At 61.3% G+C, this 55,377-nt stretch carries 57 protein-coding genes, 2 tRNA genes and 4 pseudogenes (1 of these 63 only partly in view); 38 read left to right on the forward strand and 25 right to left on the reverse strand.

From position 1 onward, the window contains the following. The 4 genes from O7A05_RS29905 to O7A05_RS29920 form a co-directional block, all read left to right on the forward strand. A partial coding sequence (locus O7A05_RS29905) for a DUF5801 repeats-in-toxin domain-containing protein (protein WP_337096783.1) occupies nt 1-2,155 on the forward strand: 2,155 nt, incomplete at its 5' end. Nucleotides 2,156-2,227: 72 nt separating this feature from the next. Continuing rightward, nucleotides 2,228-2,596, forward strand: coding sequence for a hypothetical protein (locus tag O7A05_RS29910; RefSeq protein ID WP_224627496.1), 369 nt, complete (start codon nt 2,228-2,230; stop codon nt 2,594-2,596). Nucleotides 2,597-2,849: 253 nt separating this feature from the next. After that, nucleotides 2,850-3,548, forward strand: coding sequence for a lytic transglycosylase domain-containing protein (locus O7A05_RS29915; protein WP_337096784.1), 699 nt, complete (start codon nt 2,850-2,852; stop codon nt 3,546-3,548). After that, entirely contained in the window at nt 3,545-4,804 is a 1,260-nt protein-coding gene (locus O7A05_RS29920) for an ABC transporter substrate-binding protein (protein WP_337096785.1), read from the forward strand. The genes O7A05_RS29915 and O7A05_RS29920 overlap by 4 nt, the downstream gene beginning before the upstream one ends. 7 nt (nt 4,805-4,811) lie before the next feature. On the opposite strand, the gene O7A05_RS29925 is transcribed toward O7A05_RS29920, so the two are convergent. From O7A05_RS29925 to O7A05_RS29955, 7 genes are all read right to left on the reverse strand, one after another. Continuing rightward, nucleotides 4,812-5,477 carry a methyltransferase family protein gene (locus O7A05_RS29925; RefSeq protein ID WP_337096786.1) on the reverse strand — a complete coding sequence of 222 codons (666 nt, stop codon included), beginning with the start codon at nt 5,475-5,477 and terminating at the stop codon, nt 4,812-4,814. 322 nt (nt 5,478-5,799) lie between these two features. Next, nucleotides 5,800-6,804 (reverse strand): phosphatase PAP2 family protein, encoded by a 1,005-nt coding sequence (locus O7A05_RS29930; RefSeq protein ID WP_337096788.1) that lies wholly within the window; start codon nt 6,802-6,804, stop codon nt 5,800-5,802. A gap of 116 nt (nt 6,805-6,920) precedes the next feature. Beyond that, entirely contained in the window at nt 6,921-7,466 is a 546-nt protein-coding gene (locus tag O7A05_RS29935; protein WP_337096789.1) for a prepilin peptidase, read from the reverse strand. Beyond that, entirely contained in the window at nt 7,463-8,008 is a 546-nt protein-coding gene (locus O7A05_RS29940; protein ID WP_337096791.1) for a tetratricopeptide repeat protein, read from the reverse strand. Before O7A05_RS29940 ends, O7A05_RS29935 begins: the two co-directional genes overlap by 4 nt. A gap of 52 nt (nt 8,009-8,060) precedes the next feature. Next, nucleotides 8,061-9,017: a type II secretion system F family protein gene (locus O7A05_RS29945; protein WP_337096793.1), complete on the reverse strand. Its 957-nt coding sequence runs from the start codon at nt 9,015-9,017 to the stop codon at nt 8,061-8,063. A gap of 8 nt (nt 9,018-9,025) precedes the next feature. Then, nucleotides 9,026-9,997 (reverse strand): type II secretion system F family protein, encoded by a 972-nt coding sequence (locus O7A05_RS29950; protein ID WP_337096795.1) that lies wholly within the window; start codon nt 9,995-9,997, stop codon nt 9,026-9,028. Beyond that, a complete protein-coding gene (locus O7A05_RS29955) occupies nt 9,997-11,382 on the reverse strand; it encodes a CpaF family protein (RefSeq protein ID WP_337096797.1) in 1,386 nt (461 codons plus the stop codon). The genes O7A05_RS29950 and O7A05_RS29955 overlap by 1 nt, the downstream gene beginning before the upstream one ends. A 496-nt stretch (nt 11,383-11,878) precedes the next feature. Between O7A05_RS29955 and O7A05_RS29960 the strand changes: the two genes are divergently transcribed. From O7A05_RS29960 to O7A05_RS30005, 10 genes are all read left to right on the forward strand, one after another. Further along, nucleotides 11,879-12,088 (forward strand): Flp family type IVb pilin, encoded by a 210-nt coding sequence (locus tag O7A05_RS29960; RefSeq protein WP_337096799.1) that lies wholly within the window; start codon nt 11,879-11,881, stop codon nt 12,086-12,088. Between the two features lie 79 nt (nt 12,089-12,167). Beyond that, nucleotides 12,168-13,184, forward strand: a complete 1,017-nt coding sequence (gene cpaB / locus O7A05_RS29965) for a Flp pilus assembly protein CpaB (protein ID WP_337096800.1) — start codon at nt 12,168-12,170, stop codon at nt 13,182-13,184. Between the two features lie 53 nt (nt 13,185-13,237). Further along, nucleotides 13,238-14,683: a type II and III secretion system protein family protein gene (locus O7A05_RS29970; RefSeq protein ID WP_337096801.1), complete on the forward strand. Its 1,446-nt coding sequence runs from the start codon at nt 13,238-13,240 to the stop codon at nt 14,681-14,683. Further along, on the forward strand, nt 14,670-14,972 hold the full coding sequence (locus O7A05_RS29975) for a hypothetical protein (protein WP_337096803.1): 303 nt from the start codon (nt 14,670-14,672) through the stop codon (nt 14,970-14,972). Before O7A05_RS29970 ends, O7A05_RS29975 begins: the two co-directional genes overlap by 14 nt. Before the next feature lie 61 nt (nt 14,973-15,033). After that, nucleotides 15,034-16,491, forward strand: coding sequence for a TadE/TadG family type IV pilus assembly protein (locus O7A05_RS29980; RefSeq protein WP_337096805.1), 1,458 nt, complete (start codon nt 15,034-15,036; stop codon nt 16,489-16,491). Nucleotides 16,492-16,495: 4 nt separating this feature from the next. Beyond that, the gene (locus O7A05_RS29985; RefSeq protein WP_337096807.1) at nt 16,496-16,993 is read left to right on the forward strand and encodes a TadE/TadG family type IV pilus assembly protein; all 498 of its coding nucleotides are present in this window, start codon (nt 16,496-16,498) and stop codon (nt 16,991-16,993) included. Further along, entirely contained in the window at nt 16,987-17,622 is a 636-nt protein-coding gene (locus tag O7A05_RS29990) for a TadE/TadG family type IV pilus assembly protein (protein WP_337096809.1), read from the forward strand. The genes O7A05_RS29985 and O7A05_RS29990 overlap by 7 nt, the downstream gene beginning before the upstream one ends. Beyond that, nucleotides 17,619-18,782, forward strand: a complete 1,164-nt coding sequence (locus tag O7A05_RS29995) for an AAA family ATPase (protein ID WP_337096811.1) — start codon at nt 17,619-17,621, stop codon at nt 18,780-18,782. Before O7A05_RS29990 ends, O7A05_RS29995 begins: the two co-directional genes overlap by 4 nt. Before the next feature lie 79 nt (nt 18,783-18,861). After that, the gene (locus tag O7A05_RS30000; RefSeq protein WP_337096812.1) at nt 18,862-19,425 is read left to right on the forward strand and encodes a L,D-transpeptidase; all 564 of its coding nucleotides are present in this window, start codon (nt 18,862-18,864) and stop codon (nt 19,423-19,425) included. Then, on the forward strand, nt 19,422-19,982 hold the full coding sequence (locus O7A05_RS30005; protein ID WP_337096814.1) for a hypothetical protein: 561 nt from the start codon (nt 19,422-19,424) through the stop codon (nt 19,980-19,982). The genes O7A05_RS30000 and O7A05_RS30005 overlap by 4 nt, the downstream gene beginning before the upstream one ends. A gap of 34 nt (nt 19,983-20,016) precedes the next feature. On the opposite strand, the gene O7A05_RS30010 is transcribed toward O7A05_RS30005, so the two are convergent. After that, nucleotides 20,017-20,550, reverse strand: a complete 534-nt coding sequence (locus tag O7A05_RS30010) for a hypothetical protein (RefSeq protein WP_337096816.1) — start codon at nt 20,548-20,550, stop codon at nt 20,017-20,019. Between the two features lie 134 nt (nt 20,551-20,684). Here O7A05_RS30010 and O7A05_RS30015 point away from each other — a divergent pair, with 134 nt between their 5' ends. Continuing rightward, a complete protein-coding gene (locus O7A05_RS30015; RefSeq protein ID WP_337096818.1) occupies nt 20,685-21,464 on the forward strand; it encodes a thermonuclease family protein in 780 nt (259 codons plus the stop codon). Between the two features lie 258 nt (nt 21,465-21,722). Then, on the forward strand, nt 21,723-22,469 hold the full coding sequence (locus O7A05_RS30020) for a GGDEF domain-containing protein (protein ID WP_337096820.1): 747 nt from the start codon (nt 21,723-21,725) through the stop codon (nt 22,467-22,469). A 45-nt stretch (nt 22,470-22,514) separates the two neighbouring features. On the opposite strand, the gene O7A05_RS30025 is transcribed toward O7A05_RS30020, so the two are convergent. Further along, a tRNA-Thr gene (locus tag O7A05_RS30025) sits at nt 22,515-22,589 on the reverse strand. Nucleotides 22,590-22,939: 350 nt separating this feature from the next. Here O7A05_RS30025 and O7A05_RS30030 point away from each other — a divergent pair. From O7A05_RS30030 to O7A05_RS30075, 10 genes are all read left to right on the forward strand, one after another. Beyond that, complete coding sequence (locus O7A05_RS30030) at nt 22,940-23,164, forward strand: hypothetical protein (protein WP_337096821.1); 225 nt, start codon at nt 22,940-22,942, stop codon at nt 23,162-23,164. Between the two features lie 138 nt (nt 23,165-23,302). Then, nucleotides 23,303-24,595, forward strand: a complete 1,293-nt coding sequence (gene murA, locus O7A05_RS30035) for a UDP-N-acetylglucosamine 1-carboxyvinyltransferase (protein WP_337096823.1) — start codon at nt 23,303-23,305, stop codon at nt 24,593-24,595. Nucleotides 24,596-24,941: 346 nt separating this feature from the next. Continuing rightward, complete coding sequence (locus O7A05_RS30040) at nt 24,942-25,376, forward strand: DUF2948 family protein (RefSeq protein WP_337096825.1); 435 nt, start codon at nt 24,942-24,944, stop codon at nt 25,374-25,376. A gap of 7 nt (nt 25,377-25,383) precedes the next feature. After that, a complete protein-coding gene (gene hisD, locus O7A05_RS30045) occupies nt 25,384-26,676 on the forward strand; it encodes a histidinol dehydrogenase (RefSeq protein ID WP_337096827.1) in 1,293 nt (430 codons plus the stop codon). A gap of 2 nt (nt 26,677-26,678) precedes the next feature. Then, nucleotides 26,679-27,164, forward strand: a complete 486-nt coding sequence (locus O7A05_RS30050; RefSeq protein WP_337096829.1) for a UPF0262 family protein — start codon at nt 26,679-26,681, stop codon at nt 27,162-27,164. A gap of 139 nt (nt 27,165-27,303) precedes the next feature. Then, a complete protein-coding gene (locus tag O7A05_RS30055) occupies nt 27,304-27,714 on the forward strand; it encodes an arsenate-mycothiol transferase ArsC (RefSeq protein WP_415927075.1) in 411 nt (136 codons plus the stop codon). A gap of 195 nt (nt 27,715-27,909) precedes the next feature. Next, a complete protein-coding gene (gene infA / locus O7A05_RS30060) occupies nt 27,910-28,128 on the forward strand; it encodes a translation initiation factor IF-1 (protein WP_006200926.1) in 219 nt (72 codons plus the stop codon). 19 nt (nt 28,129-28,147) lie between these two features. Next, on the forward strand, nt 28,148-28,774 hold the full coding sequence (locus tag O7A05_RS30065; protein ID WP_337096833.1) for a Maf-like protein: 627 nt from the start codon (nt 28,148-28,150) through the stop codon (nt 28,772-28,774). Between the two features lie 13 nt (nt 28,775-28,787). Continuing rightward, nucleotides 28,788-29,009 carry a DNA gyrase inhibitor YacG gene (gene yacG, locus O7A05_RS30070; protein ID WP_337096835.1) on the forward strand — a complete coding sequence of 74 codons (222 nt, stop codon included), beginning with the start codon at nt 28,788-28,790 and terminating at the stop codon, nt 29,007-29,009. Nucleotides 29,010-29,231: 222 nt separating this feature from the next. After that, nucleotides 29,232-29,307, forward strand: a tRNA-Phe gene (locus O7A05_RS30075). A gap of 37 nt (nt 29,308-29,344) precedes the next feature. Here O7A05_RS30075 and O7A05_RS30080 read toward each other — a convergent pair. Both O7A05_RS30080 and O7A05_RS30085 read right to left on the reverse strand, forming a co-directional pair. After that, nucleotides 29,345-29,743, reverse strand: a pseudogene (locus tag O7A05_RS30080) (IS481 family transposase); the annotation flags it as partial. A gap of 69 nt (nt 29,744-29,812) precedes the next feature. Next, nucleotides 29,813-30,271: pseudogene (locus O7A05_RS30085) on the reverse strand (transposase); the annotation flags it as partial. Nucleotides 30,272-30,339: 68 nt separating this feature from the next. Here O7A05_RS30085 and O7A05_RS30090 point away from each other — a divergent pair. Together O7A05_RS30090 and O7A05_RS30095 are read left to right on the forward strand one after the other, a co-directional pair. Then, nucleotides 30,340-30,969 (forward strand): annotated as a pseudogene (locus O7A05_RS30090) (transposase); the annotation flags it as partial. Between the two features lie 59 nt (nt 30,970-31,028). Next, entirely contained in the window at nt 31,029-32,123 is a 1,095-nt protein-coding gene (locus O7A05_RS30095) for an amidohydrolase family protein (protein WP_337096837.1), read from the forward strand. 156 nt (nt 32,124-32,279) lie between these two features. On the opposite strand, the pseudogene O7A05_RS30100 reads toward O7A05_RS30095, so the two are convergent. The 7 genes and pseudogenes from O7A05_RS30100 to O7A05_RS30130 form a co-directional block, all read right to left on the reverse strand. After that, a pseudogene (locus O7A05_RS30100) lies at nt 32,280-32,864 on the reverse strand (type II toxin-antitoxin system VapC family toxin). Beyond that, on the reverse strand, nt 32,854-33,150 hold the full coding sequence (locus O7A05_RS30105) for a hypothetical protein (RefSeq protein WP_337096874.1): 297 nt from the start codon (nt 33,148-33,150) through the stop codon (nt 32,854-32,856). Before O7A05_RS30105 ends, O7A05_RS30100 begins: the two are co-directional and overlap by 11 nt. Nucleotides 33,151-33,236: 86 nt before the next feature. Next, the gene (locus O7A05_RS30110) at nt 33,237-34,652 is read right to left on the reverse strand and encodes an amidohydrolase family protein (RefSeq protein WP_337096838.1); all 1,416 of its coding nucleotides are present in this window, start codon (nt 34,650-34,652) and stop codon (nt 33,237-33,239) included. A gap of 36 nt (nt 34,653-34,688) precedes the next feature. Then, complete coding sequence (fabG, locus tag O7A05_RS30115) at nt 34,689-35,519, reverse strand: 3-oxoacyl-ACP reductase FabG (protein ID WP_337096839.1); 831 nt, start codon at nt 35,517-35,519, stop codon at nt 34,689-34,691. After that, nucleotides 35,467-37,206 carry an acetolactate synthase catalytic subunit gene (locus O7A05_RS30120; protein ID WP_337096840.1) on the reverse strand — a complete coding sequence of 580 codons (1,740 nt, stop codon included), beginning with the start codon at nt 37,204-37,206 and terminating at the stop codon, nt 35,467-35,469. The genes fabG and O7A05_RS30120 overlap by 53 nt, the downstream gene beginning before the upstream one ends. After that, a complete protein-coding gene (locus O7A05_RS30125; RefSeq protein ID WP_337096842.1) occupies nt 37,206-38,564 on the reverse strand; it encodes an aspartate aminotransferase family protein in 1,359 nt (452 codons plus the stop codon). Before O7A05_RS30125 ends, O7A05_RS30120 begins: the two co-directional genes overlap by 1 nt. A gap of 91 nt (nt 38,565-38,655) precedes the next feature. Then, nucleotides 38,656-39,384, reverse strand: a complete 729-nt coding sequence (locus O7A05_RS30130; protein ID WP_337096844.1) for a GntR family transcriptional regulator — start codon at nt 39,382-39,384, stop codon at nt 38,656-38,658. Between O7A05_RS30130 and O7A05_RS30135 the strand changes: the two genes are divergently transcribed. The 5 genes from O7A05_RS30135 (at nt 39,359) to O7A05_RS30155 (ending at nt 45,287) form a co-directional block, all read left to right on the forward strand. Next, nucleotides 39,359-40,759: an extracellular solute-binding protein gene (locus O7A05_RS30135; protein WP_337096845.1), complete on the forward strand. Its 1,401-nt coding sequence runs from the start codon at nt 39,359-39,361 to the stop codon at nt 40,757-40,759. The genes O7A05_RS30130 and O7A05_RS30135 overlap by 26 nt on opposite strands. Before the next feature lie 104 nt (nt 40,760-40,863). Then, the gene (locus O7A05_RS30140) at nt 40,864-41,967 is read left to right on the forward strand and encodes an ABC transporter ATP-binding protein (RefSeq protein ID WP_337096846.1); all 1,104 of its coding nucleotides are present in this window, start codon (nt 40,864-40,866) and stop codon (nt 41,965-41,967) included. Beyond that, nucleotides 41,964-42,848, forward strand: a complete 885-nt coding sequence (locus O7A05_RS30145) for an ABC transporter permease (RefSeq protein WP_415927074.1) — start codon at nt 41,964-41,966, stop codon at nt 42,846-42,848. The genes O7A05_RS30140 and O7A05_RS30145 overlap by 4 nt, the downstream gene beginning before the upstream one ends. 79 nt (nt 42,849-42,927) lie before the next feature. Then, the gene (locus O7A05_RS30150) at nt 42,928-43,692 is read left to right on the forward strand and encodes an ABC transporter permease (protein ID WP_415927076.1); all 765 of its coding nucleotides are present in this window, start codon (nt 42,928-42,930) and stop codon (nt 43,690-43,692) included. Nucleotides 43,693-43,799: 107 nt separating this feature from the next. Next, nucleotides 43,800-45,287 (forward strand): M81 family metallopeptidase, encoded by a 1,488-nt coding sequence (locus O7A05_RS30155; protein ID WP_337096847.1) that lies wholly within the window; start codon nt 43,800-43,802, stop codon nt 45,285-45,287. Between the two features lie 1,026 nt (nt 45,288-46,313). Here the strand turns inward: O7A05_RS30155 and O7A05_RS30160 are convergent. The 5 genes from O7A05_RS30160 to O7A05_RS30180 all read right to left on the reverse strand — a co-directional run bounded on the left by O7A05_RS30160 (nt 46,314) and on the right by O7A05_RS30180 (nt 50,685). Beyond that, nucleotides 46,314-46,859, reverse strand: a complete 546-nt coding sequence (locus tag O7A05_RS30160; protein WP_337096849.1) for an ABC transporter permease subunit — start codon at nt 46,857-46,859, stop codon at nt 46,314-46,316. A gap of 453 nt (nt 46,860-47,312) precedes the next feature. Next, nucleotides 47,313-47,576: a hypothetical protein gene (locus O7A05_RS30165; RefSeq protein ID WP_337096851.1), complete on the reverse strand. Its 264-nt coding sequence runs from the start codon at nt 47,574-47,576 to the stop codon at nt 47,313-47,315. 1,705 nt (nt 47,577-49,281) lie between these two features. After that, nucleotides 49,282-49,707 (reverse strand): hypothetical protein, encoded by a 426-nt coding sequence (locus O7A05_RS30170; RefSeq protein WP_337096852.1) that lies wholly within the window; start codon nt 49,705-49,707, stop codon nt 49,282-49,284. Between the two features lie 244 nt (nt 49,708-49,951). Then, a complete protein-coding gene (locus O7A05_RS30175) occupies nt 49,952-50,203 on the reverse strand; it encodes a hypothetical protein (protein WP_337096854.1) in 252 nt (83 codons plus the stop codon). Between the two features lie 35 nt (nt 50,204-50,238). Further along, nucleotides 50,239-50,685, reverse strand: a complete 447-nt coding sequence (locus O7A05_RS30180) for a DUF6894 family protein (protein WP_337096856.1) — start codon at nt 50,683-50,685, stop codon at nt 50,239-50,241. 240 nt (nt 50,686-50,925) lie between these two features. Between O7A05_RS30180 and O7A05_RS30185 the strand changes: the two genes are divergently transcribed. Together O7A05_RS30185 and O7A05_RS30190 are read left to right on the forward strand one after the other, a co-directional pair. Continuing rightward, the gene (locus tag O7A05_RS30185) at nt 50,926-51,246 is read left to right on the forward strand and encodes a hypothetical protein (RefSeq protein WP_337096858.1); all 321 of its coding nucleotides are present in this window, start codon (nt 50,926-50,928) and stop codon (nt 51,244-51,246) included. A gap of 325 nt (nt 51,247-51,571) precedes the next feature. Next, nucleotides 51,572-51,784 carry a hypothetical protein gene (locus tag O7A05_RS30190; protein ID WP_337096860.1) on the forward strand — a complete coding sequence of 71 codons (213 nt, stop codon included), beginning with the start codon at nt 51,572-51,574 and terminating at the stop codon, nt 51,782-51,784. Nucleotides 51,785-51,931: 147 nt separating this feature from the next. On the opposite strand, the gene O7A05_RS30195 is transcribed toward O7A05_RS30190, so the two are convergent. Next, nucleotides 51,932-52,171 carry a hypothetical protein gene (locus tag O7A05_RS30195; RefSeq protein WP_337096861.1) on the reverse strand — a complete coding sequence of 80 codons (240 nt, stop codon included), beginning with the start codon at nt 52,169-52,171 and terminating at the stop codon, nt 51,932-51,934. A 104-nt stretch (nt 52,172-52,275) separates the two neighbouring features. Continuing rightward, the gene (locus tag O7A05_RS30200; protein WP_337096862.1) at nt 52,276-52,548 is read right to left on the reverse strand and encodes a hypothetical protein; all 273 of its coding nucleotides are present in this window, start codon (nt 52,546-52,548) and stop codon (nt 52,276-52,278) included. Nucleotides 52,549-52,719: 171 nt separating this feature from the next. Here O7A05_RS30200 and O7A05_RS30205 point away from each other — a divergent pair, with 171 nt between their 5' ends. The 3 genes in view from O7A05_RS30205 to O7A05_RS30215 are tightly spaced (each overlapping or abutting the next) and all read left to right on the forward strand, a layout consistent with a single transcriptional unit that may run on beyond the window. Then, a complete protein-coding gene (locus O7A05_RS30205; RefSeq protein WP_337096863.1) occupies nt 52,720-53,826 on the forward strand; it encodes an NAD-dependent epimerase/dehydratase family protein in 1,107 nt (368 codons plus the stop codon). Next, nucleotides 53,823-54,896 carry an NAD-dependent epimerase/dehydratase family protein gene (locus tag O7A05_RS30210; RefSeq protein WP_337096865.1) on the forward strand — a complete coding sequence of 358 codons (1,074 nt, stop codon included), beginning with the start codon at nt 53,823-53,825 and terminating at the stop codon, nt 54,894-54,896. The genes O7A05_RS30205 and O7A05_RS30210 overlap by 4 nt, the downstream gene beginning before the upstream one ends. Further along, nucleotides 54,893-55,377: the beginning of a TIGR04295 family B12-binding domain-containing radical SAM protein gene (locus O7A05_RS30215; protein WP_337096866.1), read on the forward strand. Its footprint extends 808 nt past the window's final position; only the first 485 of its 1,293 coding nucleotides appear in the window; the start codon lies at nt 54,893-54,895; the stop codon falls past the right edge of the window. Before O7A05_RS30210 ends, O7A05_RS30215 begins: the two co-directional genes overlap by 4 nt.

Raw genomic sequence — 55,377 nt, forward strand, 5'->3', positions numbered from 1 at the left:
CGCCACCAGCCTGACGGCCAACCTGATCCAGCTGACGGCGACGGTGACCGACGGCGACGGCGACAAGGCCTCGCAGTCGCTCAACATCGGCAACGCGCTGAGCATCAAGGACGACGGCCCCTCGATCGCGCTGAGCGGCACGGCTGCGCCGACGCTGAACGTCGATGAAAGCTACTTGCCGAATGGCTCAACGCCGAACGCAGCGCTGACGGCAGCTACGGCCGCCTTTGCGGGAATGTTCACTGTGGTACAGGGTGCCGACGGCGCCACCACCAGCTACGGTGTAAGCGTCTCCTCGCAGGGTGTGACTTCGAACCTGATCGACTCGGCGACCGGCCAGGCAGTGGTGCTGACGCAAAGCGGCGGCACAGTTTCGGGTTACGTGACCGGCCACAGCGGCGATGCAGCCTATCTGGTGTTCACACTCGCGGTGAACACCACAAGCGGCCAGACGACGCTAACGGAGTTCCGCGCCGTACACGAGAACACCGCGGACAATCCAACGGACACGTCCGAAGGCATCAGCCTGACCTCAGGCCTGGTGACGCTGACGGCAACGGTGACGGATGGGGACGGCGACAAGGCTTCCCAGTCGCTCGATCTCGGCTCCAAGGCCACCTTCCATGACGACGGTCCGTCGCTGGGCTCCTTCACGTCGGGCACCATCCCGAACGAGGTTGGATCGGTAGCGGGCTTCTTCTCGCTGGTACCGGGAGCGGACGGCATCGATCACTTCAACATCGTAGGGCCTGCGATTGCCGGCATCACGTACAACACCACGATCGCCGCGGACGGCACAACGGTTCTCCACGCGATGTCGGGGTCGACGGAAGTGTTCGACCTCGCCGTGAGGATCGATGGGACTTACGAGTTCGACCTTATCAAGCCCGATGCTGGTACTACAGTCACCTATTCGCTGCAGAACCTGCCCGCGGGCGGACCGAATTGGCGCGAAACCAGTGACGGCCATATCGAATTTTCAAGCCCCGATGGCATCAACTCCAACAATAACGGATTTGGCGTCGCGAACACCTTCGTCGGTGGCAATGAATCCTTCACTATGGAGTTCCACACACCGGGGACTGGGATCGGCGTCGACAACACGCCCAACACCAACGCCGAGTTGAACGACTCGGTTAGTTTGGTCGTTAATTCGCTGAACGGCGCGGGCGGAACCTATCACTGGGTTGCGACGAACACTCTCACCAACACGTCGGTGTCCGGTGATATCTCGATCACATCGACCGGCACATTCGTGATCGATCCGTCGATCAGCTTCAACCAGTTGCAGGTCAGCGCAGTCAACATTTCCGGGCAAGGCGCCCAGTTCTCCAACATTTCATTGACACACAACGTCCTACCCCAAGATCAGAACCTGGCGTTCACAGTGTCGGCGACCGACAAAGACGGCGACACGACAGGTACACAGTCGGTCGCCGTCCATGTTGTGGCGGCTGACGGGTCCGGCAACTACACGCTGACCGGAACGGCAGGCAACGACGTGCTTGCCGGCAGCACCCACGCCGACACGATCTCCGGCGGAGGCGGCACCGACATAGTCGACTATACCGGCAGCATCGCTGCGATCTCGATCCACCTTTCCGACGACGGTCATGCATCGGGCGCGTCAGTGACGTTCATCAATCCTGCCGCCGGGACGATCGGCGGCGGCGACGCCACTGGCGATACGCTTACCGGCATCGAAGGGCTGATCGGCGGCTCCGGAAACGACTATCTCTTCGGGAATGCCGGCGACAACTATCTCGCGGGGGGCGTCGGTAACGACACGCTGAATGGCGGCGGCGGCAACGATACCCTGATTGGCGGCCTCGGCCAGGACACGTTGACGGGCGGCACAGGAGCCGACACATTCAAGCTCGATCACCTGGAACTGAACATCAAGGATCTCATTACCGACTACAACGGCGCGGAGGGCGACAAGATCGACTTGACGTCGCTGTTCGACACCGCGCCGGCCGGCAACATCAACAACTATGTGCACTATGACAGCGGCACCGGTAACCTGAGCGTCGACACCAGTGGTTCCGGCAACAATTTCGTCAACGTGGCGCAATTGACGAACACACCTGCCGCCGGAACGATCACGATCCTTTACGACGACAACACTCATGCGCAGCACACGGCCACCATTTAGCACTTATGCGCCACCACGCTTCCGTGCTAAACATCAGCAAAGCATGAATTCGCAATTCGAAGAGGGGCTTACATGAAACATTCCGTAAGATTGCTGGCTTCGGCCGCGGCGCTGCTCGTGGCCGGGTCGACGGGCTTTGCCGCCGACATCATCGGCGAGCCGGCGGTGAATTATTGCCGCGCCGTCGGCACCTCGGACCTGGTGCTGACCGACAACATGGTCGAGCTCAAAGACCATGTGGTGAAGCTGATGGACGAATCGGTCGCCGTCGCCAACAGCCCTGAATGGATCAACTCGTCGCGTCCCGCCTTCGTCTGGGCCTCGGAAGCCAAGGTCGCCTGCGGCATGGCCTATGGCTACCTCAAGACGAACTACAAGGACGAAGACACGCTCAACAAATGCGAGTGCTTCCACGACCGCATGGTCGAGTACATGCACTGAGCTGACGGCCCATCGAGCACCAGCTGGCTGCGATGGTGGCCAACGGAAAGCCAGCGAAGGCGATCGCCTTCGACTGTTTCGCCGTTTCACGGAAACGGCAAACCGGTCTGTCTCTTTGTTTTGACGCAATTCCGAACGGAAAACCGCTACGCACTTTTCCTGGAGTTGCTCTAGCGGTCGCCCTGCTTGGCCTGGGCAAACACCTATCCACGCCAACTGGCTGGAACGACCGCGGCCGCAACGGTCGCTGCCCGTGCGCTGCGACGCGGCGCCCGAGCGGATCCGCGCGACATTCAAGGCATTCGCCACCTGCCAGGCATCGCTCTACGGCCTCGAGCCGGTGCTTGGAGATCGAAAGCGGCTTCGATCCCGGCGTGCGCGGCGCGCCGACGGCGAGGTCGGCCTGATGCAGGTCATGCCGGCAACGGCGCGAATGCTCCGCTTTCGCGGTTCGCTCGAAGAGCTCGGCGAGCCGGCCACCCACATTGCTTTTGGCGTCAGATATCTTGCACAGGCAAACAGGCTCGCCGCGGGCGATCTTTGCACCACCGTCATGAAATACCGGGCTGGGCACGGGGGAACCCGCTTCTCGGTCCGCTTGGTCAACTACTGCCAGCGCGCACGCGCGATCCTGGCACGGGAAGGCCTCGACGTGACCGGGCCGCTGCCGGTGGCGACGATCGGCTTGTCCGCTTCCCTGGACGGCGCCGTCACCGGCCAGCAGAAACGCGTCTGCGTGCGCCGTTCGTTCGTGCCCGGGCCGCGCTGCATGAAATGCGCCGAGTACCTCAGCCCGGCGCAAGCAAGGGTGGTACAGGCGCTGAGGGCGCGGCTCTTCGATGGCGAAGCCGCGGCGCGGGAAAAGATGCGGTACGGCGGCGAGCAAGACGTTAAGGTCAAATTTAAGATAGACCGGGATAATAGCTGGCGGCACATGGTGGAAGCGGCATGAAATGTGAGCGACACGAACCGCGTTTACGGGCCATTGTTCTGGCGCTGGTCGCGACGCTGTGCGGATGCCAGTCCAAGAGCGGCGCGTCGGACGTGCTCGATCCGTCGGCGATCGCGGCACCCGCCGGCCAGACGGGCGCCGCCGCGGCGCCCGCCCAGCAGGCAAGCGGTCAGACCCTGGCCAGCGCGACGTCGGCCGGCCCGACTTCGGCTGCCGCCGCCAAGGCCCAGCTGACGCTCGGCTCGGGGCCGACCAAGGTGGCCATGCTGCTGCCGCTTTCGGCGCCCGGAAGCACCGGCGAGAACGGCCGGAAAATGTATGACGGCGCGCGCTTGGCGATGGCCGATCTCGGCGCCAAGCTTCTGACGCTGACGATCGAGGATACGCGCGGCGACAGCGGTTACGCGAAGGACCTTGCGGTGAAAGCGATCACCTCGGGCACGGCGAAGGCGGTTATCGGGCCGTCCGAGCTTGCGGCCGCGCAGCACCTTGCCAAGCTCTCGGGCTCCAAGCGACCGCCGGTGCTGGCGCTGGCCGACAATTTCGCCGGCGGCCCCGGCGTCTATTCCGTGCGGCTCAGCGAAGCCGACAGCGCAGCGGCGGGCGCCGCGGCAATCGCCGGCAAGGGCGCCAGGAAATTCGTGCTGCTGGTGCCGGCGGGCGCGGACTCGAGCCCCATTGAATCTCGCGTGGCCAACGCGCTCAGCATCTATGGCGCCACGCCTGCGGTGACGCTGCCCTATTCGCCGACCGACGGCGGCGCCAAGGTGGTGTCGGATATGGGATCGCTGGTCGAGGCGCCCGACGCCGTGATCGTCGCCAGCGGCGGCGGCAGCCCGACGGCGGTGCTGGCGGCTCTCAAAGCGAAAGGGATTCCCGGCAAGGCCGTGACGCTGATCGGCACCGACCGCTGGCTCGAGCGCCCGATGGATCCGCTCTACGAGGGCGCCTACATCGCCACGCTCGACGAGAGCGAGACCGGGCCGATCGCCGACCGCTTCAAGGCGACCTACAAGTACCAGCCCGACGTCAACGTCGCCTACGTCTACGACATGGTGGCGCTGAGCGCGGGCATAGCGAGTTCGGCCGGCCCCGACGGCTTCAACAAGCAGGTGCTGGAGAACACGACTGGCTTCCGCGGCTCGACCGGCCTGTTCCGCTTCCGCAGCGACGGCTCGAGCCAAAGGTCGATGCCCTTCTTCAGGGTGGAAAAGGGCCAGCTTAAGCTGGTGGAGAAGTCGACTTCGGGGTTTTAGAAATTTGCTACTGTTGAGTAGACGCTTCTGGCGAGCGGAGGAACCGCGGCACCAACATCGGCACCCGCCGGGCATATTCATCATATTCCGGAAAAACTTGCCTCAATATCGCTTCTTCGTTTCTGGCGCGCCGATACTGGAAAATACATTGAACGACGCCCAGCGCCACCATCAGCATAGAGAAGTGGGAAATTATCATTCCCGAAACGAAGACAGCCTCACATATGTAAAGCGGATGCCGGACAACGGAGTAAGGCCCTGACGTTACAAGACGCCTTGCAGTTGCCATGAGTGAAAAGGACCTACCAAGCCAATAAATACAGAAAATTGAACAGGAAGTTCCAACAAGGATGGCACAAAGCGCCAACAACTGGACAGACGCGTTTTCGACAGGGCGGGTCAGCATCATTGCCACCAGAATTAAAAAGGTCCCGGCCACCGAGGTGACCCTCGGCGCTATCCCCTTGGCGGTTCCTTGTGCGGGAAGCCGACTAATCGTCATGAAGAGCTGAAGCAAGAGAAATATGGTTGAGCTCAGCTGGGTGACGACCGCCAGCGTCATCGGATAGGAACCGTTCTGGAAATAGAGAACCAGGGGAATTGCGCTAAACGTCGCAAGCACCGCCATGACAATGACGATCGACATACGCCCTAAGAAATCCTCTGTGAACATGTCTTTGGCCCCTCTCCCGGCGGCAATTCAATCAGTTCTTCATCGTCCGCACAAGAAAATGGTTTCGAAAGAGTTAACGGCTAGCTGCATATACGCGCGGTTAATCTGTTCAATCTAACCTTTGTGTATGCCAAACAGTCTTGTTGTGCTTCGTACCGTGGCGGCAATCATGGCAACCTCCTCGGTGATCGCGATACTGGCGCTCAACCCACATAGCGCCATGTTTGCCTTTTGGTTGACGTTGCCGATAAACGCTGTCGGATGGCGAAACTCCCACTCCTAGCGGACGCCTCCAAGGTGCGAAACAGAACTGGATGCTAGGCTAGCTTGACGTCTGGGTTTTAGAACGAGCGGCGTATGGCGCAGGCAGCATACCGACAGTGACCGGGCCATATCCAGCGACAAATCTCACGGCGAGGATGGAGACCGCGGCCACCACCACGCCGACAATTACATCGATCAGATGGTGTCCGCCTTCTGGAAGTGTGCTGACGATCATCACGGCGTTCAGGCACGCTACAGGCCAGAATAGCCAGCGATAGCCACGAAGCGCGTAGACTACCATGATGCCTAGCGCCGTATGATAGGAGGGGAAGGTAACGAGACCTTCAGCCCTCGTAACTAGGAGATCAAACGGCTCGCCCGAACGGAGCTTCATCAGTTCGGTGAAGTGCCACATACCCGCCCGTGCGGTGAAATTGCCGAAAACATTTGGCTCCGGATGGAAGTAAGCATAAGCCCCAGCCGCCGGAACGAGCGACATTAAGGTGCCGGTCAACGCCGAGGAAACTGCCAGGAAGGCAATAAACTCTGTGAGGCGGGGACGCTTTGCGAATGCCAACAAAATGAACAGTAGCGGAAGCTGCCGGCCAAGCGCGTGATAGGCGAAAACGAGCGTGTTGGCGACGAGAGGCTGCCTATTCGCGAGATCGAGAAAGGCTCGCCAGTCGAAACCGATCACGGCGTCTATCGCTGCCAAAGTCTGGTCCATTAGCGGTCTGTCGGTCGCCGAAGCCAGATACATGAACCAGACCGATGCGAAACTGAGAGGTACAAACAGAAAAACATTTGCAGACAGCAAACGAACGGCGATGGCGCTGCTCGTGATCAATCGTCCCATCCGTGACGTGTCGTGTTCGATTCGCCATTCCACAAGCCGCATGGCGGCGAAGATTGCTGCGAGCACCATCAAAACTTTGGCAAGATCTAACCAACTGCGCAGATCGAGAGTGACGTTGGAATTTTGAGAATAGAAAAGGTCCGCGGCAAGAAAACCGAGTGTGACAACCGCAATGACTGCGGCCAGCCTGAACTCGCTTCTGAGCATGTTATTCGTCCCACCTCTCCGCCGGTCGACGCGTTTGGCTTTCGAGGCTGACAACAGCTTTACCACTTTGCCTTTGGATCATTTCTTTGACAGTGGGGAGCGGGTTTCTACCCCGGTCAGTTGAGCTGTTCCAATATCCCGGAACTGGTTGCCACGATAATGGCGTGATAGATTTGCAGAGCCATCGCGCAGATGGCAGCGGCAGATATCGGCACGCCAAACGGCACGACACCATTTCGATCCATATGCTGGACGTAATGGCGGAACATTCCAGCTGGCAGCAGGAATGGATTTTTGACCAAGGCCGCCGTGGCCACCGCAAAAACCAACAGCAATACCGAGAAGACCAAGAGATTGCTTCCGCCAATCAGGAACGGTGTGACGCTCATCAGCTTGACGTCGCCTGCACCAATCTTCCGCAAGAGCCAGAACGGAAAAAGGGCGAGGAACAGCATGGCTCCCGCAAATGTGCTTAGGCCCATTTCCAACCACGAGTGGGCCTGCAACGATTGGAATTGCAAGGCTCCGAGGCCAAGGCAAAGCAACAACATGACATCACGGTTGGTTATCCGCTGCGTGGAAAAGTCGGTCCAGGCAATACGCCCGAGCAGCAGGATTGCCACTGCCTTGAACACAAGCGAGGCGGCGAGCAGGAGACTCATGAGCGCTCGATGTTCCGCACGCTGGACGACAGCAGCTTCAGATTGTTGGCCACGGTCGGATCGTTTGGCGCCAGCTCATAGGCTTTCAGAAAGTTGCTGCGCGCCTCCTGCAGCTTGCCGCGTAGCAGGTAGGAGTAGCCGAGGTTGTTGTAATATTCCGGCGTCGCGCCAAGCAGTCGGTAGGCCCGGCCATAGGCCATATCGGCAAGATCGAAGCGACGGATGCGGTCGCAGGAAGCGGCGAGGCCCAGCCAGGCGACGCCGTCGTTCGGAGCGAGTCGAGTGGCCTTGTAGAACAAGGCGCCGGCATTGCCGTAATTTTCGGAACGGAACTGCGTCTTCGCTTCGGTGATCGCCTGGTCCGAGGCGTAGTAGTCAACGTCGCTTATCGTCTTCAGCCCGTCGAAGGTATCGCCGAAGGCCGTGTAGTCGCCTTTGGCCGGCTCGTTGGTGCGGACCACCCCGCCGGTGGTGTCGTGCGTCTGGCATCCGGCCAGGAAGATCAGCAGCAGGCTGGTCGCGACAGCGAGGCGCTTTGTCATTGTGTGTCCCACGAGTCCCCGACTCTGTTTTAGAACCTAATCATATGACGGACTAGAAGAAAACGCCCTTCATGCGGATGATCAGCGGCAGCATGATGATCATCAGCACCACCGGGAAAATGCAGAGGCCAAGGGGTATCGTCATTTTGACCGGCAGTGCATTGGCGCGCTCCTCCGCTAGCAGAATGCGCTGATCGCGCATTTCCGCGCTGTAGACGCGTAAGGCGGCGGTGAGACTGGTTCCGAGCTCTTCAGATTGCCGGAACAGAACCGCCAAAGCCTTCGCTTCATCCAGTCCGACACGATCGGCTAGCTCACGCAACGCCTCGCGCAACGGTTTACCCGCCCGCAATTGCAGGTTCATAATGGTGAGCTGAATACCCAGCCATTTGTGGGTGCCAGCCAGCTCTTGGCTCACACGTTCGACGGCCGCCTCCAGACTCATGCCGGCATCGGCACAGGTTATCATCATGTCCATGAAATCCGGAAAGGCGCGGCGATAGATCTGTTTCTGCTTGCTCTCAAACCGATCAAGCATGATGCTCGGGATAACGATACAGCCGAGGCCGATCAGGCCAGCGCCTGTAAAGGCGAAGAACCCGGGGACTCTCGCTGGCAATATTTTCGACAGCAATGCGTACATAAGCAGAAAGCCTATGGCGACACACCCCAGCCGGCACAGCGTGTAGATGAGAGGCGCACTTGCGCTATGGAAACCTGCGCGAAAGAGCTTAGCCTCGAGAGCGTCAGGCTCGTTGCGCTCCTTCTCCATCGATTTGAAATACGCTTCCACCGGCCTTTGCGCCGCGGTCTTGGTAAGTTGATCCTGTGCCAGGATCGATCGACGATCCAAAGGCCTGTCGCCGACGAGACTGTCCGTCACCAGCCGGCGCGTCTGTAGCGCGGGGAGGAACATCAGCGCGGCGAAGAGGAACAGGGCTGTCGCCGCGACGAAAACCGCCAGAGAGACGAGGAAGGTCAGGTCATTGAGGCTGGAAAGCAGGCTCATGGTCGCTCCTAGAAATCGAAAGTGACCATGCGGTACATGATGTAGACGCCAAGCAGCGCCCATGTACCGAACGACAGGAACGCCGGGAAGATCAATGGATTGCCCCAGATCTGACCGTAGTAGGACGGCGCCACGAGCATCAGGATCAGAAACATGACAACCGGAAACAGCGAGATGATCCACGCCGACACCCGGCCCTCAGCCGATAGCGCCCTGATCTTCAATTTGAGCTTCTGCCTTTCGCGCAACACGGATGACAGGTTCGCCAGGATCTCGGTGAGGTTGCCGCCAGTCTTGGCCTGGATCGACAGAGACACCGACAGAAGGTGCAGGCCTTCGAAGCCGACCCGCTCCGACAGTTTCCGCACCGCCTGCTCCATACTGAGTCCGAAGGTGATCTCGTCGGCGACGATGCCGAATTCCGTGCCGAGTGGATCAGGCATTTCACGAGCGACAAGCCCGAGCGCCACCGTGGCGGGATGACCGGCGCGGAGAGAACGGACGATCATGTCGAGTGCGTCGGGCAATTGCCCCGCGAACTTCAGAATCCGTTTGTTGCAGGCCCGGCGTAAGATGAGAAGCGGTAGCACAAAGCTAACCGCGAGGAAAACAAGGATCGCCACCGATGCAGAGAAGCGTAGGAGGAGCCAAGAAATCAACGCTAGCGCTAGGCCGGCGAGAAGGAAAGACGTCGCGAAGGTTACCGGGTTTCCGGTGATGCCGGACCGGGTATAGAGCCGGTTCAACCAGACAAAGCCGGAGACGAAGTCCCCGGAATCGGTCAGACCGCGTTCGCGCAGTAGGCTCTGCAGCGTCTGTTCCGCCGGCGCATCGTCGGCGAGACGACGAAGCCGGTGGTTGACCGTGAGCAGGTGCGAACGCCTGCGCGTAAGCGAAAGATACAACGCCTCACCGGCAAGAACGACGGAAGCTGCCGCAAGCACATAGATGAAATAGAGTAGCGCCTGCCCCGTCAGCATTATAATGGTACCTGGGGATTAAAGGCATCCTTTGCAAAATGCAGACCGAGTGTCGCGGCCTCACTGGCGAAACGCGGGCGAACGCCGGTGGCCCGGAAATCGCCGACTATCGTGCCATCGGCGGCGACATCGCGCCTGACAAAGTGATAGATTTCCTGCAGTTGGACGACATTGCCTTCCATGCCGGTGATCTCGGAGATGGAGACGACGCGCCTGCCGCCATCGGACAGTCGTTGCGTCTGCACGATGATGTCGATGGCCGACGCGATCTGCGCGCGGATCGAGTCATGCGTCATCGGCAAACCGGCCATGCCGACCATCTGCTCCAGGCGCGAGATTGCGTCGCGCGGCGTGTTGGCGTGGATGGTGGTCATCGAGCCTTCATGGCCGGTGTTCATGGCCTGCAGCATGTCGAAGGCTTCCTCGCCGCGCACTTCGCCGACGATGATGCGGTCGGGCCGCATGCGCAACGCGTTCTTCACCAGCTCGCGCTGGCGGATCTCGCCTTTGCCCTCGACATTGGGTGGGCGCGTTTCCAGCCGGCCAACATGCGGCTGCTGCAGTTGCAGTTCCGCGGCATCCTCGATGGTGACCAGGCGCTCCTTCGACGGGATGTAGCTCGACAGCGCATTGAGCAACGTCGTCTTGCCGCTGCCGGTGCCGCCTGAAACCAGGATCGATTTGCGCGCCTGCACCGCGATCCGCAGCATGTCGATCATCGGCTGACGGATCGAATTGAACGCCATCAGGCGTTCCAGCGAATAAGGGTTCTTGGAGAATTTGCGGATCGACACCAGTGGGCCATCAATAGAAACCGGCCGCACGGCAATGTTGACGCGTGAGCCGTCTGCCAGGCGCGCATCAGCCATCGGGACCGATTCATCGACCCGACGGCCAATGGCCGAAACGATCTTGTTGATGATACGCAGCAAATGTGCCTCGTCGCGGAAACGGATCGAGGTTTCCTCGATCGTGCCGCGGCGTTCTATAAAGACGCGCTCGTGGGTATTGATCATGATATCGGCAATCGAATCGTCCTTGAGCAAAGGTTCGATCGGACCGAGGCCCAACATCTCGTCGGCGGTGTCGGTGGTCAGCTGATCGAGCTCGCGGGCATTCAAGGGAACGTTGCGGCTCCGCACGAACTCGCGCACGATCGGCCGAATCTCATTCAGGATCTCGTCCTTGGACGCGCTTTCCAGCGCCGTCAGGTTGAAACGATCGATGAGATGGCGGTGCAGCTCGACTTTAAGGGTCAGAAAATCATCGCCCTGTGGCTCGGCTTCGGCCACGGGAGCAGCAGCCGCTCCATTCGGTGCAGCGGCGGCGACCGGCGCCAGCTGCATCTTCTGTTCGTTCGACCCTTTGATGAAGCGACCCAACATGCCGCTTACCCCTTTATAATTTCCCCAGATAGAAACTATGCGTTAACCACGAGAGGCACAAGCGGCCTGCAAGCCACACGGCGTATATTACTTGCGACATAGTTAAGAGATGAAGATTCGGAAAATCGTTTTATTTCTCGGTGCATTCCACTGACCGACCAAAGTCCTACGACCTTTGCCGTCAGATATGCGGCATTGGTCGCTAAGCCGTTAGATATAATGAGATATGTATTGTTTCTAATGTGTCCTGGGGAAGGTATGGCTGCGGCGGAATTGTGAACGAATGGTTAAGATCACTTGAAAAACGAGGCGAATCAAGCTGTTGTGGAAATTCAGAAAGCGCTTGAGCGAGTATTGAAAGGTTAAGGGGCTGTTAATCCATTTGACTCGGCTTTTTTGCGGGACCTAGGATTGAACGTGACGGGGGATGCTTGGGTATGGGGTTCATCCTTGGCTCTGTCTCGTCGGGTTCAAACCTCCAAGGGGAGAAATTGACATGAAGAAGCTCATGACGATGACCCGGCAGTTCCGCGACGATGAAAACGGTGCTGCTATGGTCGAATATTCGGTTCTGATCGGCATCATCACCGCTGCGGCGATCGCTATCATCCTTGCGGTTGGCACGTTCGTGACGGGCGCGTGGTCCACGCTCTGCACCGCGCTGGCCGCTTCGACGCCTGGTTGCACGATGCCGGCTGCCGGCTGACCGGAAAGAACTTACCAAGCCCGGCAATTGCCGGGCTTGGTCCCCAATAAAATTGCTAAAGCTAGTGGGGCGGGGTTTCATGCGTGCCAATACCCTTATTATGATCGTGCTCGCCGGGATATTCGGTGTGCTTGCGGTTGTGCTCGTTAACATCTGGCTGGCTGGTCAGCGCAATGCCTTAGCTCAATCCAACGGTGTGCAGGCCAGTTCGGTAGTGGTCGCGGCAGTGCCCTTGAAATTCGGCGACGCGCTGAGCGCCGACAATCTGCGTGAGATTGCGTGGCCTGCGGGATCGGTGCCGGCTGGCGCCTTCAAAACGGTCAAAGAAGCAATGACCGGCAACGGTGTGCGCCAGGCTCTGCAGTCCATCAGCGCCAACGAACCCGTCCTTGCCACCAAGATCACCGGCCCAGGCCAACGCGCCACGCTGTCGGCCGTTCTTGACGAGGGCATGAAGGCCGTTTCCATCAGGGTCAATGACGTGCTCGGTGTCGCGGGATTTGTTTTTCCGGGCGACAGGGTCGACGTGCTTCTGAGCCGGAACGTGCGTGGCGACGACGGCGCCGACAAGAGTTTCGTCGATGTGTTGCTGCAGAGCGTCAAGGTGCTTGCCGTCGACCAGGTCGCCGATGCGACCAAAGATAATCCGACTGTCGTCAAAGCGGTGACCGTGGAGGTGAGCACGAAAGATGCGCAGAAGCTCACCTTGGCCGCGGGCGCCGGCCAATTGTCCCTGGCCTTGCGCCAGGCTGCCGGCAGCAAGGGTGAGGCGAATGAGAGGGTCACGCTGGCGGATCTAACCGCCGAAACGCCTGAGGATGTCGCCAAGCGCCAGGCCGAGCTGGACAGGCAGGCTGCGGAAGAAGCGGCGCGCAAACAGGCCGACCAAAGGATTGACGGCCTCGCCAAGGCGGTGGAACGGGTCGGCAGTCAACTCGACCAGATGAGCAAGGTAAAGCCTGAGCCGGCGGCCGCCACGCCGCAGCCGGCGAAGGAAGTGATCAAATACGTTCAGCCGGAACCGCCGAAGCTGGCGACGATCGGGGTGTTCCGTGGTATCAAGCTGGAATCGTACGAAGTGCCGCGACAAGACTGACGAGGGTCGGCGCGGCGGAGGCTGCCCTTGGGCAGCAAGCGGGGAGACGGGGAATGAAGGGGTTTTGGGTCAGGATAGCGGCGGCCGCGCTATCCGTGTTGGGCGTATCGGCGATCTCTGGGCATCCGGCTGCCGCGGCTGACCGCTTCATCGACGTGTCGAGCCCGTCGCTGCACCGAGTCTTCGTGCCTGTTTCCCAATCCGCCACCATCCAGGTGAACGCCACTTTGGGTGACATCGTCGTCGGCGACGAAAAGATCGCCGACGCGCAGCCCATGACCGACAAGACGCTCTATATCATCGGCAAGAGCGTCGGCACCACCACGGTCAACCTGTTTTCCGAGGACAAGCGCTCTCTGGGCGCCATCCAGATCGAGGTCGGCCAGGATGTCAGCGACATGGCGGTAGCCATTCGCCAGGTGGCGCCGAAGGCGCGGATCGAGATCGGTTCGATCAACGGCAAGGTTCGCCTGAGCGGCCACGTCAAGGACGCCGCGACGCTGGCATCGATCGTGGAGGTCACGCAGCAATATGGCCCCGACGCCATCATCAACGCCGTGACCATCGACGACAGCGAGCAGGTCAATCTTTCGGTGCGCATTCTGGAAGCCAAGCGCAATGCTGGCCGCGATCTCGGCGTGTCGCTCAAAGGCTCTAACCGCAGTGGCAAAACTATCTGGGGAACCGGCGATGCTACTGTCGACAAGGACGGGACCGTGCTCGGGGCGGGCGAGCTGATTAGCGGACTTCTCTCGCATTCAAGCCCGTTTGCGGCACTGATCACTCGGGTCATCGACAGTAACGTCAAAGTCGATCTGATTATCCAGGCACTCGAGTCCAAAGGGGTCGTGCGGCTTTTGGCTGAACCAAACCTCACCACTGTTTCCGGCGAGACCGCTAGCTTTAACGCCGGTGGCGAACTCCCGATTCGAAGCGTCGACAAAAATGGCGAGGTCGTCGTCGAGTTCAAGCAGTTCGGCGTCAATCTGAACTTCACCCCGGTGGTGCTCGACGACGGCAAGATCCACATCAAGCTGGCGCCCGAAGTGAGCGACCTAACTGGCTTCACTCCCGCCGGCGATCCGATCTTCACCAACCGCAAGCTGGCAACCGTCGTCGACCTGCGCGACGGCCAGAGCTTTGCCGTGGGCGGTCTGCTCTCCAGCAAGAACACCAGGCTGCAGGACCAGGTGCCTTGGCTCGGCCAGGTGCCGATCATCGGCGCGCTGTTCCACAATTCGAGCACACAGAAGGAAGAAACGGAGCTGGTCGTTATCGTCACGCCGCATCTGGTGCGGCCGGTGAAACCCGGCGAGCAACTGGCGACGCCCTTCGACAAGACGAAGCCCGCCAACGACCCAGAGCTCATGCTGCTCGGCCAGCTCGAAGTCAACAAGGACATGATCCGCATGTACGAGCATGGCGAAGGCGTCACCGGCCCCTACGGCCACATGCTGGATGTGAAATCGAAGGACAAGCTGGTCTATGTCAAGAAATAAGCTCTTGCTCGTCCTTCTCGGCACCAGCCTGCTCACGGGCTGCGCGGCCGACTATCTGAACAATTACGACACGATGACGCTGGCGTCGGGCGACACGCAGAAAGCAAATCAGCTGCTGCAGACGGTAGACCCGTACAACCCGGCTTCGAATAATACCAAGATCGAAGGCGACGGCGCGCGGTCCGTCGGCGTCGTCCAGAAATACAAGCTTCCGGCAGGCGGGTCGGCGCCGGCAACCAACATGACGGTCAATGTCGGCCCGTCGAGCGAGACCAGCGCAGCGAAGTAGAAGGATGCGGTTCGTCAGGCGAGCGAGGACGCCTGGCACGAATGGAACAGAGAGTAAGATCATGTTGAGGACCATTCGTGAATTCTGGAACGATCAGCGCGGCATAGCGATGATCCTCGTTTCCATTATGCTGCCGGTTCTGGTCGGCTTTGCATTGCTGGCCATCGACATGAGCCGCGCCAACGGACTGCACAGCGACCTGCAGAAGGGCGTCGACGCGCTGGCGCTTGCGGCTGCCGCGGAGCTCGACGGCAATCCGGACGCAATCACTCGGGCCAACCGAGCCGTCGCAAATCTTATTGCCAACAGAACGCGGTTTTCGACACTAGGCGATCATCAGATCGCATTGGCCGACGTGACTGTGAAGTACCTTACGGGTATCCCGGCGAGCGACAGCACGGCGCTGACTGCAGCCGGCGTAGATTCCAATGGCGTGAACTGGGCCAGCACGGATCCGAAGCTTGTAAAATTCGCGGAAGTCACCGTGAACGCCTCCGGTGCGACAACCGACGGGGCCGGCGCTTTCGTGACTCTTTTTCCGGTCAGCTTATCCAACAGAAGCAGGATGGACATGCGGCCGCAGGCAGTGGCGGGATTCACAAACGCGCTCTGCCAATTCACGCCAATGTTCATCTGCAATCCCTACACCTCCCTCGGCGCGCTTCAGACGGCCGTTTCGGGAACGAGCAAGCCGATGATCCTGCTCAAGGAGCAGACCGGCGGAAACAACGCCCAATATCTCCCCGGCAATTACGGGTTCCTGTCTTCGCCGGAGGGTGACAAGTCCACGGCGACTCTGACCGAGATGTTCGCCGTGACGAACCCACCGGCTTGTTACGGTCAAAACGGGGTTACAACGCGTCCGGGCAACATTCCGCCCGTCGACGCCGGCATCAACACTCGCTTCGATCTTTACGACAACAGCGGGCCCTACAAGACCGATCCGACCGTCAACCCGCCAGCGCCTAATGTCCGCAAAGGCATGGCTGTCTCCAATGCCGGTAAGAAGAGTTGCGCCTATGCCGTGCCGGATATCAATCAGGCCAGCAAATACATGGCGCTTCCACATGACACCGGCTGCTGCGCGCAGGCCGGAGTGCCTGGCAGCGGTCTATGGAATTTCACCGGTTATTGGAGCGTCAATCACGGCACTGCGAGCACTTCCGGAGTGCTGACCGCGTGCGGCGCAAATCCCAGCCGCTATTGCGTCTACAATTACGAGGTCAACAATCCAACGCTGAAGAGCGGCCAGGAGAAGACTGCGCCACAGTGCAACACGACGACGCAGGGCGCCGACAGGCGGCTTCTCTACGTCGCGATTGTCGACTGCGTCAACAACAACGTCAAAGGCGGCAACCAGACGTTGCCGGTGCAGGCTTTCGCCAGCATGTTCGTCACCGAACCGGCGGGAGGGCCGCCCGACGCCAATATATACGCCGAGTTCGAGGACATCAGTACATCGGTCGGCCAAGGCACGCTGAAGAAACTTCAGCGTAACGAAGCGCAGCTCTACCGGTAGAGCCATGCTGGCCGCGCTCAGACAAATCCTCCACCAGTTCAAGCGCGACGACGATGGCGCCATCTTAGTCGAGATGACTCTTGTGACGCCTTTCGTGTTGCTGTTGTCGGCCGGCGTCTTTGAGTTCGGGAACATACTGAACACACGCATGCTACTCGACGCCGGTGTCAGGGACGCAGCTCGCTATATGGCGCGTTGCAGCAGCGATTGGAACACTTGTTCGGGATTGGCAAAAAACCTTGCGGTGAAGGGAGCAGTGACCGGCGGCAGCGCAAGGGTCACGGGGTGGACCGTCAACCAGGTTACCATCATCCCGGCATTATCCACTCCAGCAATCGACCTCGCCACCGGTACCGAACTTTATCTTAGCAGCACCGCCAACGTCGTTGTCGTAGAGGTCAGCACCTCATACCCTTACACTGGCGTCGGGCTGTGGTCCTATCTTGGTTTCGGTCAACTCAACCTGACCGTAGCCCATCAGGAGCGCGTCCTCGGATGGTGAAGCTGGGCCGCAAGTTCTGGGCGACAGAGTCCGGTGCCGCGATGGTCGAAGCAGCGATAGTCATGCCGCTGCTGCTGACCCTTCTGCTCGGCTTCGTCGACTTCGGCTATGCCTTCTACCAATGGAACGCGGCCAACAAAGCCGTGCAGGCCGGAGCAAGGCTGGCGCAGATTTCCAGCCCCGTCGCCACCGGGCTGGTCCTCGAGGCAAAGACACCCAGCAATTCGCTCGATGTCGGCGCCGCTGTCCCGGCCAACACCTATAATTACATCTGCACCGCCAATGCGGCGGGAGCTGCTTCCTGCACGTGCGGAACGGGCGCTACATGCCTAGATCTCACGGCAAGTCAGGCCGCTTTTGACTTTATTTTCAGCGGCAGCGCCGGCCGGGCTGGAATGCACTCATACCTGCCGATGCTGACGAAGTCCCAGGTCCGGATACAGTATCAAGCTTCGGGTCTTGGCTACTGGACCCGACCCAACGGTCCCGTTCCGACCATCACGGTCAGCATCGTCGGCCATCAATTCCAATTCTTCTTCCTCGGCGGATTGCTCGGATTTGCCAACATCACCATGCCTTCCATGCTGAGTACTGTAACGGGTGAAGATTTAAAGAGTACCTTCCCATGAACGCCATCGACACCAGAGTACTCCCAACCAAGCGCAAGCAGGTGGCGCTGTTTTCGGCGGACGCGAATTTCAAGCGCGACGTCACCACGCGGCTCGACGCGCTGGCGATCTATGACGTCAAGGTCTCGGATGCGGCGGAGTTCCTCAAGGGGCCGCCTGTCGACAGCCGGCCCGGCATCATCATCCTCGATCTCGCCAATGGCGAGCTGCTCGGCAATCCGGCGATCGTCGAGGCGCGCGCGGCCTGGGCGTCGGTGCCGCTGATCGCGATCTCCGACGAGCTCACCTCCGAGCAGACGCGCGTTCTGGTGCGCATGAACGCGTCCGACTGGCTGCACAAGCCGCTCGACGCCAAGGAACTGCTCAACGCCGTCACCTTCCACGACACCGGCAGCCAAGGCACCAAAAGCCGCATCGTCACCTTCATCGCTGCCAGCGGCGGCGCGGGCGCCACTACCCTGGCGATCTCGGCGGCGGAGCACCTCGCCTCGAAATCGGCCGAGCGGGCGGCCTCGACCTGCCTCGTCGACCTCGATTTCCAGAGCGCCAATTGCGGCGCCTATCTCAACCAGTTCAACCAATTCGACCTCTCCGGCATCATCGGCCAGCCGGACCGGCTCGACGTCGAGCTGATGGACGTCATCAAATTGTCGCGGCCTTCCGGCCTGACGCTCTATTCCTTCGAGCGGCCGCAACTGCCGTTCGAGCCGCGCGGTTCCGACTTCGTCTTTAGGCTGCTCGATCTCGTTGCCTACCGCTTCGACGACATCGTCATCGACCTGCCCAATATCGAGACGCCGTGGCACGATTCGGTGCTGCGCACGAGCGACGAGATCTTCATCGTCTTCGAGCTCAACGTCGCTTCGCTCAGGCAAGGTAAGCGGCTCTACAAGAAGATCCGCGAATTGCGCGGCAACAAGGTCAGCATCACGCTGGTCGCCAACAAGCACAAGCGCAAATTGTTCGGCAACCACTTCTCGCGCAGCGAGCTGGAGAAGATCTTCAAGGAGCCGCATATCAAGTCGCTGGCTCTGGACAACGCGCTTCTGGCCGACGCGCTGAACCGCGCCATCCTGCCTTCCGAGGTGGACGGCCGGGCGCGCTTCAACAAGGACCTGAAACGCATGTTCAAGGAGCGGCTGGACAATGCCCCGCGCTAGAGCAATTCCAGGAAAAGTGCGAAGCGGTCGGGCTCGGCGACTTCGCCGTAGCCTTCCGTCCGGAATTGCGGCAAAGCAAATGCTTCGCATGGTCGGGCGTCTTGCCGCGACCGGCCTGATCGGCATCGCGCTGGCGTCGGCCTGCGACGTGGCGATGGCCGGGTCAAGTCTGCCGCCGCTGCCGGCCATGGGGCCTAGCCTGCGCAAGGTGGTCGCCTTCGAGACCCGCGAGCAGCCGGGAACGATCGTCATCCGCAAAAGCGAGAAAGCGCTCTATCTGGTGGCGGGCCAGGGCCAGGCGCTGCGTTACCAGATCAGCGTCGGCCGCGACGGCTTCGGCTGGACCGGAACGGTGAAGATCGCGTCAAAGACCGAATGGCCGCAATGGCGCCCGCCCAAGGAGATGCGCGCGCGCCAGCCCGAACTGCCGGCGATTGTGCCTGCCGGTCCCTACAATCCGCTCGGCGCCCGAGCGCTATACCTTTCGCGCGAGGGGCGGGACACGCTCTATCGCATCCATGGCACCAACGACCCCAAGGGTGTCGGTTTCGACGGCACGTCCGGGTGCTTCCGGCTGACGAACACCGATGTGATCGATCTCTTCAAACGCGTCGCGGTGGGCGCAAAGGTGGTGGTTGAATGACGATGATCAGCGAGCCGGACGCTCCGGCAATCGAACTCGGTCAACGGGAAGCCGCTCCGGGAAAACCCAGCCGGGCCAAGATAATCGGCGTCATCGCGGCCGGCGCATTGCTTGTCACCGTCGTCAATGTGACAGCCGCGGTCTATCTCTATCGCGGCGTCAGCAACCTCAGGGTGATGGAGGTGCGGCTGGAAAAGCTCGGCCAGTTCGAGCAGCGCATCGGCGCCCGCATCGACACCGTCAACAACGGTTTCCAGAGCCGATTCGAGACGCTGGACCGCCAGTTGCAGGCGAGTTTCGGCCAGATCAACGGCAATATCGCCAGACTGGAGCAAGGCCAGCTGGTCGCAGCCAGCGAACCGGCGTCCGGCGCGACGCAGCCGGCCTTGCTCGACAACACCAGGGTGGCGGACGCGTCCGCGGCCGATGAAGGCGGCGCCGACCCCGCCGCCACGCAACCTTCGTTCAAGCGTAAGGCCGCGCCTCCCGGCCCCAATCCGTCCTATCAACGCATCCAGCAGCCCGACGGCAAGGTCTATTACAAGAAGATCAACTAGCCCGCGGGCCCTCGCCGCCGACTGAGCCAGCCGGTTACAGATCGCGCTGCAGTGAAAGAATGCGGATCGCGCGGGCTTCGGCGCGCCGCCTTGCCTCGCGCAGGAAAGCGACGTGGCAATAGGCGCAGGCCGCGAGACCGAGGCACAGCACCAGGCAATTTTCGGCGTTGAAATCGAGCATCAGTGAGAAGTGCAAGCCGTTCGGTATGGTGAAGGCGGCAATGGTGCTCGCTGTTTCCGCATTGCTGCTCAGCGCCATCATCTTGCCTGCAAAGATCAGCGCGGCGTGATTGGCCAGGAAGAAGCCGGCGGACCTTTTTGCGTGGCAAATCATCCAGCAGGCGCCTGCCGCAAAGACGACAATGGCCGCATCGAGCGCCATCGACCCGCCGAGATAGACATGCGCCTGCTGCCAGAACATGGTCGAGAACGGGCGCAGCTCGAGCCAGGCGTGCCACACAGCGGGGCTCGCCGGATAGAAGCCGAGCAGCAGCGCCGCCATCCGCTCCGCCGCCAGCAGAAGCAGCATTAGGGCAGGAAAAGCAAAAAGCAGTATCGGCTTGCGCATCATGTCATCCCCTCGACGTCCGTTGAGCGATTCTAGGCCGCATTGGTTGCGCGACGCTTAACGCAACGCCTTGCTTTTCAAGGAATGTCGCTCATGTCTAATGTGTGATCCGGGTCAACGGTCGGAGTGGTGCCGTGTCGGCAGGAGCTAACGGGCTCGAGCAGCATCATCGACAGCCTGCACGACCCGGCGGAGGTTCGCGCGTCAGCCAAGCGAACCCGCCCGGCCGCCCGTTGCTAGCGTCCGCGCTCGGCGGCCTCGGGCTGCTCGCAGGCATGGTGCTGATCGCCGAGGGCGGACGCTGGCTGCCGTCCGAGCCGGCTTCGATCGCGCCGGTCCAGGACGCCGGCGATCCTAAACCGGCCTCGCCCACCCCGATGCATGACACGCAACCGGGCCAGCCGGCACGCAAGATCGCCGAGGACCTCATTGCGCCGCCGCCGCTCGACATGTCCGGGATCGAGCGCATCGAGCCGCGTCCTCCGCTTGGCGAACTCGGGCTTGCGCCGGCACCGAAGACGCCGATGCCGCAGGATTGGCGCGAGATGCTGCTCTTCCGTCCGGTCGCGACCTCCTCGGCGATCTTCGAAGCCATGGGACGCACGGTCGCCATCAGCGGCACGGTCGACGTCGACCCCGACAGAACCTGCACGTTCGACGACACCACCTGGCCCTGCGGCCAGCGGGCGCGGGCCGCCTTCAACGCCTGGCTGCGCGGCCGGGCGCTTAAATGCCTCCTGCCGCCGGACGTCGACCGTTTCGCCATCGCCGTGCCCTGCGTCCTCGGCAAGCAGGATGTCGGCGCCTGGCTGGTTTCCAACGGCTGGGCGATGGCGGCTCCCACGGGTATCTACGGCAAGGCGGAAGTGGTGGCGAGAAACGCCCGGATGGGCATTTTCGGCCCGCCGCAATAGCGCCGCCGCGGGAAAGCCGGCGGCCGGTTCCGTCCCGGACCTGCGTGAAAGCGGAATGGTCAGGGCGGTTCAGCCCTCCTAAAGCCTGGATTGGCCAGGCCGGTCGTCAAATGCGCACGCCGCCGGCTGCGGCAGCCTTGTGTGCCGGATCCAGCTTGCCACGGAGAAGATGCCGACTTGCATCAAATTGTAAGCTTCCCTGACACCGAAATTGTAACGGACCTCGTGTAAGCCATGCGTCGAACAGGAGATTGGCCCTTGACCGCGAGAACACCGACAGCGCCGGTTCAAACGTGGAAGCACCTCATCTTGCTGGCCGTGCTTGGCACTGCCGCCAGCGTCGGGCTTTCGCTCGGCTTGAACTACCTGCTGCTTTTCAGCGACAGCCTGACGCCGTTCGGCCGCGGGGCCGTTACGGCAATCATCGTGCCAATAGTCATCGGTCTGCCGCTGTTTGCCCTCGTCGGCTGGCAACAGATCGAGATTCGCCGCTACCGGCAGGAACTCACCCGGTCCGGCACCTATGACCAGCTGACCGGCTGCCTGAACGGCAAGGTGTTCACCTCGATGGTCGACAGGAGGGCGCAGAGACCGGCCGGTCCGCGCTCGGGCGCTTTTCTGGTCATCCATCCGGAACATCTGGCATCGATCAACCTGCGCTTCGGTCTCGAATGGGGCGACGAGGCCTTGCGGCTGATCGCATCGGCGATCCGATCCGCGGTGCGCCAGGACGATCTGATCGGCCGGATCGGAACCTCGATGTTCGGCGTCTTCCTGCCGGGCGCGAGCGAAGACGACGCCAAGGATGTCGGCGAGCGCATTCGCGGCACGGTCGGCGAGATCTATTTCGCGCCGAAAGGCGACAAGGACGTGCTTGCGATCAAAGTCGGCGGCGTCATTTTCGAACGTGAGCTGGAATTCGAGGACATGTTCCGCTTCGCGGAGGAAGGCATGGCCGAGGCCCCGGACGAAGCCGGCCTGCGGCTGTCGCATGTCACCAACTGAGCCGGCGCGATCGCCGGAAGAGCTCATGTCGGTGTTTCGGAAAACTGGTGCTGCGAGAGAGGATTGAACTCTCGACCTCTCCCTTACCAAGGGAGTGCTCTACCACTGAGCTACCGCAGCCTGCGATGGCGGCGCTTCTGCCATATCGAACCGGCAAGCGCAAGGCCAAGAAAAACCCAAAGCGTCGCATCTGTTTCTTGCCGACGATTATGCGGGTTTGAGGCGGCATGCGCGGCTGATCGATAGCGCGAAACCGGCTTCCCGGCCCGCTTTCATGACATGGTCGCGCGAAAATGATAGAGCGTTTTTCACCGTTTCATGGAAACGGCGAACCGCTCTATCTTTTGTTTGACGCAATTCCGGTCGGAAGGCTACGCCATAGGCGCCGAGATCAACCGTTTACACTTTTCCCGGAATTGCTCGGCCCTTGCGGAATCGCGGTCGGCTGACCACCGGCCAGGGATCGGACGATGAACGACGAGGCAAATCCAGCGAAAAAAGGCAGCGGCGCGCGCAAGGACCGGCTGGCCGAGGCCCTGCGCGCCAATCTGCAGAAGCGCAAGGCGCAGACGCGGTCGCGGCGCGCCGGGGACGCTGACAGGCAGCGCGCCCGCGACTCTGACAAGCAGCGCGCCCGCGATGCGGATCAAAGATCCGAAGGGTTGCCGGCTGCTGGAAAAATGCACAAGGACTGACCAAATCAGCCATACTGCCCGGCCATAGTCGGTTCGGTTTCAAGAAAATCCTATTTCTTGAACCAAGCCGGCCAATGGTCTAAGCCGGGCACACTCAACCGATTGAAGCGGCCTGTTCGGGCCGAGGGGACATTTCTCATGGATCGCATCAGAATTGTCGGCGGCAACGCGCTGGCCGGCACCATTCCGATCTCGGGCGCCAAGAACGCGGCATTGCCGCTGATGATCGCCTCGCTGCTCACCGACGATACGCTGACGCTCGAAAACGTGCCGCATCTGGCCGATGTCGAGCAGTTGATCCGAATCCTCGGCAATCACGGCGTCGATTATTCCGTCAACGGCCGGCGCGAAAAGCAGCAGGAAGGCTATTCGCGTACGATCAATTTTTCGGCCCGCAATATCGTTGACACCACCGCGCCTTACGAGCTGGTGTCGAAGATGCGCGCTTCCTTCTGGGTGATCGGGCCGTTGCTTGCCCGCATGGGCGAAGCCAAGGTGTCGCTGCCCGGCGGCTGCGCCATCGGCACGCGCCCGGTCGATCTGTTCCTCGAGGGCCTGCAGGTCCTTGGCGCGGAACTCGACGTCGACAATGGCTATGTCATCGCCAAGGCCAAGAATGGCCGCCTGGTCGGCAATCGCTACGTCTTCCCGAAGGTCTCAGTCGGCGCTACCCACGTGCTGATGATGGCGGCCTCGCTCGCCAAGGGCGAGACGGTGCTGGAGAACGCCGCCTGCGAGCCGGAAATCGTCAATCTCGCCGAATGCCTGATCGCCATGGGCGCCAAGATCCACGGCGCCGGCACCTCGACCATCACCATCCACGGCGTCGAGGTGCTGTCGGGGGCTCGCGTGCGCGTCATCCCGGACCGCATCGAGACCGGCACCTATGCCATGGCGGTGGCGATGACAGGCGGCGACGTGATGCTCGCCGGCGCCCGTCCGGACCTGTTGCAGACCGCGCTCGACGTTCTTGTCGAGACCGGCGCCGAGATCACGCCGACCAATGAGGGCATCCGCGTCAAGCGTAACGGCTCAGGCATCGCGCCGGTCGACGTGACCACCGCCCCCTTCCCCGCCTTCCCGACCGACCTGCAGGCGCAGTTCATGGGCCTGATGACCATGGCCAAGGGCAAGTCGCGCATCACCGAGACGATTTTTGAGAACCGCTTCATGCATGTGCAGGAGCTCGCGCGCCTTGGCGCCCACATCACGCTTTCCGGCCAGACGGCGATCGTCGAAGGCGTCGCCAAGCTCAAGGGCGCTCCCGTGATGGCGACCGACCTGCGCGCCTCGGTGTCGCTTGTCATCGCTGGCCTTGCGGCCGAAGGGAAGACCACGGTCAACCGCGTCTATCATCTTGATCGCGGCTTCGAGAGGCTGGAAGAGAAGCTCTCCGGCTGCGGCGCGGTGATCGAGCGCATTTCGGGCTGATAGGCACGAAGCAGGTGCCCGAGACAAATAAGCCTCTCGCGTGTTGGGGCCGCCAATTTTCGAAATCGGCGCCGCCCCTCATCTGCCTGCCGGCACCTTCTCCCCGTAAAACGGGAAGAAGGGCTGTCCGCAGTCGTGGCGCCCTTCCTGAAACGTTCGCGATTGGCGAAGTCGCCGGCGAAAGCGCCCCTTCTCCCCGCCACTATACGGGAGAAGTGCCCGGCAGGGCGATGAGGAGCACCACAGAGCTGACGTGATTGCCTTTTGCTGCGTCCGTGTCGAGGTTGCACGGACTGGAAAGACCGCCTAACAGAAGGCTGAAACCAACCTTAGGTGCGCATTCCGCATGGCAGCTCTCAAGCTCATCGCGCTCGACGACCAGGATCTGAGCATCGTTTCGGCACATGTCCAGGACGCCGTGATGAAGGTCTCCGACCTCGAATATCTGCCGGCGGCCAAGCGTTTCGTGCTGACCATGAACCGCTTCGTCTGGGAGGCGAAATCCGGCCTGTTTCGCCAGCACAACGAACGCCGGCAGAGCGTTCTGCATTTCGACCGCGTGCTCGGCGCCAAGACCAGCGGCATCCCGCGCGACAAGCCGGCCGAGGTGCTGTCGCTGCTGGCGGTCAGCTTCATCGCCATCAGCAAGCCGGCCGGCATCGTCGAACTGGTGTTTTCGGGCGGCGGCACCATCATGCTCGACGTCGAATGCGTCGAGGCGCGGCTTGCCGATGTCGGCGGCTCCTGGGAAGCCACCTCGCGACCTGTGCACAGAGGCTAAAAACGCAATGGCGATTACGCTCCGACAGCAGGACGCCGATTTCGAGCGGCGTTTTTCGGCCTTCCTCACCACCAAGCGGGAAGTGTCGGCCGATGTCGAGGCCGTGGTGCGCGATATCATCGCGCGCGTGCGCGCCGAGGGCGACAAGGCGCTGATCGACTACACGCTGAAGTTCGACAAGGCCGACCTCGGCAAGCTCGGCATCGCCGTGTCGAGGGACGACATCGCCAAGGCCTATGAAGCGGCCGATCCGGCGACCATCGAGGCGCTGAAATTCGCGCGCGACCGTATTCGTTCGCATCATGAGCGGCAGAAGCCGAAGGACGACCGCTACACGGATGCCGCCGGCGTCGAGCTCGGCTCGCGCTGGACAGCGATCGAAGCCGTCGGCCTTTACGTTCCGGGCGGCACGGCGAGCTATCCAAGCTCGGTGCTGATGAACGCCGTGCCGGCCAAGGTCGCCGGCGTCGAGCGCATCGTCATCGTCGTGCCGGCCTCGGGCGGCGTCATCAATCCACTGGTGCTGGTGGCGGCCGACCTTGCCGGCGTTGCGGAGATCTACCGCGTCGGCGGCGCACAGGCCGTTGCAGCACTTGCCTATGGCACCGAGACGGTCAGGCCGGTCGCCAAGATCGTCGGACCGGGCAATGCCTATGTCGCGGCGGCGAAGCGGCAGGTGTTCGGCACGGTCGGCATCGACATGATCGCCGGGCCGTCGGAAGTGCTGGTGGTGGCCGACGCCGACAACGATCCTGACTGGATCGCAGCCGACCTTTTGGCGCAGGCCGAGCATGACGTTTCGGCCCAGTCGATCCTGATCACCGACGACGCAGAATTCGGCAAGGCGGTCGAGCAGGCGGTCGAACGCCAGCTGAAAGTTCTGCCGCGCGGCGAGACGGCCGGGGCCAGCTGGCGCGATTTCGGCGCGGTCATCCTGGTGCCGACGCTCGAGGCCTCGTTGCCGCTGGTCGACAGGATCGCCGCAGAGCATGTCGAGCTCGCCTTCGACGACGCCGAGGCATTCCTTTCCAGGATGCGCAACGCAGGCGCCGTCTTTATCGGCCGCCACACCCCGGAAGTGATCGGCGACTATGTCGGCGGCTCCAACCACGTTTTGCCGACGGCGCGCTCGGCGCGGTTTTCCTCCGGGCTGTCGGTGCTCGATTTCGTCAAGCGCAGCTCGATCCTGAAGCTCGGGCCGGAGCAGCTCAAGGCGCTGGCGCCTGCCGCGATCGCGCTCGCCAAGGCCGAAGGGCTCGATGCCCATGCCCGCTCCGTCGCGATCAGGCTGAACATGTAGCGATGTCCGGCCACCACCAAACCCGCGACAGGCTGATCGATGTCGAGCTCGACGAATCGATTGGACGTTCGACGCCCGACGTCGAGCACGAGCGGGCCGTGGCGATCTTTGACCTCATCGAGGAGAACAGCTTTCGGCCGGTCAATGATGACGGCGCGGGTCCTTACAAGCTCAAGCTTTCGCTGGCCGAGTCCCGCCTGGTCTTTGCCGTTAGCCGCGAGAACGGCGTCGACGTCGTCACCCACATCCTGTCGCTGACGCCGCTGAGGCGCATCGTCAAGGACTATTACCTGATCTGCGAAAGCTATTACGAGGCCATCCGCTCCTCGACGCCGAGCCATATCGAGGCGATCGACATGGGCCGGCGCGGCCTGCACAATGAGGGCTCGCAGACGCTGATGGACCGGCTTGCCGGCAAGATCGAGATTGATTTCGACACGGCGCGCCGGCTGTTCACGCTGGTGTGCGTGCTGCACTGGCGGGGCTAGATCAGGATGATGTTTCGTTGAAACACCATCCTGATCCGGTTCTTTGTTGGAGCATGATCTTTTCCGAAAACCGGTTCCCACTTTTTGGGATCATGCTCTAGTGGCCGCGCTGCCGTATTCGATCCTGTTTTTGTGCGGCATGAACGCCGTGCGCTCGCCGATCGCGGAACAACTGGCGCGCCGCATGCTTCCCGCCACCACCTTCGTCGCTTCAGCCGGTGTGCGCGCCGGCGAGCGCGACCCGTTCGTCGATGCGGTGCTCGCCGAAGAAGGCCTCTCGCTTGGCGAGCGCCAACCCAGGACGCTGGAGGATATGGAGGACGATTATTTCGACCTGATCGTCACGCTGGCGCCGGAGGCGCATCATGCGGCGCTCGAGCTCACCCGCTCGCTCGCCGTCGAGGTCGAATACTGGCCGATGCCCGACCCGACCGACACAGGCGGCACCCGAGAACACATCATGGCCGCCTATCGCGACGTGCGCGAGCGGCTGAAAGCGCGCATAAGCCGGCGTTTTGCGGCACCGGGGGCGGAAAGCGCCCCGGATTAAGCTTGTTCACAAGCGGATGATTATCATATAGGTTCCGCGCAAATTCCGGTAGGAGTCGGATGATTTCAGGTCTGTTCGACCTGAAATCATCCGACTCCAGATCATGAGTAGAGCATGATGTCGTCCGAAAACCGCTTCACACTTTTCGGCACCATGCTCTAGGCGCCGGAACCGCAATCCAAGCAAAGGTATCGAATGCCGAAGGAAGAAGTCCTCGAGTTTCCAGGTGTGGTCACCGAACTGCTGCCCAATGCGATGTTTCGCGTGAAGCTCGAAAACGAACACGAAATCATCGCCCACACGGCCGGCCGCATGCGCAAGAACCGCATTCGCGTGCTGACCGGCGACAAGGTCCTGGTCGAGATGACGCCTTACGACCTGACCAAGGGCCGCATCACCTACCGTTTCAAATAACAGTCCGGCGCGAAGCGCGATGAGCATCCTGCAGAAGCTCGTGCTTGCCTCGGGTTCGCCGCGCCGCATCGAACTTTTGCAACAGGCCGGCATCGAGCCCGACCGGGTGCTGCCCGCCGATGTCGACGAGACGCCGCTGCGCGCCGAGCATCCGCGCTCGCTGGCCAAGCGCCTTTCCAAGGACAAGGCGGAGAAGGCGCTGGCCTCGCTGAAAAGCGAGGAGGACTATGCGCCCGCTTTCATCCTTGCCGCCGACACGGTGGTCGCGGTCGGACGGCGCATCCTGCCCAAGGCCGAGACGATCGACGACGCCATCAATTGCCTCGGTTTGCTTTCCGGCCGCTCGCATCGGGTCTATTCCGGCATTTGCCTGATCACGCCCGGTGGCAAGCTGCGCCAGCGGCTGGTCGAGACCAGGGTTCGCTTCAAGCGGCTACCGCGCGAGGAGATCGACGCCTATGTGGCGTCCGGCGAATGGCGCGGCAAGGCCGGCGGCTATGCCGTGCAGGGCCTGGCCGGCTCCTTCGTCGTCAAGCTGGTCGGCTCCTACACCAATGTGGTCGGCCTGCCGCTCTACGAGAGCGTGGCGCTGCTTTCCGGCGAAGGCTTCAAGCCGCACCAGAACTGGCACGCCACGCGCTCATGAGCATAGTCTGCACATGAGTTCGGGCGACAAAGTAACACCGCTGAGGCCGAAGCGGCCCTGCCCCGAATGCGGCAAACCGTCGGCGCGCGAGCACTATCCGTTCTGCTCGGCGCGCTGCAAGGACATCGACCTCAATCGCTGGCTGAAAGGCGCCTATGTCATCCCCGGCCGTGACGGGGAAGAGGAAGAGGACGACGCGCCCAAGCCTAGTCCCTCGCTCGAGGACGAGGATTGAGCGGCGGTGGCCGCTGTTATCCAGCAATTTTTCTTTGCGACAAAGCCAGCGCCTAAGCTAAGTGCTTGTTTTTACGTAGGTCAGGAGCGGCATGGAGCCGCGCACTTTTCCGGGAATTGCTCTGGACAGCCAAGATACCCGTGCTATAACCCACGCGCTTTCAAGGGGCGCCGCTTGGCGCTCCTCTGAAATCCGGCGGGCGGTTCATGTTAGCCGGCGCAGGCCCAGATAGCTCAGTTGGTAGAGCAGCGGACTGAAAATCCGCGTGTCGGTGGTTCGAATCCGCCTCTGGGCACCATTTCACTTTGGTCCGTTCCGGACACATAGGTTACGGTTTATACCGGAGACATGGGTAACACTTTTGGCCCGAAGGGGTTTTGGAGTGGTTCGAGCCTGCATGTCTCATCATCGAAGTATCCCAAATCGTAGTCCATGAAGCTAGCCAGCCAGATGTGGTCCTCGACCTGTTTGATGCCGACGATCTGGCCGGCAAAGACGAGGCTGAGATTGATCTTCCTGCGATTGTAGCAGATGCGGCCGCAGGTGGTGACGGTGACGGCCTTGTCGTGAAACGGATATTCGAGATCGGGCAAGCCGGCATAGGGGCGCTTTGAGGGCGTGTAGCGCTCGGCCGGGCAGTCCATGCCGAGCGCCTGATGCGGGCGCTCTGAGTTGAACTCGTCGATGAAGTCATCGAATCTGGCCTGCTGCTGAAGGAAGTTGGCGCCTGCCGGGATCCTGTCCCGGGATGTGGTGTAACTGGCGGCATTGGTCGCCGAGCTCTCCGGCATGGGCCGGGCTGATCAGCGCGCCACTGCTGGCAGGCTGATGAGGGGATCATCACTCATCTGGCTGATTGTCTCAAGGGTCATATAGCGGGCTCGCTGGACGGCCCACTCATCATTCTGTTCGAGCAGGATTGCGCCGACGAGGCGCACGATCGCATCGTCGTTCGGGAAGATTCCGACGACCTCGGTGCGCCGTTTGATCTCGCCGTTGAGACGCTCGATCGGGTTCGTCGAGTGGAGCTTGGCGCGATGTTCCTTCGGGAAGGTCATGTAGGCCAGCACGTCGGGCTCGGCGTCGTCCATGATTGTCGCCAGCTTCGGCACCTTTGGCCGGATCTGGTCGGCGACGGCGCGCCATTGTACGGACGCGGCCTCGGGCGTCTCCTGGGCGAAAGCGGTGGCGATGAAGGCTGAGACGACCCTGCGGCCGCTCTTGCCGGCATGGGCCAGCACGTTCCTCATGAAGTGGACGCGGGGGCTGTTGAAGAAGTCCTTCCCCACTGATTCAATTGATCAATCGTTGATTCGGTGGAGGATTCGCGATGCTGGGTCGGAAAGAACGAGATCAACTCGAACTGTTCATGACCGGCTCGCTGCGACAGCTCATCCCTGATGATCATATCCTGGCCAAGGTCGATCGCGTGCTTGATCTGTCGTGGCTGCGCGGCGAGGTGGCGGATCTCTATTGCGACGGCAACGGCCGCCCGGGAATAGATCCTGAAGTTGCGGTCCGTCTAATGCTTGCGGGTTTCCTGCTTGGGATGGTCCACGACCGCAGGCTGATGCGCGAGGCCCAGGTCAACATCGCCATCCTGTGGTTCGTCGGCTATGGTCTGCATGAAGCACTTCCCGATCATTCTTCCCTGACACGCATCCGCCAGCGCTGGGGCGAAGAACGGTTTCGCCGGATCTTTCAGCGCACGGTGCAGGCCTGTATCGACGCCAAGATCGCCAAGGGCGAGATCGTCCATGTCGATGCTTCGCTGATCCGGGCCGACGTGAGCTGGGACAGCCTGGCGGTTCGTCACATGGATGCGGTGAGTGCGGCGAACGAGGATGCGGAAGCGGCACTGAGAAAGAGCCGCAAAACCGGAAAGTTCAAAAAGGTCTGCGTCACCGACCCGGATGCCACCATGGCAACAAACGCCCGCAATCGCCGGCTTGAGCCGGCCATATCTCCCAGTACACTTCTCGCAGCGTTCTCTCCTCGATGGAAGGAAGGGGCGTTACAATGGGCGACTGGAAAAGCGCCCTGACTCCGGAAGACGAGCATGCCAGTGCCGCCCTGGCAGCCGTCGATTATCTGAAGAGCGGGCACACCGGCTTCGTTGACCCAGGCACCATCTTCTCGCCGGACGCGGTTGCGTTCGTTTCGGACGAATTCGGCATTCGCATCTGGCTGACCGACGCTTATGTCGCCGACGCCGGCGTGGAACTGAAGAGACACTTTCCCGAACTCGCCAATGATTCATTTCTCGCGCGCTGGCCGAAGAACCGTGACGAGGCCCTTCGCCGCCTGGGCTCTCAGCTGTTCCGCAACAAGGACCCGAACAGTCGGGTCAGAGCATTTATAGGCCTCTATGGCGAAGGCACGGACTCTCACGAACTCTTTCGCGCTGCTTTCGACCTGGCACGCCAGCACGGCGTACAGATGCAGGAGCATCTGGGCTATTCGCCGCTGCTATATCGTCAGCGGGAATCGGCGATCGGCACCGGCCTGATGGAGCACATGCGTGACCGGGGCGTGCTCAATGGCCATGTCACCTTCGTGCAAATGAATGCGGTCCATAGCGGCGATGTCGAGATCCTCGCCGCGCACGAAGTCGGAATCGTGTGGTGCCCCTATGGGCAATTGCAAATGCTCGGCCGAGGCGGCGCGGAAGGCCGGATGGTGGAATTGCATCGCGCCGGGGTAAAGGTCGGCATCGCCAGCGACATTCCCCGCGCCGTGCACTTCAATTGCCTCGGATCATTGGCCACGGTCACAGCGGCGGCAACAGGATTGGCAGCGTCGGGCCGCGAAATCCTGCGCATGCGCACGATCGGATCCGCCGCCACGATTGGCGCCGCCTCGGAGCTCGGCAGCCTTGAGGCGGGCAAGCGCGCCGATTTCGTGGTCCGCAGGCCAGACGTCTCCGAAAATTTGGGATGCGACCACGCGCTCGAATTCGGCGTTCTCGCCGATGCCCAAAGTATCGAATTTGTTTTCGTCAATGGCGAGTGTGTCGTGAGCCAGGGCGAGGTGCTGCGTGCCGACATTCATGCGGTCATTTCTCGCGCCCAAGAGTCGGTGCGCCGCCTGGCCGCTCGCATTGGCCTTGCCTGAGGAGGCTCATGCGCAAAGCCGGCGCGGTCGAACAGGGCTTTGACGACATCGCCATACGGTTCAGTTTAAGCAAACTCTCGTGTCGAGGCCTCTGACTGGCGCGGCACCTGCTGCCGAGACAAACGTAGAGGATCGCGAAGCTTTTGCTTTGTCGACTTAGGTGGACTGTTCCGGCGTTCGGTACGGCACAACTCGGCCTGTCGGGACGAGTTGTGAAAGAAAGTCGAAGTCACGAATGTTTCTCGTGAGCACACTCGCCCCAAGCTGTCGCGCCTGCAGGAAAACCAGTGCGTCGTTGACGAACTTGCGCGCTGGGCCCTCGCCTTTCGGCAAACTGCTCAGACGGAAAAGCAGGCCCGCCAGGATGCCCGCCTGCCCCCACAGGGCAGCATCGGGAGCGTGGAGCCGATGCTCAGATATGTCCGCGACGGTCGCCCGGATAGCTGTCAGCGACGTCTTCGTCGCCGTGTGGTTCGGGTCCAACCGACCGAATGCATATGTCAGCTCGGAAAGGCACACGGCGGAGTGATGACATAGCCTGTATGTCAGAAGCCTATCCAGCTGTGCCGGCGATCGCCCCTACAGAACATCCAGATACACTGTCGTGTCCAGAAATAGAGGGCCACCAACAGTGGGTTCATCGTCAACCCACGGCAGGTCCTCGTCGGGCCTGCGCGCAAGTGTTCCCCGGCGCTTCTGGGGCTTTAGCAATCTCAGAGTTTCGGAGAGATCAAATCCCAAGATCGATATCCGAGGGGATGCTACCCTTGCGCTTCACGAGACGCGCCCCGAAGTCGTCCTCCAGCGCCAGCCGCGACAAGGCCAGTTCCAACAGCTCCGTATCCGATGTGACGTGAGCCCGTTTTTTGGCCGCTTCGATCAGCTCCGACGATACTCTTCCTGACAGACGCGTGTTCTTGGCGGAGCCAAGGAGACCAACTGCCCTCGCCTGCTCGAGCACCAATTTGTTGCGGGTGAGCGCGACCGTTGTTTCGCTGTCTGTAGCCGTATGGATTCGAGCGCCCATGCCAACCTCCTCGTGTTGAACATCAAATAGATAATGTTCAACGTTCATGCAAGGTGATCGGCTCGACCCGATGGCGCGAGCGTTGCTCAACCGCCGAGAGCGATCCTGGAGGCAAGCGCGTGCGCTGAGCGATGCGCTTCCGCGACGACGGCATCCGCATCTAGTGAGACGACCTCGCCGGCGTGAACCACCTGGCGGCCGCCGACAAACACCGCGTCCACCGTATCGCGACCGCCAATGACAGCCGTCTCGAGGCCCGGATCGAAGCCGAAATTGACAGAAGCCGTCGGGCTCCGGACCACGAAGTCGGCGCGCTTGCCCGGCTCAAGACTGCCAAGTTCTTCTTCCGCTCCTATAGTCGCCGCGGCTCCGATGGTGCGCATACGCAGGATCTCACTTGGGCTTGCAGGCCGCCCCGAAGCGGCGGCCGCCGACATAGCCAGCGTTCCGAGCGCGTCGAAATCCGCGACCCGGGGAATGTCGCTCGCAATGCCTACGGCCACGTCCGACCGCTGCAGTTCCACCATGCGCGCGTCAGCGCCGGGTTGTCCGAGCATTTGCAATTGACCCCACGGGCACCAGACCACCCGCACCCCGCGCCTGGCGAGAAGGGAAATCTCATCCTCACGAACCAGGTTCATGTGGATGAAGGTCACGTGCGGAGCGAGCAAGCCACATTCCTCGAACCATTTCAGCACCGGCCGCCCTAGCGCCTTTTCGCGCTTCAGCTGAAAAGCCGGGAGGTATCCCAGATGCTCTTGCAACCTCACTCCGTGATCCGAGGCAAGGTCGAGCGCGGCTTTGTATAGTTCGGGCGAGTCAGTCGCCTCGCCGTAGAGGCCGACAAAGGCCTTGACCAGGCTGTCGCGGTTGCTGTTGCGAAAAAGCTGGGAGCCAAGTCTCTTCAGCGCTTCGTGTGTGCTTCTTGGCCAGCGTGCAAGAAAACTCTGGCTGGTGAGTTCAGGCAGGTTTTCAGCCAGCGCCTCAGCATTGTCGGCGACATAAGGATCGGTGAGCCAGATACGGATACCAGCTTCGTCCGCGACAGGCGCGACCGCGTCGGGCGCAAAAATGGTGCCGGGATCGACAAAACCCGTGTACCCGCATTTCAGGTAATCGAGAGCAGCGAGGCGGGCGCTTGCATACTCATCTTCCGGTGTCAGCTCGCCTTTCCAGTGGCCCATGGTGATGGACGTCCCTTCCATCAACGGCAGCACGCTGCGCGCGGTATATTGCGAGATATGGACATGCGCGTCGATGAAGCCCGGATGGACGACGCCGCCTTTCGCGTCGAACAATTCATCCGAGCTGTATGTGGCGAGGATCCGCTCTTGGCGGTCAAGCGCGGCAATGCGTCCGTTGCGAACGGCAATAGCGCCGCCCGCTACGACGCGGTCATTCGCGTCCACGGTCAGGATCCTCGCGTTGTGAAGGATGAGATCGCAGTGTTCCGGCCGGCCCGATTCGGGCGACCTCGCGAAGGAAGCGGTCGGGATTGGCATGAAATGATCCGAGTTAGATGAGGGTTTCCACGAGACTCAAGGAGGCGTGAATTCACCACCGTTGAGATCGAGCACCGCGCCGTTGACGAAATCGGCGTCCGGCGCCACCAGGAAGGTAACGGCGCGAGCGACATCTTCTGGCCGGCCGAGACGGCCGATCGGGATGCGCGCCAGTGACTCCTGGTTGACCGGCGAATCCGTGGGACCCGCCATGTCGGTGACGATACGGCCGGGCGTAATCGTATTGGCTGTGATGCCAAATTGCGAATATTCGCTGACGATGGAGCGAGCGAAGCCGACAAGGGCACTTTTGGATGCCGTGTAGGCCGCGCCGGCGATCCGCGGCATGGTTCGACCGGCGAGTGACCCGATGAAGACGATGCGTCCGTATCGGCGCTCGGCCATGGCAGGCAACACGCATTGGCAGCAAACCATCGCACCGGTCAGATTGATCGCCAACACCTCATGCCAGTCAGCGAGCTCGATTTCCTCGATCGGAACGCGTCCGCCGTTTCGCTTTGGTGAGTATCCGGCATTGCACACCAGAACCGCCGGCGCTGGCCAATCCGATCTGAGGTCTCTGAAGAAGCCACGCACCGCCTCCGGGTCACGCAGATCAACCACCCCGGATCGTACGCGCTCGTTCCCATAAGAACCGGCCAAGGCGCGGGTGGACGTCGCGACGCGTTCCGGCTGCTGACTGAAGAAGGCGACACGGTAGCCGGCCCGCAGGAGCGCATCTGCGCTTGCAAAGCCTATGCCGCTGGAAGCCCGGTAATGACGGCAACCGGCGTTCCATCGCCGAGATCCGCCATCAGACCTCCTCCATGGCAAAGCGGGAAGGTTCAGACCGGTCGAGTGTTCCATCAAACAGAGACAGCGACGGATGGGCATCGGGATCCGTCGCGATATCAATCAACCACGGCGCATCAGCTGAGAGTGCGCCTCGAAGCGCGGGCATTACATCTTCGGTCCTCTCGACTTTCATGGCATTGCAGCCGCACGCCCTGGCGATTGCCGTATGGTCGACGGGCGCGAAATGGCAGGCACTGGTGTAGTGGCCAAACTTCACGGTTTCGGCGTCCTTCTGATAGCCGAGCACGCCATTGTTGAGGACGATCACGGTAACGCCGATGCCAAGGCGAACCATTGTTTCAAGCTCTGCCCACGAATGGGCAAAGCCACCGTCCCCGACCAGCGCGACGACGGGCGCCTGAGGTTCAGCGAGTTTTGCGCCGATGGCCATCGGCAGCCCCCAGCCAAGTCCGGCCAGGCCGCGCGGCGTGAGGAAACGCTGCCCCGGTTTGAGGGCTGTGAGTTGACCCACCACCCACATCGAGGAGTAGCTGGCATCGGCCACGACCGTCATCTCAGGGGTAAGGCAGTTTTGAAGCTCAGTCATGATGCGCTCAGGCCGAAGCGGCGTAGCATTGCGCGCCAAGATCGTCCCGCGGTCTGCCTCGAAAGCAGCACGCGTTCGCGCGATCTGTCGCTCCAATTTTTCGCGGCCCGCGCGGCGCTGCGACAGGTCACGACTAGTGAGCACCTCCGCTAGCACGTTGAGTGTCTCCGCGGCGTCGCCGACGAGGCGTAGTGCCGCCTCGTAGTTGCGACCGATTTCGCCTGGATCGACGTCGAGATGAATGATGCGTGCGAAGCGCGGAAGCGAGCGCCAGCTGTCGGTTCCGTTTTGATTGGTGCGCGTCCCGACCAGCAGGATCACATCGGCTTCTTCAAGAAACTGTCGCGAATAGCGCCCCAACGATCCCGGGCCGGTGAGCGGGCCGAGCACGCCGAGCGACAGCGGGTGCGTCTCACTCACGGCCCCCTTGCCCATGGCTGTCGTCACGACCGGCAGGTGCGCCGTCTCCTGCAAGCGAGCCAAGGCCTGAGGAGCGCCGGTCGTCAGGACTCCGCCACCGGCCATGACGACCGGCAGGCGCGCCTCCGCGAGCAGTTCCGCCGCCGCTGCGATGGCTGCATCGCCTGGGCGCGACCGGTCGATCGGCCATGAGCCAAGCGTCGCCAGACGCGGATGTAGAGATTTGGGCGCAGGCTCCCGCAAAAGGTCCGCTGGCAGCAGCAGCACCGCCGGACCCGGGCGACCACTGCCGGCGACCGTGAAGGCGGCATCGACATAGTCGTCTACACGCTCCGCCGTAATGACGCGCCTGACCCACTTGGCGCAGGGTTGGAACAGGCCGACGTGATCGAGTTCCTGAAAGGCGTTGCGGTCAAATTGCGGGCGCTCCACCTCCTGGACGAGCGCCACGATCGGCACGCTTGCCTTGAGCGCTTCGGCAAGAGGTGGGACCAGCAATGTCGCGGCCGGACCATTCTGAGCTGCGACCACGGCAATGCGGCCGGATCGGCGCGCATATCCATCCGCCATTGCGCCTCCCATATTCTCCTGGCGGTAGGCGATCTGGCGAATGCCAACCGCCTCTGCCGCCAGGATGACGGCTGAGGGCAGGCTTTGTGCGAAAATGAGCTCAACCCCGTGGCGCTTCAGGGCCTGGGCAACGCGCGTTGCGACGGTTTCGTCAGCGGACATCACGAAATCTCCTCCACGAGCTCGGCATTCTGGTCCAGGAATGCTTCAAGGGCGCCCGCGACGGCGTCGACCTCCACCTCCCCCATGGTCGTTGCCAGGCAAGCCGCCGCGCCAACGGGAAGAAGGATGCCGTGCCCTGCGAAAGATCGTGTCATCTCTGTCATGACCTTGGCTTCGGCAGCGTTCCAATGCGCTTCGCGAAACTCGCGTGGAGGCCTCGGCTTCGGATGGATGCGGAAGAGCGAAGCCGCCCCCGTCACGCTAAAGGGCGCATTTGCCCGTGCGATTGCGTCCTCCAGACGATTGCGCAGTGCGTTCCCCAACCTTTCAAGCCGGGCGAAGGTAATTTCATCGAGGGCCTTCATCGCGGCATGGCCCGCCACCATAGAGATCGGATTCGCCGAAAACGTTCCGCCCTGCGGAACCAATGGCCGGCCAGCGCTGCCGTCGAACACCTTCATCACATCGGCCAGACCTCCAACCGCCCCAATGGGGAACCCGCCGCCGATGATCTTGCCCAGGGCGAACAGGTCCGGCTGAATGCCGTAACGCGCCGCGGCGCCGTGAGAGGCCTGGCGAAAATTGAGCACTTCGTCGCTGATGATGAGTATCCCGTGCTCGCGCGCCGTTTTCTGGAGCGCAGTGACGAATTCCGGTTCGGGAGCGATGAGCCCAGCACGGCTGGGCATCGGATCGATGACGACGGCCGCGATGTTGCTGGCGTGTCTGCTCAGTAATTCACGCGCCCGAGCCGCATCGTTGAAGCGTAGCACCATCACATCGTCCAGAACCGACGCCGGCATGCCGCGGTAGTAAGGGGTTGCCGCCGGGCTATCTGGAGGCCCCCAATTTTGCGGCACGCTTGCCTGGGCCACTTCCACCCAGTCATAAGCGCCGTGATAAGCGCCTTCGATCTTGGCGATCCGCGATCGTCCCGTGAACGCCCGGGCTGCCTTGACGGCAAACATGACGGCTTCCGTCCCAGTATTGACGAAGCGGATGCGCTCGAGCCGGGGCACGCGGGCGCATAACAGGGAGGCGAGCTCGACTTCCGCCTCCGTAGGGTTGGCAAAACAAGTGCCGTTCCTGATTTGGCTTTCGACGGCAGCAATAATAGGTTCGAAGGCGTGACCGTGTATGAGCGTGGTAAAATTCAGGTTGAGGTCGAGGAAGCGCTTCCCGTCGGCATCGGTCAGATAGGCCCCCTTTGCGCGCGCAATGTAGCGAGGAAACGGATCCCGCTCGACCGTGATGCGGGTCGTCCCGTCCGGGAATACTGCATGAGCGCGCTCAAACAATGCTTGCGATTGAGGCCCAGGGGGGAAAGCGGTTTCGTGGAAAGTCTGGAAACTGGACACACCTCACCTCCATGGTTGGTCCACATCTACCGATGCGCCGTTGAATACCATGGAGGGAAATCAGATTTTAGAATTTGATGCAACAAAAAATTCAGGTGGGCACTTCAGCTTCGTCCTGCCCAGCGGCAACAAGTTGCGAGGACAGGCGCCGATAACCGCTACGAATATCGTTCTCTATTGCGGCCCGCACCGCCGCCGGATCCCTGTCCTGCAAACCGCGCAAAGCCCACAAATGGTTGGAAACACCGGTCCGCGACTGCGCAAACTCCGGGTAAAGGCCGTTGAATGCAGGCCCCATCCGAAGCCACAAGGATTCAATGATGGTCACGAGCCGGCTCATGCCCGAGCGGCGGTAGATCAGAAAGTGGAAATCCTTGTTGGCGTCGAGCACATCAGTGTATCGGCCTTCATCCAGACCGCGATTGATGCGCTCCTGCAAATCTTCTAGTTCATGAATATCCGCCTCGGTGAAATTGCTGGTGGCCTGTTCGGCCGCCAGGCCTTCCAAAGAAAGGCGAATTGCGGTGATTTCATCAAGGTCTGAGAGGCTGAGGTAGGGGACGATCACGGTTTTGGGGCCCGCATTGACCAATCCACCCTCCCCGATCAACCGCGTGATGGCATCGCGTGCGGGCGTCGTGCTGACACCAAGAACTTCGGCAACCGAACGAAGAGTTAGCTTGGTGCCTGGCTGCATTGCTCCGCGAATGAGCGAATCTTTCAAGGTCGCATAGGCGGTCTCACCCAGGCCCCTGTGCCGGCTGATCGGCGCAAGATCGCCCGGAAGCCCTTCCTTGCCCCTTTTTGGCGCAGCAAACATCGGTGATCCACCCATCTCGTCCTGCAAGGAAGCCGGCAGCTCACATAAAAGCTTGCCCGCCCGATTCGCTGCGGAAATGCGGCCAAACCCTAGTGCTAGGGCATGGCCATTGCCAGCGGATTCAAAAACGGTGGCTTACGAAGGCTTGACAGAAATATGGACAGTTTGTTACATCAAATTTCATATTTTAAAAGCCGACACGATCGAGCGCTTAGCAGGGAGGCTGAGGATGGATGAGTTTGGGTTCGCGGGACTGTCGATGAACAGGCGCAGAGTGCTCAATCTAGTGGCCGAAGCGGCCGCGGTCGCGGGGATTGGGTTGGCATGGCCGGAACGTGTCATGGCTGCCCCCTTGGATGAACTCGTCCAGCGCGCACGCCAGGCGGGCGAGCGACAAGTCGTGGTGGCTGGCGGCACTGGGGCCTATGGAGATCTTGTCAAGAAGCACTTCTATCTCCCGTTTACGGAAGCCACGGGAATAGAGGTGATCGCGACCGGCGGCGGCTATGGTGAAAAGCTCGCCAAGTTGAAGGCGATGGCATCTGTTGGAAGGGTTGAATGGGACGTCATCACCCTTTCGATTGACTCGCTGACCCCGGACGTCACAGACCTGCTTCGCGACCTTGGCGATTGCGCGGCGCTGCCTGACGTGGCCGGCCAGGGTGTCGACGGTTCATGCCTGCGCGAGGGCGTGATGTTCGATATCGGAGGCGGCGTTCTTGCATTCGACAAGCGCAGCTTCGCTGACAGCCAGGCTCAGCCGGCAAGCTGGGCGGACTTTTGGGACGTGAAGACTTTCCCTGGACCGAGGGCGCTACCCAACATCGGCAATCCGTGGTGGACATTGATTGCAGCACTCGAGGCGGATGGCATCACCCGCGATGCGCTGTTCCCGCTGGACGTTGATCGCGCCTTCAACAAGCTGGACGAGATCAAGCCGCATGTCACGGTCTGGTGGAAGAGCGGCGATCAGAGCCAGCAGATCTTTCGGACGCGCGAAGTGGTGATGGCAATGCTGTTTTCCGGGCGCGCCTTCCGGCTGCGCAGCGAGGGGATTGCGCTCGGCATCAGCTGGAACGGCGCGCCGTTGGACGCCGCGTTCTGGGCAGTGACCAAAGGCGCTCAGCATCCGAACGCCGCGCTCGCGCTGCTCGATTTCATCTACACGCGACCGAAGGCACATGCCGAGTTCGCGGCCGAGTCTTTCGGCTCGACGGCTCAGCGCAAAGCTCTCGATTTCCTGCCAGCGGACGCCAAGGCCTCAAGCGTGCTGCAGGCGGCCAACTGGTCGAACATCGTTCGTGTCGACCGCGACTGGCTTGCGGCAAACCGCCAGAAGGTCCTGCAGCGCTGGAGCACTTGGATCGCAAGCTGAATTGAGCGCAGCCAATCGCGCAATGCCAGAAACGCCAGTGCCGTCGGACGTGGCGACGCTGAGGAGCGGTGCCTGAACTTTGGAATTACGGAGGTAGGCGAGCAGTGGATGGAGCAAGCGTATCGGTTCGCGGCCTGGGTAAGCGATACGGCGCGGTTCGCGCTGTCGAAGGGGTCGACATCGAGGTTCGTCCTGGCGAATTTCTCTCGTTGCTCGGCCCATCGGGGTCCGGCAAGACTACATTGCTTATGATGATTGCCGGCTTCGAGGTCCCAACTGAAGGCTCGATCCGGATTGGCGATCGCGACGTGACCTATGTTGCACCCAACTGGCGCAATATCGGCATGGTGTTTCAGCGATACGCGCTGTTTCCCCACATGACGGTTGCCGATAACGTCGCCTTTCCGCTGCGAATGCGCAAGGTTGCGAAAGCCGAGATCGCGCGCCGCGTCGCAGACGCTCTGGCACTGGTCCAGCTTCAAGACTGTGGCAAACGCCTGCCGAGCGAGCTCTCGGGTGGGCAACAGCAACGCGTTGCAGTGGCGCGCGCGCTTGTATTCGAGCCCCCTGTGCTTCTTATGGATGAGCCGCTTGGGGCACTCGACAAGAAGCTGCGCGAGCAGATGCAAATCGAGATCAAGCGCCTCCAGCAACGCCTGGGCGTAACCGTCATTTATGTGACCCACGACCAGGAGGAAGCACTCACGATGTCGGACCGCATCGCAGTGATGCGCAACGGCTCGCTGGAACAAATTGGTTCACCGACCGAGCTTTATGACAGTCCCGCCACGCCATTCGTCGCCGATTTCGTGGGCAAGACGAATTTCCTCGAGGCTGTCTGTCATAGCTGCAACGGAACCGGTCTCGAGTTTGGTCTGGGCCAGAGTGGATTCATTTATCTGAAGGAATGTCCACCCGCTCTGGCGACGCCGCCCGAGCCCGGCGAAAAAATGCGTCTCGCCGTGCGCCCGGAAGCGATACGAATGGTCCCCCCGGGAGACAGCGATAACCGGCCGCTCAACGGCGTCGTTGAAGCCGTGATCTTCGTCGGCTCGTTCCGGACTTACCTCGTGCGCCTGACTGGCGGCGAGCTGCTCCATGTCCAGGCCAGCACGGATCATGGCATGTCGCCGCCTCGGGAAGGCGATCGCGTCGGCCTGAACATTCCAAGCCAGGCCGTGCAAATCTTTCGCAAGCGGAGGCAGTGACGATGGCCACCAAACCCCTCGCAAAGAGACGCCGCCCAACTTCGGCGCGACAATACGGGCCGATGCTGTCGCTGGCCCTCATCACCCCACTTGTCGTGCTTCTCTTCGGCGGCTTCCTCTATCCGGTCGGAAAGCTTTTCTGGGGCAGCATCTTCGTCCCGGAAGCGACGCTTGCGAACTATGCGCGTATCCTGCATGAGCCGCTCTTTCTGCTTGTCTTGTGGCGCACGTTCGAGATCGCCTTCGTCGTGACCGCATTTGCGTTGCTGCTCGGCTATCCCGTGGCCCTGGCCATGGCACGCGTTTCCTGGCGGACCGCGCTGCTGATCGCCGCATGCGTGCTCATCCCCTTGTGGACGAGCATTCTCGTTCGCTCCTACGCATGGATAGTGCTCCTGCAGCGCAATGGCGTCGTCAACAACGCGCTGATCGAGACAGGGCTGATCGAGGCGCCGTTGCGGCTTCTTTATACGCAGGGCGCCGTGATTGCGGCGATGACGCAGGTTCTGCTGCCATTCATGATTTTGCCGATCTACTCGGTGGTTCGCAGCATTCCCGACGACCTTGTCAGGGCAGCGCGCAATCTCGGCGCCGGCAGCCTTCAGGCCTTCGTTCGCGTGACGTTGCCACTGAGCAGTCCTGGCGTGAGTGCGGGTGTGCTGATCACCTTCATCTTGTCGCTCGGGTTCTACATCACCCCGGCGCTCGTCGGTGGGCCAAGCACGCTCATGATGTCGACCTTGATTGGCCAGCAGACGACGGAACTTCTCGACTGGTCATTCGCAGGAGCTCTGGCGGCCGCTCTGCTATTCGCGACACTTTTGCTGGCCATTGTCTTCCGGCACGCGCTCGCGCTCAACAAGGGGTTCAAACTTGGCTAACGCTGACCTGGTTCTCGCCGAACGAGCTGCCCGAGAAAAGCGCCCTCTCGCCATCAATGCGGCGACGATTCTCGCTGCGATGGTGATCGGGGTGATCCTGTTGTTCCTCCTGCTGCCGACGCTGATCGTCATTCCTATGTCGGTCGGCACCTCGCCCTACATCGAGTTCCCGCCGCATGGCCTGACCTTCAGGTGGTATGAGGCGTATTTCACCGATCCAGACTGGATGGCGGCGACCTGGTTCAGCCTTCATATAGCGGTCGCGACGACAGTTTCGGCGACCATCATCGGCACACTTGCGGCCGTCGCCCTGGTCCGAGGCCAGCTGCCTGGCAGAGAGTTTCTGCAGGCCTTGACGCTAGCCCCGCTGATTGTGCCCCACATCGTCATTGCGGTTGCGCTCTATCTGGTCTTCGCCCCGCTTGGGCTGACAGGTAATTTCTACGGGTTCGTTATTGCCCATTCGATGCTCGCGGTTCCCTATGTGGTGATCACGGTCAGCGCCGCCCTCCAGCGTTTCGATCCGAACCTCGAGCTCGCAGCGCTTAATTGCGGTGCCACGCGATTGCAGGCGTTCTTCCACATCATGCTGCCGAACATCCGGCCGGGGGTCGCCGCGGGTGCGGTCTTCGCCTTCCTTGCTTCTTTCGATGAAGCAACCGTCGCCTTCTTCATCTCCGGCATCGAGGGCAAGACAATAACACGCAAGATGTTCGAGGACATCGACTTCAATCTGACGCCCGTCATCGCGGCCGTTTCGGCTGTGCTTACCCTGGTGTCGCTGTTCCTCATGAGCACTATCGAGATCGCACGACATCGCAGTGGCCAAGGCCGCCCCGGTTGAGGCCCTTCGCTCGAGCAAGCTGCGCGCGCCGAGCGGATGACACATTGGAGCATCGGACGACGCCATCACATGAACCGGAGGCGAAACATCATCCTTGGGAGACAGAGTTGACCGAAGGACGGATACTTGTCGGGCGCTTCTTTCATGAATCGCACAGTTTCAGCCCGCAGATCACTTCGCGCGACCGCTTCGAAATCAGGCGGGGCAAAGATCTGATTGCGCATGCAAGGCAGTCTGGGACGACCCTTGGCGGCATCGTCAATCGTGCCGAGGAACTCGGCTACGAGACGATCCCGACCGTTTCGGCGGTTGCACCGCCTGGCGGTTTGGTGGCTCACGACTTCTACGTTCTGATACGCGACGCGCTGATCGCTCAGGCTCGCAAGGAAAGATATGACGCGATCGCGCTTGAACTGCACGGCGCCATGGCGACAGACGAGGTGTCGGATGCCGAAGGCGACCTACTCACGCGCCTGCGCGAGGCAGTCGGGCCTCACGTCCCGATTGGTGTCGGTCTTGATCTGCATGCCCATGTTACGCCCGCCATGCTGCGATCGGTCGATATCTGCATCGCATGCAAGGAAAACCCACATTCGGATGTGATTTTGTGCGGCGAGCGCGTCGTCGAATGCGTGGCAGACGTTCTGGATGGAAAGCTGGAGCCCGTCCTCACGGTGGCCAAGGTGCCCATGATTCTACCAGGCGCAGCGGAAACCACCGCCGGCCCGCTAGCCGAGCTTCATGCCCGTGCACGGGCTTGTACGTCGGCTCATCCGGAAATCCGGGACATCTCTCTGTTCAATGTCTATCCGCACGCGGATGACACAGACATGGGCCAGGCGGTCGTCGTGCTGACCCATGGTCAGAGCAAGCGAGCCCAAGCAGTTGCGACGGACCTCGCCCAGCTATTTTGGACCTGGCGCAACCAATTTCGCGACGATCTTCTCACCATCGACGGAGCCCTTGACCTCATCGCGCAGGATCGCGACCGGCGCCCTTATATTCTGGCCGATATGGGAGATCGCGTTCTGGCCGGAGCGCCCGGCGACAGCACGGTGATCATAGAACGCGCGCTTGCTCATGGCGATCGCCTGCGCGGCGCCATTCCGGTCACTGATCCAGTCAGCGTCGAGGCAGCCGCAAAGGCCGGGATTGGCGCTCATGTCACGCTCGACATTGGCGGGCGGATGACGCCGGGTTTCGTGCCTCTGAGGGTTTCCGGCGTCGTCGCGGGCCTGAGCGATGGCCGCTTCGTGATCAAGGGACAGTTCGGCGCCGGCGAAGGTTCGTCACTTGGGGACACGGCGGTGCTTCTTGTCGATGATCGGCTGAGCATCATGCTGACGAGCAAGCCCGGCTTCAGCCACGACCCGGCGGCTTTTACGAGCCAGGGCATTGATGTCGCCGCACAGGATTTCGTCGTCGTGAAGTCCGGCTATCATTTCAAATTGAATTTCGCTGGGATAGGTTCGCCGCTCAGCGTCGCGACCCCAGGGATTGGCTACTACACCCGCGGACTGCTGCACCGGAAGAAAGCCAGGTTCTGGCCTGAGCACGACATCTCCAACCCTCAGGTCAGGTCGGTTGCATACTGAGCACTTTCGCGGTCAGTATCGATCGATCTTTGAAGCGCGAAGGCGTGGCAGTGAACTGGAAACCCTTCGGAACTGTCTAGGGGCCAGATTTTTGTCGCGCCAGATTTTTTTCTCGGCGGCATGGCCGCGTTCCGGGTCGACTTCCCGCGGGAGAACGCAAACCCTCCTCTGAGTAAGCGTTGCTTTTGGACAGGACTGCATCCCCAGGAGGGATTCCAGCAGCGGAAATTCTCGTGTCTCTCGCTGCAAAAAAGCGCTCCGTCATTGACTGTCGAGATTAAGGCAGAGCCATCGCACATGAGGTTCATGCCATTCCACGCGCGTGGGAGAAGCTTCCAACGAGGCCAGGGAACACGGTTTGTCCGTTGCTCCAGATGCATCAAATCTCTATCCTGATCTGCTTATGTCAGGCGCTTGGACCATCTGTTTTGTCGGTCCGTCGAGAGTGCGAGCCGGCCGTTCTAACCTATGGAATTGGCCATCGCACTAAGCTCGGATTGTCGCATGAACCAGTGGAGGCGACAATCCGACCGCAAGCTTGGCGTAAGTACGCTGCGAGCGTGCGATGCCATTGCTAGTACGCTGCACCTACGATTGCCTATATCTTATTCATGAGTTGTTGTTGTTAGCCTGTATGTATAAGGCGTGCAAGGCAAGATAAAGAGACCCCCTCCGAAAGGCGGTTAATTCTTCGTTTGAACATCGTTTTTTCCGGAGGCTTCCTCCAGCGCGTTTCAGTCTGACCGAACCAGGCCAACATTTTTTGCGAAGAGCCGCCGGCCGCACGAATCAGGGCGTCCAAGAGCCACTCGATGAGCTTGCTGAAGCCGAGCCAGATTGGACATGGCTGAGGCGGTCATGCCGGATGGCTGCCTGGTTCTTACAACGTTCGAGGGGGGCGAATGAAGGTTGGAAGTTGCTTTCGGCAGCGGGAAGTGAACCGCAGAGATTCCAACGCCAGCGGCGTGTCTTTCCATGGCGAAGCTGCGCCATGACGAGCCTCACCCGGGAACTCTGGCAACCCTGTCAGCAAAGAATCGTCCAGCTTAGGGAGCGATGTCCTTGCACCTCAGGGGCGGTGTCCGAGGCGGGAGTCGCCTCTCGAAAAGCCATAGCGGTGTCTGTGGCAAAGCCTGAGGACAATTCCGGGAAGAATGGCCACGCGATCGCGCGCGGAAGACCTAGGATCCCGTCGCGCGCCGCGTAATGCGTTCGAGGCCGAGCAGCAGGACCAGGGTCGCGACGACCAGGAATCATGGTGAGCGCCGCGCCCGCGAAGATGTCGCCGCGATCGGTCAGCGAGAAGATCGAAACCGGAAGCGTCACCCAGCCCGGCGGATAGACCATCACCGTGGCACCGAGTTCGCCCATGGAAAGCGCAAAGCTCAGCCCGAATGGCGCGGCGAGATATGGTGCGAGCAGAGGCAGCATCACATGCCAGAGCCGATAGGCTGGCCTCGCGCCGAGGCTTGAGGCTACCTGCTCGAAGTCCGGCGACAGACGCGACAGACCCGCAGACACATTGCCGAAGGTGAAAGCGGAAATCAGGACGAAAATGCGCCACCATGACAATCGCGACGGTTCCGTTGAGGAGCAGCGGCGGCGTGCTGAACGCAACGAGCAAACCGAGGCCGACGGACACCGAAGGCACCGCGGGGAATGAAGAACAGGAGGCCAAGCAAGATGACCTTGCTCCGCAGGTGCAAGCGATCCTCCACGACTCCAGATCCGTGGACGTCGCCGAACGGCGCAACGTATGAAGCAGACGGCTGGACAGGATTTGAACTGACTGTTGTGGTCCTGCTGGCGTGTTATGCGGCGTTCATCTATGTCGAGCGAGGCTGACCCACGGCGCCGCTGAAACGGACGCCGGAGTAGAACCAGGGTGGCAACGCACCGCAGGACACGTCTCCGGCGGCCGGCATAAAAAAGAACCTGCAAGACAGCAGCAAAATGCCGGGCAACCAATGAGCGTCAGGCGAAACGGGAGAGCCTAATTCAAGCCGATGATTTCGGGTCGATTCGTTATTCGCGTTGGACGAATTTGTTGAAACGGCTGGGCAATCCTTCGGCGGTGATGTCCTGGTGCACGAAGGCAAGCTCGTTGCCATCCAATATCGCGAAGAACTCTTCCCATTCGACGGGCTGCAGATCGTCTTCGCACTCGCCGAAATCTACACGCAGCACAGCGGCCTTGCCCGCTGTGCGCACGACCGCTGGTCTGCCTTCGCGGGCTTCGATCCAAGCTCGGATCACCTCATGATTCGTGGTTTTCAACGGCTCGCTCATGATAACTTTCCCGGTCTGTCGCCATCCCTGCCGTTTTGCTCGTCGGCGAATGAATATCCAATCCGCTTCCGGCCCTTTCGTTCCCCTCGAGATGGTCACCGCTCGCGTCGAGGGATGACCTCGCTCCGCAGGCGCAAGCGATCCTTCACGACTCCAGATCCGTGGATTTCGCCGAACGGCGCAACTTGTTGACGATCTGGTCGAGGATCTTCGCGCAGCTCTGCGCGCCTACCGGTTTCAAATCGTACCCCGCTACATAGGCCGGCAGAGCATGAATTCTTCGTCGTGCCGGATGGCAAGGTGCCGGATGAAGCGATCGCCGCGCTTCAGGCCGTTCTGGCGCGGTCCCGTGCTATCGCTGGTTGTCATGAAAAAAGCCCGCCGGGCGGAGCCGACGGGCAGGTACTGGAGTAGCCTGAAGGGCGCAAATTGGCAACGTGCGCGGCAGGCTACTCGGGAATAGCGGAAAGCCCCGGTTGTTCCGCCAATACCTGTATCTTGCCCGTCAGTCGCAATGCGCGTGAGACGAACGTCGTATCCGTCAACTCATAAGTCCCTCAATGCGAAACATTTTCTGGAGACGGCCATAGGGGGTGCTGGCGAGCAAGGTCCCTTCATTGCCAGTTGGTGAATGCCTACCAATGCTGGTGCGGATGCATTAGGACAAAGGCGTCGGATTGCCGATGTTCCAAGAGCTTGACGACGAATATCTTGCATTTGAGTACCCAAGTTGCCAACGCCCGATCGTTCGAAAGGGCCATGGTTTAAGGCCATACCCTCATTTAATGCCCGGCACGGGCATCCTGACTGGGATGTCGCGAACCGCGAACGCGCCGGCCTGAGCCAAGCGTAATCTGCCATAGCCCCGACCGGTAGTTTAGAGACCGTAGGCAATACGTCGTCTGTGATCCCAGCCAAGTGATTTGCCGAGAGGCGAAACGCTAAGGCTCCGGCGAAAATACCGGAGCCCGTAATGGCCGGTCAGACTTAGCCCCCGTTTGCAGGTGCGGGGGCGGGTTTGGCCGGAGCAGCGGGTTTGGAAACGGACGGTGCGGCCGGTGCCTCAAGCTTTGGAGTGTTGACGCTCACGTTCACGTCCTTCCCTCCGCTACCATTTAAGTTAATTACTCCGGTGAAGAACAATAACACAACAATTGCAATGATGCCGAGGATTACAGCAACCACTGTTCCGCCACTTCCGGAGTTTACGACTGTAGGTCCGTCAGACATGACTTTCTCTCCTTCTTGAGTCTTCACCCTAGAGAAAAGAGAACTTGCAAGTGTTTGTTCCACTCTCGGGCCACAGTCCCATAATACATGCGACCCAAGTCCCCTAATTGGCGAAAGTTCGGTCACGGGCCGCGCTACATTCCCGCAAGAAGAGGAAGCAAGAGCATCTGAGGTCAGCGCAACCTGGCGCGTTCTCACCGCATGATCGTCTCGCCAGCCTTGCTTCGCCGGGCCTTGGGAGGCACCAGTCGGCCGGCGTGTCCGCAAGCCTCTGACGAACTCCTCCAGATATGGCAGCAGTTCGAACAGCAGGATACGTGGTCATGACTGCCCCGATGTAGGCAACCGGCAACTGCTGCTGTTTCCAGGCGAGATCGAAGCGCGCGCTCTCTGGCCCACGCGGGGCAGATTTGCTGCATTGACGTTCGAGTGCCGCTGGCGACTGTCCAACAGCCGCCAAATCGGTAGGGTTCAATCAGCGCACAAAACGACTTCTCAGCCAGGCAAGAAAGCGATTGCCGGTGACGATCCTGCGGACGCGCTGAGCAGCCCAACCGGCCTGCATTGTCGCGCCAGCATGGCAGCTGCAGACGATTTCATGCAGTTGCCAATCGGCGAGCTCAAAGAAACGTCTGGCTTCCCCGTAGGTGTCGGATTGCAAGCCCGATGCCTTGAGCAGCGGGTCCTCAAAGGCAACGCTAAGGGGAGATCCTGCCGCTCGGGCTTCTTCGCGCATCCCTGGATAAAGATACTCGGTGCCGGTGAGCGCAGCCAGAGAGCGCAGCGGATTGCGGTCAAGCAGTTCTGCCCACCTCTCTATCTTTTCAGTCCGTGTCGCGAGCGGCACGAGCGGGTTGATGTCGGCGACTGAGTGCAATTGGTCGAGCGTTTGGTATCTCATAACAAGCTCCCATCTATCCTTCTGTGACTGGTTTACTCCCGAGAGATCGGCAGGCCCGCGCGCGAGGGACCGGACGCGGGCCGATCAGTTTGCCGCCCGATCTTCGGCAGACGTCCAGCAGCGGAGCCTGCACGGCATCGAACTGGCCGCCGTCCCGAACGTTCCGAAGGAAGACCTGTCTGCGCTTTGGGCGTGCCGTCGCCAGCAGATCCTGCCCTCCGAAGCGGGCATCCCCAGGTGCTCGCTAGCCGTTCCGGCGTCGGCCGTTGACGCTTTTCCGGGCGGGGAAGCGCAGGACGTTTTCCTGCGGCGCTCCGTCGATGTTGCCGAGCGGATTGGGACCGGCCTGGACCATCCCACCGTTTCCGGGTTGGCGGAGCACGACCACTCCAGGCTCGGCCGAAGCAAGGCCTGATCTGAGCAGGCGGGCAAACTTGGGGTGCAGCCCGTCGCCTCTAGGAGCTGCCAGCATGTCCAGCGGCAGGAAGGGAAGCATCTTATGACCTTTCTTCGGCTATGCAGCCCGAGTCCTCACTCCGCTGACGCTTTTTCGCGCCTTGCCTCATCGAAGTCGACCGACGACACTATCTTGCCGCTTCCGTCCCTGACCCGGACGGCCCAGCCCTCCTGCCCGCCTTCGGTCGCGGTATCGTCCAGCAGATCGATTGCCGAGCGCAACGCCTCGTCATGCGCGACCTCCAGGCTTGCCAACTCCACGCCCTCGAGCTGTCGCACGCTGCCATTGTCGCGATACTCGAATGTGAACGGACCGTCCGGCTTGGCTGAGGTGGCAGGTCTGGCGGGATGGCTGTCCTGGCTGGATTGAGGACCCTTCGGATTGTCGAAGACCGCACACTGAGCCATCATACCTTTGGCACGGTCGACAAGAGCGGCTTTATCAAGCCTCCATCGCGGATCGGATACGGGCATCGTGACCGCGATCTTTTCACCGCCTTCGCCAAGGAACTCGACGATCATGCCGTCGAGTCCGGCATGTACTTCGGTCCCGAGAACCTGCATCGCCGCCTCGTCATCTTCACTTGATGAAGATTAAAGCTGGCCCAATCGGAAAAGTTCCGGCTCTGTTCAAGCTTGCCGCGTCAATGTTCGGCACGCCGGGAAGATGATCTCCGGCGGCGCTTCTCATCGCCTCTTGCTGCACAGCTTCACGCGGGAACAGCAAGGCCCGACGGATGTTTGGTTGGGAAGGAGATGTCCATGACCGCACCGACCAAGCGAACACCGGCGGAGGATCGAGGCGCGATTCAGGCGGGTATGAACCAGGACAAGACACCCGGCTTCGATCCGGCAGCCGCGCCCCAGGAAACGGATTCGGAGGCCGGTGGCCACGCCAATCCGGCCCGTCCCGCTACACAGCGCGAACCGAAATTCACCAACCAGGCGAGCTTCGCGAACGCAATGCGGCGTCCTGAGAACGCGGCCGGGCTTCAGCCGGCCAGGACGGCACCTGTTCTGGTGATTGCGGCGCTCGTGATCCTGGCGGCCGTCGCGTTCCTGTTTGCCGCGCTGCTCCGATAACTGCCGCTTGATTTTGACGTGCAAGGAAGCCGGTTCTCCGCTCAGGAACATCCTTCGTCGACGCGAGTTTGTAGCTCTGTAGCTCAAGGAGGCGATTCCGATGTCAAAACTGAGAAGACTTCTTCGCCATCTGTGGCGACGCAGAATGCAGCCGGCGGCAGATTCCTCACCGGTGGATGCGATCGTGCGGCTGTTGCGCGAAACGGAGGATCAGCGAGTGCACGGGGATAAAGGATGAGCTTCTCCCCTGCTGGTCCGTCGGCTGGTGAACAGACCGCCGGGCATGTCGGATAAGCCTGCAACAGTGAATGACTTTGGAGCGACCGTGACCGCGCGGAAGATCGACAAGGGCAGAGGTGAGCAAACATCTGCTGCGGCGCGCCAACTGCTCGAAACCGAACGGCTGGCACGGCAGGCAAAGACGGCTCGGCTGCGTGAACAGCGCCTGGCCGCAACGGCCGCGGCAAAGTCGACCCCTGACGCCGCAAAGCCTAAGTCGCCGCCAAGAAAGAAACGAAAAACCGTCGACATCAGCTAGCGCGTAGCTCTGCTCGGCACGCTGGAGGGGAACCTTCAAGGTTCATCAAGGTCAGCCGGCCACGCTGTTCCATGAGCTGGAGTTCTCGGGCGCTTCAGGGCAGGCTGGCAATGGCGCTCCTGACGTGCTGGATCCGGCGAAGGAAGCTCATTCGTCGGCAGCTGAATCCGCCAGGCCGCTCTCGGGCTCGTCATATATATGCTCGTGGACAATGCCGAGGATCTGCAGCCTCACGTCCTCGCGCGCATCCGGCTGGATGAACGGCATGAGAAGATCGACCGTTTCTGCGACACGCCGGGGCAGATCGGCACTCGGATCGGTCAGATAGCTGCCATGCGCATAGATGTTTTCGGTCAGCTTCTTGTTCAGGTCGGAAAAGAGTCCCATGGCAATCACTCCACGCCGACGCGCAACCACCGGACCTGTAAATGGTTCCGTCGTGCATTTGCCGCCAACGGCCGTTGCGAGGGAATGGACAACGACGCGGGCGGTCAAGCGTTGCGGCCGCGCTCGACGAATTTGTTGAACCGGCTCTTTCCTCCACTTCCGGCCTTGTCCTGATAAAGGAAAGCGAGGTCGTTCTCATCGAAGATGCGGAAGAACTCATCCCACTCGATCGGCTCGAGCGCTTCCTCCGGATCGCCGAAGTCGATGCGCAGGATGCCGCCCTCGCCTTTGGTGCGAACAACTGCGGGATGCCCATCCCGCTCCTCCACCCACTTACGGATGTCGTCGTGATTGGTGGTCGTCTTGGCCTCGGACATGGCTTTTCCTTTCTCGCCGCTGGGACCCTTGCCCCTAACAACGCCCAAAGACCAAAGTTCCCATTCTGCGCAGCCCGGCCTGCAACCGCGAAGGGAACTTTGTTGGAAGCAAGGAACAAACCTTTTGTCCCGCAGTTCGGAAGCCCAACGCCTAATCCGCAAGGAGTTCTCGTGAAACGTATACTGGTTACGGGGGGCTGCGGTTTTATCGGCCGGCATGTCACCCAGGAACTCATCGAACATGGCTATGAAGTGCGCATCGTGGACGCGCTCCTGGACCAGGTGCATGGCGGCGAAGCCATCAGCATTACCGCCGGTGCCGCGCTGACCAAGGGCGATGTGTGTGACCGGGCGATGATGGCCGAAGCGGTTTCGGATGCCGATGCCGTCATCCACCTCGCCGCCGAAGTCGGCGTCGGCCAATCCATGTACGAGATCGCCCGTTATGTCGGCACTAACGATCTCGGCACCGCCACGCTGCTCGAGGCATTGATCAAAAAACCGGTCGAACGGATCGTTGTAGCGTCATCGATGAGCATCTACGGCGAGGGGCTGTACCAGACTCCGGACGGCAAGCGCATCGATAATGCCCGCCGCAGACCAAGCGATGTCAGAACCGGCCAGTGGGACCTTTTGTCGGCCGCGGGCGAAACGCTGTCGCCAATCCCCACCGACGAAGAGAAGCGGCCTGATCTCGCCTCGATCTACGCGCTGACCAAATATGCCCAGGAGCGCGCGGTGCTGATCTTCGGCCAGGCCTACAATGTGGATGCCGTGGCCTTGCGGCTGTTCAACGTCTTCGGCGCCGGACAGGCACTCGCCAATCCCTACACCGGCGTGCTCGCCAACTTCGCCGCTCGCCTTGCCAACGGCAAGCGGCCGATGGTGTTCGAGGACGGCAAGCAAAAGCGCGATTTCGTCCATGTGCGCGACGTCGCCCGGGCTTTCCGCCTTGCGCTGGAGCAACGACAGGCGGCCGGCCACGCCATCAACATCGGCAGCGGGCGCGCCTACACCATCACCGAGGTCGCCCGCCTGCTTGCCGAGGCGATGGGCGTTCCGAAGCGGCCACCCGAGATTCTCGGCAAGGCGCGCGCCGGCGACATCCGCAACTGCTTCGCCGACATCGGCAAAGCGCGCGAACTGCTCGGCTTCGAGCCAAGCCACAGGCTGGAGAACTCGCTCGGTGAATTCGCGGCCTGGGTTCGCAATAGCGTCGCCGTCGACCGCGGCGCCGACATGAAGCGAGAGCTTGAAGAGAGAGGGCTGGTGTCATGAGCCAACGGCATCGCACCGTTCGCAAGGCGCCGGTGGCGATCGTCGGCGGCAGCGGCTTCATAGGCTCAAACCTGGCCGACAGTCTGTTGTCGGATGGAAAGCCCGTGCTTGTCATCGACAATTTCAGCCGTCCCGGCGTCGAGCAGAACCTCGAATGGCTGCAGCGCAAGCATGGCAGTCATCTCAGCGTTGAAACCGTGGACATACGCGACCAAAGCAGGGTGGCTTCGGCGTTGGCGCCGGCGAAGGCGATCTTCCATCTGGCCGCCCAGACCGCCGTAACCACGAGCCTGCTCGATCCCGCGAAAGACCTCGAGATCAATCTGAAGGGCACGTTCAACGTGCTCGAAGCTGCTCGCCAGGCGGGCGCACCGGTGGTCTTCGCCAGCACCAACAAGGTCTATGGCAGCTTGCCCCAGATTGCGGTGCGTGAAGCCGATGATCGCTACGAGCCCGCCGACGATGCCATTCGCGCCAATGGTGTGGACGAGACGATCGGGCTCGACTTCTGCACGCCATACGGCTGCTCAAAGGGCGCGGCGGACCAGTATGTCCTCGACTATGCCAAGTCCTATGGCCTGCCGACAGCGGTGCTGCGCATGAGCTGCATTTACGGACCTCGCCAATTCGGCACCGAGGACCAGGGTTGGGTCGCGCATTTCCTGCTGAGCGCGCTCAGCGGCCGGCTCATCACGATCTACGGCGACGGCAAACAGGTGCGCGACATCCTGCATGTGTCCGACGCGGTCGCCGCCTATCGCGCCGTGCTGGCCAGGATCGAGGATCTCAAGGGCCAGGCGTTCAACCTCGGCGGTGGACCGCGCAACGCCGTCAGCCTGCGCACACTGCTGTCGGAGATCGCCGCCATTACCGGCCGCGACATCGCGCTCCACCACGAGCTCGCACGCACCGGCGATCAGCCCTTCTTTGTCGCCGACACCCGCAGGATAGAGGCCGCTCTCGGCTGGCGGGCGCATGTCCCGTGGCGTGAAGGTGTCCGCGACCTGGCCAGCTGGCTGCTGCGGCACCGCCTCCAGCCACTTCCGGAAGCCCAGAGGTACGTCGCATGAAGGTCGCGCTGGTAAACCCGAACTGGACCTATGAGCACAGCATCTATTTCGGCTGCCGACAGCCGCATCTGCCGCTGGAGCTTGGATACTGCAAGGCCCTGCTCGAAGCCAATCAGCACGAGGTGCTGATGCTGGACGGTCAGCTGCAGGATCTCGATAACGCGGCCCTTGCCGAGCGCGCGGCGGCGTTCGCGCCGGACATGACTGTGGTGACGACCGCGCCGACTTATCTGTTCTGGCGCTGCGCGCCGCCGGAACTGCGTGTGCCGGCAGAGTTCCTGAACCATCTTGCCGGGCGCGGAGGCCGCACCGTCGCTGTTGGGCCGCATAGCTCGGCGACGCCGGCTCCCACCTTGCGCAAACTAGGCGTCGATATCGTTGTGCGCGGCGAATGCGAGGAGGTGGTGGCGGAGCTCGCGCAGCAAAGCGACTGGAGCAAGGTTGCGCACACCGCTCGTCTCCAAAACGATTTCCCAGTGTT

The sequence above is a fragment of the Mesorhizobium argentiipisi (SeqCode) genome (assembly GCF_037179585.1).
Lineage (GTDB): Bacteria > Pseudomonadota > Alphaproteobacteria > Rhizobiales > Rhizobiaceae > Mesorhizobium > Mesorhizobium argentiipisi.

What these genes read in the sequence shown, in the direction of transcription:
- O7A05_RS29910 (WP_224627496.1), top strand. Translation starts at nt 2,228, where the DNA reads ATGAAACATTCCGTAAGATTGCTGGCTTCGGCCGCGGCGCTGCTCGTG.
- O7A05_RS29920 (WP_337096785.1), top strand. Translation starts at nt 3,545, where the DNA reads ATGAAATGTGAGCGACACGAACCGCGTTTACGGGCCATTGTTCTGGCG.
- O7A05_RS29925 (WP_337096786.1), bottom strand. Translation starts at nt 5,477, where the DNA reads ATGTTCACAGAGGATTTCTTAGGGCGTATGTCGATCGTCATTGTCATG.
- O7A05_RS29930 (WP_337096788.1), bottom strand. Translation starts at nt 6,804, where the DNA reads ATGCTCAGAAGCGAGTTCAGGCTGGCCGCAGTCATTGCGGTTGTCACA.
- O7A05_RS29935 (WP_337096789.1), bottom strand. Translation starts at nt 7,466, where the DNA reads ATGAGTCTCCTGCTCGCCGCCTCGCTTGTGTTCAAGGCAGTGGCAATC.
- O7A05_RS29940 (WP_337096791.1), bottom strand. Translation starts at nt 8,008, where the DNA reads ATGACAAAGCGCCTCGCTGTCGCGACCAGCCTGCTGCTGATCTTCCTG.
- O7A05_RS29945 (WP_337096793.1), bottom strand. Translation starts at nt 9,017, where the DNA reads ATGAGCCTGCTTTCCAGCCTCAATGACCTGACCTTCCTCGTCTCTCTG.
- O7A05_RS29950 (WP_337096795.1), bottom strand. Translation starts at nt 9,997, where the DNA reads ATGCTGACGGGGCAGGCGCTACTCTATTTCATCTATGTGCTTGCGGCA.
- O7A05_RS29955 (WP_337096797.1), bottom strand. Translation starts at nt 11,382, where the DNA reads ATGTTGGGTCGCTTCATCAAAGGGTCGAACGAACAGAAGATGCAGCTG.
- O7A05_RS29960 (WP_337096799.1), top strand. Translation starts at nt 11,879, where the DNA reads ATGAAGAAGCTCATGACGATGACCCGGCAGTTCCGCGACGATGAAAAC.
- cpaB (WP_337096800.1), top strand. Translation starts at nt 12,168, where the DNA reads ATGCGTGCCAATACCCTTATTATGATCGTGCTCGCCGGGATATTCGGT.
- O7A05_RS29970 (WP_337096801.1), top strand. Translation starts at nt 13,238, where the DNA reads ATGAAGGGGTTTTGGGTCAGGATAGCGGCGGCCGCGCTATCCGTGTTG.
- O7A05_RS29975 (WP_337096803.1), top strand. Translation starts at nt 14,670, where the DNA reads ATGTCAAGAAATAAGCTCTTGCTCGTCCTTCTCGGCACCAGCCTGCTC.
- O7A05_RS29980 (WP_337096805.1), top strand. Translation starts at nt 15,034, where the DNA reads ATGTTGAGGACCATTCGTGAATTCTGGAACGATCAGCGCGGCATAGCG.
- O7A05_RS29985 (WP_337096807.1), top strand. Translation starts at nt 16,496, where the DNA reads ATGCTGGCCGCGCTCAGACAAATCCTCCACCAGTTCAAGCGCGACGAC.
- O7A05_RS29990 (WP_337096809.1), top strand. Translation starts at nt 16,987, where the DNA reads ATGGTGAAGCTGGGCCGCAAGTTCTGGGCGACAGAGTCCGGTGCCGCG.
- O7A05_RS29995 (WP_337096811.1), top strand. Translation starts at nt 17,619, where the DNA reads ATGAACGCCATCGACACCAGAGTACTCCCAACCAAGCGCAAGCAGGTG.
- O7A05_RS30000 (WP_337096812.1), top strand. Translation starts at nt 18,862, where the DNA reads ATGCTTCGCATGGTCGGGCGTCTTGCCGCGACCGGCCTGATCGGCATC.
- O7A05_RS30005 (WP_337096814.1), top strand. Translation starts at nt 19,422, where the DNA reads ATGACGATGATCAGCGAGCCGGACGCTCCGGCAATCGAACTCGGTCAA.
- O7A05_RS30010 (WP_337096816.1), bottom strand. Translation starts at nt 20,550, where the DNA reads ATGCGCAAGCCGATACTGCTTTTTGCTTTTCCTGCCCTAATGCTGCTT.
- O7A05_RS30030 (WP_337096821.1), top strand. Translation starts at nt 22,940, where the DNA reads ATGAACGACGAGGCAAATCCAGCGAAAAAAGGCAGCGGCGCGCGCAAG.
- murA (WP_337096823.1), top strand. Translation starts at nt 23,303, where the DNA reads ATGGATCGCATCAGAATTGTCGGCGGCAACGCGCTGGCCGGCACCATT.
- O7A05_RS30040 (WP_337096825.1), top strand. Translation starts at nt 24,942, where the DNA reads ATGGCAGCTCTCAAGCTCATCGCGCTCGACGACCAGGATCTGAGCATC.
- hisD (WP_337096827.1), top strand. Translation starts at nt 25,384, where the DNA reads ATGGCGATTACGCTCCGACAGCAGGACGCCGATTTCGAGCGGCGTTTT.
- O7A05_RS30050 (WP_337096829.1), top strand. Translation starts at nt 26,679, where the DNA reads ATGTCCGGCCACCACCAAACCCGCGACAGGCTGATCGATGTCGAGCTC.
- O7A05_RS30055 (WP_415927075.1), top strand. Translation starts at nt 27,304, where the DNA reads ATGAACGCCGTGCGCTCGCCGATCGCGGAACAACTGGCGCGCCGCATG.
- infA (WP_006200926.1), top strand. Translation starts at nt 27,910, where the DNA reads ATGCCGAAGGAAGAAGTCCTCGAGTTTCCAGGTGTGGTCACCGAACTG.
- O7A05_RS30065 (WP_337096833.1), top strand. Translation starts at nt 28,148, where the DNA reads ATGAGCATCCTGCAGAAGCTCGTGCTTGCCTCGGGTTCGCCGCGCCGC.
- yacG (WP_337096835.1), top strand. Translation starts at nt 28,788, where the DNA reads ATGAGTTCGGGCGACAAAGTAACACCGCTGAGGCCGAAGCGGCCCTGC.
- O7A05_RS30095 (WP_337096837.1), top strand. Translation starts at nt 31,029, where the DNA reads ATGGGCGACTGGAAAAGCGCCCTGACTCCGGAAGACGAGCATGCCAGT.
- O7A05_RS30105 (WP_337096874.1), bottom strand. Translation starts at nt 33,150, where the DNA reads ATGGGCGCTCGAATCCATACGGCTACAGACAGCGAAACAACGGTCGCG.
- O7A05_RS30110 (WP_337096838.1), bottom strand. Translation starts at nt 34,652, where the DNA reads ATGCCAATCCCGACCGCTTCCTTCGCGAGGTCGCCCGAATCGGGCCGG.
- fabG (WP_337096839.1), bottom strand. Translation starts at nt 35,519, where the DNA reads ATGGAACACTCGACCGGTCTGAACCTTCCCGCTTTGCCATGGAGGAGG.
- O7A05_RS30120 (WP_337096840.1), bottom strand. Translation starts at nt 37,206, where the DNA reads ATGTCCGCTGACGAAACCGTCGCAACGCGCGTTGCCCAGGCCCTGAAG.
- O7A05_RS30130 (WP_337096844.1), bottom strand. Translation starts at nt 39,384, where the DNA reads ATGTTTGCTGCGCCAAAAAGGGGCAAGGAAGGGCTTCCGGGCGATCTT.
- O7A05_RS30150 (WP_415927076.1), top strand. Translation starts at nt 42,928, where the DNA reads ATGGTGATCGGGGTGATCCTGTTGTTCCTCCTGCTGCCGACGCTGATC.
- O7A05_RS30165 (WP_337096851.1), bottom strand. Translation starts at nt 47,576, where the DNA reads ATGAGCGAGCCGTTGAAAACCACGAATCATGAGGTGATCCGAGCTTGG.
- O7A05_RS30170 (WP_337096852.1), bottom strand. Translation starts at nt 49,707, where the DNA reads ATGAGATACCAAACGCTCGACCAATTGCACTCAGTCGCCGACATCAAC.
- O7A05_RS30175 (WP_337096854.1), bottom strand. Translation starts at nt 50,203, where the DNA reads ATGCTTCCCTTCCTGCCGCTGGACATGCTGGCAGCTCCTAGAGGCGAC.
- O7A05_RS30180 (WP_337096856.1), bottom strand. Translation starts at nt 50,685, where the DNA reads ATGATCGTCGAGTTCCTTGGCGAAGGCGGTGAAAAGATCGCGGTCACG.
- O7A05_RS30185 (WP_337096858.1), top strand. Translation starts at nt 50,926, where the DNA reads ATGACCGCACCGACCAAGCGAACACCGGCGGAGGATCGAGGCGCGATT.
- O7A05_RS30195 (WP_337096861.1), bottom strand. Translation starts at nt 52,171, where the DNA reads ATGGGACTCTTTTCCGACCTGAACAAGAAGCTGACCGAAAACATCTAT.
- O7A05_RS30200 (WP_337096862.1), bottom strand. Translation starts at nt 52,548, where the DNA reads ATGTCCGAGGCCAAGACGACCACCAATCACGACGACATCCGTAAGTGG.
- O7A05_RS30210 (WP_337096865.1), top strand. Translation starts at nt 53,823, where the DNA reads ATGAGCCAACGGCATCGCACCGTTCGCAAGGCGCCGGTGGCGATCGTC.